The organism is Paenibacillus glycanilyticus, from assembly GCF_023715145.1.
In the GTDB taxonomy this organism is placed as follows: domain Bacteria; phylum Bacillota; class Bacilli; order Paenibacillales; family Paenibacillaceae; genus Pristimantibacillus; species Pristimantibacillus glycanilyticus_A.
Genome location: NZ_JAMBNP010000007.1, coordinates 173,015 through 229,530, shown reverse-complemented (window position 1 = coordinate 229,530; position 56,516 = coordinate 173,015). Strand labels below are relative to the sequence as shown.

Below are 56,516 nucleotides of genomic sequence, written 5' to 3'. Positions count from 1 at the left end.
CGAGATGGCGGAGCTGAACAAAGCGCAGCATATTGACGCCTACGCGAAGCAGCAGGATTACATTAAGAAGCAAGAAGAGTTTATTCAGAAAAATAAGGCTCGCGCATCAACATCCGGGCGCGCGAAAAGCCGCGAGAAGCAGCTGGGCCGCATCGATCGCATCGATAAGCCGGAGGAAGCGGCGAAGCCAACCTTTAACTTCAAGGAGTCCAGAACGAGCGGCAAGACCGTATTTGAAGCACAAGGAATGGTTATCGGCTACAATAAACCCCTTCTTCCCAAGATGGACATGGTCATTGAACGGGGCGACAAGATTGCGATCGTAGGCTGTAACGGCGTGGGCAAATCCACGCTCCTGAAATCGATTCTTGGCGTTATTCCGCCGCTTGACGGTAAGACCTATCTTGGCGATTATTTATCGCCCGCATACTTCGAGCAGGAGGCGAAGGCTCCAACGATGACTCCGCTGGAGGATGTCTGGGATGAGTTTTCCTTCATGAACCAGCATGAGGTTCGTGCCGCTCTTGCGCGCTGCGGGCTTAAGAACGAGCATATTACTCGCCCTCTTAACCAGCTTAGCGGGGGAGAGCAGGCGAAGGTGCGCCTGTGCAAGCTGATGATGCGGGAGAGCAACTGGATCCTGTTCGATGAGCCGACGAACCACTTGGACATCGTGGCCAAGGCCGAATTGAAGCGTGCGCTGAAAGCCTACAAGGGCACGATCGTTCTGGTCTCTCACGAGCCTGATTTCTATGAGGATTGGGCAACCAAAACCTGGGATGTAGAGGCTTGGTCCATGCAGCCCCAGAGATAAGGCATCGCAAGATAAATACGAATAGGAGGGCTGTAACAGGGAGCAAATGACCTGTTACGGCCCTCTTTGCGTATTAAGAAAAGGCTCGTGTTGGTTATAAGAAAAGGGGACAGGGAATAATGTGGTAATACACCTAAAATTTCAGTATGACTGAGAAGAGTGATAGAAATGAAGGAGATTACCTTTAAAGCCTTTGCCATCACCAATGAAATCGATCTGAACCAGATCGCTATCCATTGCGGCATTCCCAAGAAGTACACCTGGGAGCAGCCACTCGTCTTGAGAGGCGAGATCCTGGAGTCTATTCTTCAGCATCAGGCAGAGCCTTCGCAGCAGGTGCTTGTGTTTTCCTTTGGCAGTATCGTCTTCATTAATCACTCGCGTCCTCAAGACATCATAGCCTTTCTAAGATACGTGCAGACGTTTGAGCCGGATATCGACATTGGAACGGCAGACCGGTATTCCGATGATTACAGTTTTCGTTACGGAGAGAAAGAGACGCTTGAGCTCACGGATGAATATGTGGAAGTGCCGGAATATGAGACGTTCCATCCTGAACTCATATCCACCGTGCTAGCAAAATCGGTTGCGCTTGAGAAAGTCGAGGAACAGCTCGGGAAAATTCATGACAAGCTCGAGAACATGATCGAACGATTGGAAAAGGGAAAGCTGAGAATCGGCAACAAGGAGCTGGCCAGGACAACGGCCATCATCTTGCGGTACGAGTATAACACCCTTGGTTATATCATGATTCTGGATAAGCCCGATATTACATGGAGCAGCAGCCATGCCGGAGAATTTTACGACAGCATGCTGGAGTTTTTCGAGCTGAACGACCGCTATAAAATATTAAAAAGCAAAACGGAATTTCTCCATCACATCATGGAGGGCTTCTCGACGATCAGCCATTCGATACGCGGGCTGTTCGTGGAATGGATCATCGTTATTCTGATTGTCATAGAGGTTGTTCTGACCGTCTTGCAAATCGCTGGCGTTCTGCCGTAATTCAGGTAGAAAAGGGCATCCCGAGCGTCATCTCAACATGACGCTCGGGATGCCCTTTTTGTTAAGACGGGTGCGACTTCATGAGCATGGCTTACTGGCTATGCTCTTTTTTGACTTTGCGAGGCCATAGCGTGTAGCTGAAGCTGATCAGGAAATCGATGGCGAGAACGATCGACCACTTCTGAATGACCGACAGAAGACTTGCCGTCCGCGTCTCGTCGCCAATCCATATGATGATGCCAAGGAGCAAAGCGCAGCCGATGCCCCAGGAAAGAAGGTGGAGGAGCCATCCCGTCCGCTCCTTACGCGCATGTTCTGCGCCGTGCCTAACCTTTGGTTCCGGAGGAGGACCTCCGGCAAACCGGTGCGCGAAGCGTATATCCGCCCAGCGGATCATTCGGCTTCCGAATGCAACGGAGACACCGATATAAATGGCTGCCAAGCCATGAATGAAGCTGGCCTTGCCTCCCTGATGCAGATCCATCGCGGTTGCCGCAAGCAATACCAGATCTACGACCGGCGTGCAGGCAAGAAGAACGGCCCCTAATTTCTTGCGGCGCAGAAGATACCGGCATACAAGACCCGCGAGCACAAACGCCCAGAACGCAATTTCACAGCCAATAATGACAGAGACGACCATAAAGGTATGAATCAGCTCCTTTTTTAGCACAATTGTATTATTATGATTATAACACAGTTGTGCTAAAAAAGGGCGGAGGATTATAATAGAGCCATGCCTAAAATTGTGGATCATCAAATACGCAAGGAACAATTGGCGGAGGCAGCCTGGAAGGTCATCCGCCGGGAAGGCTTGGACAAGCTTTCCGTACGCCGCGTAGCCGACGAAGCGGGCATCTCGCTTGGTTCGCTGCGGCATTATTTCGAGACGCAGGCCGAGCTGCTGTCTTTCTCCATGCGGCTTCTGTCGAAGCGGGTGAATGAACGCATCCAGAAGCTGGCGTATACCGATGACATGCGGCGCAATATGGAGATGGTTATCGCCGAGCTGCTGCCTCTGGACGAGGAGCGTACGGCGGAGGCGGAGCTCTGGCTCTCGTACGTTGGGAAGGCGGTTTCCGACCCCGCTATTCGCGAGCTTAGCCTTGAGGTGCATGACGAGCTGTATGCCGGCTTTCGGCAAATGCTCGATACCTTGATTAAGCTTAATCTGGCAAAGGAAGGAATTGACCCCGGAGAGGAGACGAAGCTATTGCATGCCCTGGTGGACGGTTTGGTCGTGCATCGGGTCATGATTCCGGAGCGGCTTGATGCGGGCGAAATGGAGCGTATGGTCACCCGTTACTTGGACCGGATCTTTAGAAGCCAGGAAGTCTAGTTAATCGGAAAAGGGGATGTGTACGGGCATGGAGAAAAAAACGGTTGGATTAACGCAAGATGCGGGCTATCAGATTGGCGTTAGGAAAACGTTAGCCGCAGGGCAGGAGCAGCTATGGTCCTATTTGACGTCACCCGCTGGACTCGGTATTTGGCTCGGTAAAGTGAAGGAATGGGAGCTCGCGCCAAAGAAGGCTTATCGGACTGAAGAGGGAATAGCAGGAGAGCTGCGGGTTGTGAAGCCAAACGAGCAGATCCGCCTGACCTGGCAGCCGGAGGGCTGGGATAAGCCATCCACCATTCAGATCCGTCTGATTGCAGCGGCAGAAGGGCGGACGACCGTCTCCTTTCACCAGGAGCATCTTAGCAGCCAGCAGACAAGAGCGCAGATGAAGCTTCGCTTTGAGGAAGCACTGAGCCAATTGGCTGAATTTGTCGAAGACTGATTCTCTATATCCTGCAACAATTATAGAAGCGGAAATCAGCTCTCCTAAGGGCTGGTTTCCGCTTTTTTCCTTTGTTGATTTATGATTTGAAATAGATCACAAGTCTGAAATAAATGAGAGCGTTTAACCCGGCGAAAGCTCAAAATTTAGTCAAAAATTCTCATATTTTAGCAACATTTATCGGTTATGCTTGAATAAAGTGCTTTTTTTGCGGACATTCGCGGGCTTCCTATAATTGCTACTCGTCTTAGTAACGAAGCAAAAGGTATGATATCTAAAATGGAATCAAAATGGCAAAATAACGGATTTCATATATGGGGTTGAAGACGGTGACAAAACGATGGAGTCTTCTGGCTGCCTTGACAGCCGTGCTGCTGGCGACAGCCTGGTTTTTGCTCAGCAATAGAGACAGCGGGGAAGAGAGCGGCAAGGCAGATAGGATTGTGTCCTCCAATTACGGAGATACGCTTGGTCTCAAGCCGCATCGACTGGAGCTGCAGCAGTTTATCGAGAACAAGCTTACGGGGGAGTCTGGCGTCTACACGAATTACAGGGAAACGGACGAAGCGGCGGAGATGGCCACGGGTCATGAGACGCTGAGCGAATCCGCCGGCTTGCTGATGCGGTATTACGCGCTTACCGGTCAGAAGGAAGCTTTCGATGCGGCGTGGTCGCGGGCCAAGCAGACCCTGTCAACGGAATCCGGATTCAGCTATCGGTATAGTCCCCTGCAAGACAAGAGATACCCGGTAAATGCCGTCGTGGATGATCTACGGATTATCCGCGCGCTTTACGAGGCGGAGAAGGCCTTTGGCGGAGAGTACGGCCGGGAGGCCGCTCATTATGGCGGCCTGGTGTACGAACACAATGTCCGGGGGAACAGGCTGTACGATTTCTACGATGAAACCTACAAGACGACGAACGATTTTTTAACGTTATGCTACGCCGATTTTCAATCCATTCGATTGCTGGAAGCCCCTTCACGAGATAAAAAGAAATTGGAGGACAAGCTTCTTGCTATCGTCTCCTCGGGGTATTTATCCGATAAGTTCCCTTTCTACGAGACCCGTTATGAGTACAAGACTGATTCATACGTCGATCATGATGGTGAAATAAGTACGATCGAGTCGCTGCTCACGGTATTGTCTCTTGCCGAGATCGGTCAGGAGCGTACCGCCAGCATAACGTATCTTAAGCAGTCTGTTGAAGCCGGCACACTGTATGGCCGTTACCATCGGGACGGCAGGCCGGCTACGGATATCCAGTCTACCGCAGCTTACGCTATAGCAGCCATGATTGGTTCAACGATTGGCGACAAGGCGCTATACGAGGGCAGCCTTCGCCGCATGGAGCAATATCGCGTCGAGGATGAGGCAAGCCCGCTTGCCGGAAGCTTCGGGAATGCCGCGACGGAGGAAGTATATTCGTTTGATAACTTGTCGGCTTTGTTGGCGTATGCCTATTAAGACTTCATAGGAACGGTACGGAAGGGGGCATCGCATGAATGGGCGGCTTCGGCTTCGAATGAGAATCATGCAGACGATCAGCTTATTGAAAAAGTACATATCACCGGCAACCCTTGCGGCGCTTGGCGTTGCCCTTATTTTGCTGATTGAGCTCTTCGTTCCGCCCTATATCGGCATGGCCGACAACGGGGACTACTACCGGATCTTATACAGCAACGGCCTCTACTTTAACATGCCGGATTATACGAGCCAAACTCTCGGATATTTTGTCAAAACTTTCGGAATTTTCCAATACTATAACGAAAACAGCGCCCTGCTGTGGTCCTCGCAGACGATGTTTGTCCGCCTGTCGCTTGGGATCAGCCAATTGTTTGGTTCGGATCAGCAGTTCGATATCCGCATTCAGGGGGCCCTGTACAGCGTGCTGTATGTCGGAGCGGTATACCTGCTGGTCAAGGCCTCAACCTGGAAGGCCTCGCGTCGCGCGGGCTACGGGCTGGCCGCTGCGGCAATCTTCGTATTCGGAGACATCGGGTATCTTGCGTATTTCAACTCCTTCTACGGCGAGAGCGTAGTTCTGATCATGCTGCTGTACCTGTTTAGCGCAGCCATGCTGCTGTACCAGCGGCAGAATAATGATTATTTCCTGCTCTTCCTCTTTGGAGCTAGCGCAATGATTCTCACGACAAGCAAGCAGCAGAATGCGCCGATTGGTCTTATCGTTGGCTTGGTTGCCGTGCTGTTTGTCTTTATGCGGAAGGAGAAGATCTTCCGCACGCTCGCCGGACTGCAGGCGGTCGTCCTGCTCCTTACCGCAGTGGGCACCTATGCTCTTATCCCGGAGCAGTTCGTGAACATTAACAAATACCACGCGATGACGCGGGGAGTGCTGATGACGGCGAATAATCCGGAGGAGGCGCTGAAGTTCTTCGGTATCGACAAGCAGTTTGCCGTGCTTAAGGGGGAGATTTATTATAATCAGTTCGCGCCTATTCCCGTTGAGTCAGTAGAGATGCAGGAGCAGTTCTTGGACAAGTACGGTTTCCCTTCCATCGCAAGATATTATTTGACCCATCCCGGAGCGGCGAGCAGGATTTTCGAGACGGCCGCTCATAATGCCTTTTCCAACCGGACGAAGCTTGGCAACTACGAGGAATCGGCGGGCAAGCCGTTTGGGGCGCGTACGGCAGCCTTTTCCGGGTACAGTTATTTGAAGGAGCTGGCGGCTCCGAAGACCTCCGGGTTCGTCGTCCTGTGGATGGTTGTCATTGCCGGATTATATGCGCCGTCGTTCTACCGGGCCGTTAAGGAGCGTTCGCTGCGGAGGGCGCTTCGGCTTCCGGTTATCCTCATGATGATGCTGTCAGGCTTATGCGCGATGGCGGTATCCGTCATTGGCGCCGGAGATGCGGATCTTGCCAAGCATGAGTTTTTATTCGCTGTGGCGTTTGATCTCGTAACCTTCTGGACGATTGCCGATTGCGCGTGCCGACGGCTGTGGGGACCAAATGCGAAGAAAAATTCGGGTGAGGAAGATGAAGGATCATTGCTCGCGCAGCAGCAGGGAGGACAGCCATGAGCAGATTTGCGGCATTAAAGATGTGGTTGTTGATGCTCCTATGCCTCTCCTTGCCGGCAGCGGTGCTGGCCCCGGTCCCGGCGGCTGCACAAGAGGGTGCCAAACCAGCAAGCGTCCTGCTTGTCTATGACAGCCTCGGAGTCGATACTCCGGCTGCAGGCAGCATTGAGGCCTTGCAGCGGCTGCTTCTCTCCTTGGGAGCGACCGTGAGGACAATCCCGTCCGATCATTATGAACCCGCGATGGCAGGGGATTACTGCAAGCTGATTACGGTATGCAATACCGAGGATTTATGCGGCTTGCTAGCCAATGATGTTGCGGGCTACACCGGAGACTGGCTGCATATCGGGCCTAATCCACCGGATGCTCTTCGCGGGAAGCTGGCGTTGCGAACGGAGACGGCAAGCAGACAGTCCATTAAGCTGTCGGCGGGCGGATTCGCGCAGGATCATGTCTTCGTAAGCCGATTGCCTTTTATTGCGGAAGGAAAGGGCGAGACCTACGGCCAAATGGCGTCCTCGGAAGGCACGGTCCATGCTCCGTTTGGCATTTCGTCAGGCGGTTATGCGTACGTGCCGTATTTCGAGCCTGGCAATTTGAGCGAAATAGCCATCGCCTACGTTTTGCGTGCGTGGCTGGGAGCAGAAGCCCCAACGCAGTCGTATCTGCTCATTCGAGGGGTTACGCCGTTCATTGATTTGGATAGACTGGAGGCGCTGTCCGAGCAGCTGTACGATGCGGGTATTCCGTTCCTGGTCAGCGTCAGCCCGCTGTTCAACAATACGGACTATCCGGCCATGCAGCGCTATATGACCGCTCTGCAGACCGTGCAGTCCTATAACGGCACCGTGCTGGTCAATGTACCGCCGCCATCTTCAATGGGGCAGGATGCTTCTATCTTAAAGGGGCAGATGGACGGATTTCTGAATCATTTGGCCGAAGCGGGCATCGCTCCCCTGGGGATGTCGGGAGAGCTGAAGCGGGCGCAGGAGCAGGTGGCAAGAGATGCGGGCTTTGCATTCTCGGATACCGCCTTGCTGCTTCCGAATGAAGCGGGAGGCTCGGCAGCGCAATCGGAGGCCGTGCAGCCATTTGCTTCTTCGCCATACAGCCTGCCCGCGGAGATGCTGCTCCAGATCAGCCGCGGGAACAAGATATGGCCGGCGTTCCCGGTTAACCTGGCTGTTACCTTGGATTGGTTCGAAAGCGAAGCCGCGCAGGATGATGCCGTTCAATCCATGGCGGGAAGCTGGCTGCCATTCGCAGACTTTAAATCCGGTGTCCACCGTCTTGGCAGCAACGCGCACAAGTCGGAATCCTTGGACGGGGCGTTGCTTCTGGATGGCAAGCCAGCCGACCTTCAGGACCTGGCCAATCCGGCAGAGGACGAGTTAACGGTGAAGCAGCCCGTGCAAGAGGAGAGCTTTCACTTGTTATTTTCGGTGCAGAGCCGAATCTTGATTGTGCTTATTATTACGACATTAATGCTGTTCGTCGTTTTCCTAACGATCGGATACCGGTTATATAAGAAAAAATACTATAAGTCTGGGGGAAGTTTATGACAATACCAGATATATTAATGGTCGTATGCGTACTATGTATCTGGTCCTTACTGCTCGTCAATATTGCACTGATCATTGCCGGTTACTTCTATTACATGGAGCTGGAGAAGCAGAAGCCGCCCGAGCTTGTGGGGGAAGCGCCTTTCGTATCGATCATGGTGCCGGCCCATAACGAAGGCAAGGTGATTACCAAAACGGTAGAGTCGTTGCTAGCACTCGATTATCCGCATGACCGTTATGAAATTATCGTTATTAATGATAATTCTTCAGATAACAGCAGCGTGCTGCTGGGTCAGCTGCAGGACAAATACAAGGGCCGCAATCTGATCATCATTAATACCGATAACGTAACCGGGGGCAAAGGGAAGTCCAATGCGCTCAACATCGGCTTTACCCGCAGCAAGGGGGAGCTTGTCGCCATTTATGACGCCGACAATACGCCCGAGCGGACGGCGCTCCGCTATCTTGTTGCCGAGATTGTTAATGATCCTAAGCTTGGCGCGGTCATCGGCAAATTCCGGACGCGGAACCGGGATCAGAACCTGCTTACCCGGTTCATTAATATTGAGACGTTATCCTTTCAGTGGATGGCGCAAGCGGGCCGGTGGAAGCTGTTCAAGCTATGCACGATTCCGGGCACCAACTTCATTATGCGGCGAAGCATCATTGAGGAGATTGGGGGCTGGGACACGAAGGCGATTGCCGAGGATACCGAGATCAGCTTCCGTATCTACATGATGGGCTACCGGATCAAGTTCCAGCCCAAGTCGGTGACCTGGGAGCAGGAGCCGCAGACGGTCAAGGTATGGTTCAAGCAGCGAACGCGTTGGGCGAAGGGGAATATTTACGTCATCGTGAAAAACATCCCGCTGCTCTTCCGTCCGGAAGCGCGTCGAATCCGCTTCGACATTCTGTATTTTCTCGCTATTTATTTCTTGCTTGTTACTTCGCTCTTAACATCGGACTTCTTGCTTATCTTGCATGCCCTCGGTTACGTCCATACCACCATTGAGGGCTTAAGCTTCTACTTATGGATGCTTGCTGTTACGCTGTTCGTGGTAGGGACCTTTGTAACGCTTATAACAGAAAAAGGCGAAATGCGCGCTTCGAATCTCGTCATTATCCTGCTGATGTACGTCAGTTACTGTCAGCTGTGGATGCTTGTTGCCGCGAACGGCCTGTATCAATATACCAAGGATCAAATCTTTAAACGCGAAGCCAAATGGTACAAAACGGAACGGTTCTGAGAAGGAAGTGATTATATGAACAGAAGAACTGGATTAGCGGCATGGATCATCACCCTTATTGTCGCGTTGCTTATTCCCGGCACAGGCACGCTGTCGGCCGCCGCGCAGGTGCAGAAGATGTACGAAACGCCGATGTCGGAAACCTCGCTGATGGGCACCAATGCTTATGCGCAGCAGTTTTTTCAGGTGCCGGATTACTGGAATGTCCAAAACGCCGTGTTCAGGCTGGACTATAAGGTATCACAGCTTACGATCGATAGTTTATCGGTCGTGACGCTGAAGCTGAACGGCAAGCCTTTCTACACGTTAAGGCCAGGAACGGATACCGGCAAGAAGGTGACCAGACAAATCGGGCTCCCGCTTGAGTATTTGAAGAGCGGCGTGAACGAGCTGACGATTGAAGGGGTTATCCAGACGAAGAATAACGCCGACCAGATGTGCGTCCCGACGCAGGATCAGGGCAGCTGGCTGCAAATTTTCGACAGCTCCGGCGTTGACGTGAAATACGGTCTGAAGCCGGTAGGCGCGAGCATCAGCGATTTCACCCGCCATTTCTTAGGCATGGATACGATTCAGAGCGGACAAGCTGCGGTGTTTGAACCGGGCGAAGCCGATCTGAACGAAACGGAAGCCGCGGTATATGCCTTGTCCGGATTAACCGGCGCAAGCAGCGATGCCTCGCATCTGATTCCGCTTCTGCCTTACCAAGCGGATAACGCGAAGAATAAGCCGCTGGGCATTCTGGTGGGGCTTGCGCAGCATCTTCCGCCCGACATACGCGCGAAGCTGAAGGAGACGGCGCTGCAGGATAAAGCGTTGATTCAGCTTATTCAAACCGAGACGACGTCTCTGCTTGTCGTGACGTCAGATCAAGCGGACCTGCTGAAAAAGGCAGGGCGGTTTATCGGCAATCCGGCCTTGATGGAGCAATTGCAAGGAACGTCCAAGCTTGTGGACGAGACGACGGAGGTCAATACGCCAGCTCAAAGCATCAGCCGGTATTTTCCGCTGACGGAAGCTGGAGACAAGCTGACGGGACCTTCGCACCGGGAGAAAAACTATTTCATCACGCTGCCAAGCAACCGCTCTATTGCGGAAGCAAGCAAGCTGAGTCTGGATTTCCGCTACGCGACCAACCTGGACTTTGACCGTTCAATGGTTACCGTCCTTGTTAATAACGTGCCGATCGGCAGCAAGAAGCTGTCCGCCGAGCGGGCAGGAGGCGATAACCTCGAGCTGACGATTCCGAAGAATCTTGGCATCTCCGGCAACTTTACGATCACGACGGCCTTTGATCTGGAGATCAAGAACGCGGTATGTACCGGCAACCAGGATCAGATGCCTTGGGCGTTTGTCTCCAAAGACTCCGTGCTTCAGCTCAACACGAAGGACCGTACGGATATGCTCTTCAACAACTATCCTTATCCGTTCCTCCGGGACGGAAGCTTTAACCGCGTTGCCGTTGTGCTGCCGCAAAGCCGCGACAACTATACGTATTCGGCGCTTTCCAATCTGTTTAATCTGATGGGGCAGTACGCTACTTCCAATACCGGCGAGATCCGCTTCTATACGGACGAGGTTGCGGAGAGCGAGCTGAAGGACCGCCAGATCATCGCGATCGGCTCCTACGCCGATAATCGTTATATTCGGGATAATAACGATAAGCTGTATTTCAAGTATGACGGGAGCGGTCAAGGCTTTCTGTCGAATGAGAAAATAAGCATTGAAAAGGGCTACGGGGAGAGAATCGGGACGCTGCAGCTTATTGATTCTCCTTATGGCAAAGGTCACGGCTTCCTTGCGATCACGGGAAGCAGCTCCGAATACGTCTACCTGGCATCGAAGCTGGTCGGAAACGCGGGCAGCTTATATAAAATTTTCGGCGACGGAGCCATGGTTGACAAGGACGGACAGGTTCACGCCTTCCGCTTCAAGAAAGAAGCGGAGGCTGAAGCGCCGGCCGTGATTACCCAGGTGCTTGACCGCGGCGACGTTGTCAGCTTTATCATCGCGATTATGCTTGTGCTTGTCCTGGTGCTCGTATCGCTTGTGCTTCTTGTCCGCAAGCATCGGAAGAAGAGAAGGAGGTAGGAATCATGAGACGTAACACAAGCCTGTTATCGGACGGGGGCTTTCTGCTGCTGTTCATCGCGTGCTTTGTCAGCATCTTGTTTACGGCGCGTGATCCGAATCTGTATCTGCAAAACATTATATTCTTGAATGTGGCGTTTCTGATTGCGATCATCACGTATTTTACGACCATCACGACCGGGCTGATCCTAAATATCCTGTTTGTGTTCGGGTATGGCACGTTCACCATCTACCAGACGGTGGTGCAAGGGGATGTTGTGACGGGGCAAAGCTACTTCTGGCTGTTCATGACGCCGGTGTTCACCGGCATCACTTGGATGTTCACCCTGGCAAGCAAGCAGCTTCAAGAGGAGAATGACTCGCTGACGAAGAAGAATGCCTCTCTGGCAACGATGGATGAGGACACGAACCTGAAAAACATGCTGTCCTTCCAGAAGGACACGACGGTGTTTATGGCTTTGTCCGACCGTTACAAGATTCCGCTTACTTTGCTTGTTCTGAACGTCAAATACTGGAACGAGCTGAGACGGATGATTGGCGAGGAGCAGCTGAATGCGGCGGTGTATAACATTACAACGATCAGCCAGACCAGTATCCGGGCTAACGATTCGCTGTACATGCTGACCCAGGAGAACCCGACTTGGGGACTTCTGCTGTTCACGGACCGGGACGGGGCCGATATCGTGATGAATCGGCTTCGGAGCAGGCTTATCGAGATGAACGAGTCGGAGCGGTCCAGCCGCAACCGGTTTGAGCTTAATCTTAGAATGGGCGCTTACGAGTACAATTCGGAAGAAACGCCCACTCCTCTGGAGTGGATCGCCCGCGCTCGCAAGGAACTGGAGTACGATGTATAGCGGAACCTACAGGTTCTGAATGGATAGGAAGAGGCAGCTGCGAAAATTCGCATGCTGCCTTTTTTGAATTATTGCGCAACCGTTTTGAAATAATGATAAATCCGGTTCAGCTTCTGATCCTGCTTGCCTTGCTTCTTCTCCATGCCTCCGAACTCGAAGAACTTCACCTTCTTGATGCCTACATAACGGAAGAGCGCCTTCCGCATCAGCACTTTATGGGCATTGTTCAGCCAGAACAGAGGATAGAGCGATGGCCCTTTCATCGTGGAGACGCATACGACCGACTTGCCCTTGAGGAGTCCTTCCGGGAGGATGCTCCCGTTGTCGCGGTAAGCAAAGTTCGAAGCGAACATCCGGTCAATATAACCAAGCAGCATGGCCGGGGGCCGGCCCCACCAGATCGGATAGACGAACACGATTTTTTCCGCCCAGAGCAGCTGGCTGCGGTGCTTCTCAAGCTCCGGATCGATGTGCATATCGCGCCTTCGTTTATTTTCGTTAAACACGAGAAGCGGATCAAAGGCTTCGGCATATAGGTCGAGCACCTGGATTTCCTCTACATGAGCGTTTTCCTGCAGTCCTTGGATCGTTTTTTGCAGAAAAGAGTAGCTTAGGCTGTTGTGGTTCGGATGCGTATAAACAATAAGGGTTTTCATTGGACACCTTCTTTGTTATCATTTGATAAGAAGTTACCACGCTTCGGAAATAGTTGTCAATAGATAATTGTTATTTGATAATAAAATTATCGCATAAGCCCGTTATAAGGAGATGATTCGATTTGGATTCAAAGGATAAGCTATTCCTGCAGATGGTGTCTCACATTGCAGCCATCCATCAATTGCACTACGATATGACAAAGGGGCTGCCAATGGAGGATATAACGCCTCAGCAATATGAGATATTGGAGTTTCTGTCGGTGAAACAACCGATTACTTTAAGCGAAATCAGCGAATGCATGGGGATCTCGATGCCCAATACGAGCCGAGAGATCCGGAAGCTCGCGGAGAAAGACTTGTGCGAGAAGATCGAGGATCCGGAGGACCGGAGGAAGCAGTACATCCGGCTTGCCCCGGCGGGTGAGGAGAGGATGGCTAACGCCTTCGGACATATGAGACAATTGTTTCTGCAGCAGCTTGAGCATGCGCCAGAGGAAGAGCTGGCCCGGATCTCGGAGGCGCTGGACGTGCTTGGAGCTACTATTTTTCGTACCGAAAGTAAGAGGTGATTATCATCATGACGATATTGATATGGATTGCCGTGCTTGCCGTCATTGTCCTGCTTGTTGCCCTGTTCTTGAAGATTTCTCCGGTGTTTGGCGGCAAGCCGGGGGAGCAGACGCTGGCGCGCATGAAGAAATCTCCCCATTATGAGAAGGGGAAGTTCGTAAATACATTGCCGTCGTCCATGTCGATGTCGCTGCGCGAGAACCTTGAGCTCCTGATGGAATTTGCCCGGGGCAACAAAGGAGCAAAGCCGGCGAAGGCGTTAGCGGTTGAACCGATCAGCCCGCAGTCGCTTCGGGAAAACGCAAGACAAGCTGGCGGCAAAGCGAAAATCACTTGGTTTGGCCACTCGGCACTGCTTCTGGAGCTCGATGGCAAGAAGCTGCTGCTCGATCCGATGCTTGGGCGCGCGCCGTCTCCCGTTCCGTGGATAGGGGGCAAGCGCTTCAGCAGCGCCTTGCCGATTGAGATCGAGGAGCTGCCCGCAATTGACGCTGTCTTATTGTCTCATGATCATTACGACCATTTGGATTACGGTTCGATTAAACGGTTAAAGGACAAGGTGGGACGCTTTTTCGTACCGCTGGGCGTTGCCGCTCATCTCGAGCGCTGGGGTGTCGCTCCCGATCGGATCGAGGAGTTCAACTGGTGGGAAGAAGTCGTCTGGGAAGGGATTAGAATGGCTTGCACGCCTGCCCGCCACTTTTCCGGCCGGGGAATGACGGGACGCAACGGGACGTTATGGTGCTCCTGGGTACTGCACGGCAAGGCCGCGCGTATTTTCTTCAGCGGAGACAGTGGCTATGGACCGCATTTCCGTCAGATTGGGGAGCAATACGGACCGTTTGATCTTACGTTAATGGAATGCGGGCAATACGATCCAAGATGGGCGGCCATTCATATGATGCCCGAGGAGTCGGTACAGGCGCATCTTGACGTGAAAGGCGAGCTGATGATCCCGATTCATTGGGGAGCCTTCCGATTGGCCATGCATGACTGGAGCGATCCGGTGGAGCGGGCCGTCAAGAAGGCACGGGAACTGCGCGCGAAGATTGCCACTCCGCGTATTGGAGAGCCCGTTCGGATTGGAACGGAGACATATCCCACTGCAGAATGGTGGCGTTTGTCATAACAATAATAAGACCGTATTCCTGTCATAAGGAACACGGTCTTATTTGTTGCATGGTTAATCTTTTATCTGCTTAATCCTTAGTTGGGTTATTTCGATTGAGACGTGCTAGCCTGCTTGCGGTCCCATCGGAATACGCGGTTCATCACGTTAAATATGAGTTTGTTCTCCTTCGTGAGGAGGGGGCCAAGAATGGCCAGAATCAGAACATACAAGGCGGCAAACGGCTGGATTACCGCCATAAGCGCGCCCGCTTTGGCGAGATTCGCCATAATGATGGAGAACTCTCCCCGCGATACGATGGTCAATCCGATATTTACCGAGGCTTTGGGGGACAGTCCCGCACTGCGTCCGGCGAGCATGCCGGCCGTCAGATTGCCGATCAGCGTGACGGCAACGGCACCCAGCGATAGCCAGACGGCTCCGCCTAAAGCGGTTGGATCGATGGTTAATCCAAAGCTGAAGAAGAACACGGCACCGAAGAAGTCCCGGAAGGGGAGGATCAGCTTCTCGATCCGCTTCATATGCTCGGTCTCGGCAAGCACGAGGCCAAACAGCAAAGCGCCAATGGCTTCCGCGACATGAATCGTCTCGGAGAGACCGGCTACCAGGAACAGTCCCGCGAAGATCACTAACCCAAACAGTTCGTTTGACCGGATGTTCAGCAGCTTATTAAGCGTCGGTGCCGCTTTGCGGCCAAGGGTGAGCAGAGCAAGCATAAAGACAAGGGCAATAACGGTGGAGAGAATAATGCCGCCAATCGAGGTCGAACCGCTTAAGACAAGACCGGACAGGATGGAGATATAGACGGCCAGGAACACATCCTCGAACATGATGATCCCAAGAATCATCTCCGTCTCCGGATTGGCGGTACGCTTCAGATCAACCAGTACCTTGGCGACAATCGCACTGGAGGAAATGGTTGTAATTCCGGCGATCACGAGAGTCTCCTGAAAAGGAAAGCCGCTCAGCCAGCCGAACAGGAGGCCTAGAGTAAAGTTAATGGCGATATAGATCGTGCCGCCGACCGCAATGGAGCGGCCGGATTTGATCAGGCGTCCGACGGAGAATTCCAGCCCGAGATAGAAGAGCAGGAACAAGACGCCAAGCCTTCCCATGAACTCGATAAGAGGGGCGCTTTCGATAAAACGGAAGTCGAAATGCCAGAGCTCTACCGAATGCGGACCTACGGCCATCCCGATCAGAATGTAGAACGGAATGACGGAAAAGCGGATTTTTGCCGACAGCAAACCAGCCACGGCGATAAGCGCAATAGCGAGGCCAACCTCAAGTATGATGTGATCCATAGGCATTAATCACATCCATTCATGAGGATTTTTTTCAGTTCTTTGTGCTGCGCGCGTTCTCCGGCAACCACGATTGTGTTATCGGCGGCCAGAATCACCTCTGGACCCGGATTAATCTGCTTGGCATGGCTCGCGGACAACAAGGCAATGACGGTTGTTCCCGTATTTTTGCGGATGTTCAGCTCTCCGATGGATTTGCCGACGCAGGCATAATGAGCCTCTAGTTTGTACCATTCGATAATCAGCTCGTCGAGAGCAACCTCAATTGTCTCCAGCATCTTTGGTTTATAAGTCATGCCGCCAATCATAGCGGCAGCCATTCTGGCCTCGTCGTCATCCAGGGTAATCATGGAGATGCTGGATTCCGGGTTGTCGTGGTGGAAATGGTAGCATTCCCGGCGGCCGTCGTTGTGGACGATAATGACGAGCTGATCGCCGCTGCGGGTATTCATCTGAAATTTTTTCCCGATGCCGGGCAAGTCGATTTCACGGATATTCATAAGAGAGTACCTCCTCGAGTATGATCGAACTTCTATTCGTTTGTTCAATGGGCAGCACAAATCAGACCTCCGCTATTCAGTCTTGAAAACGGAAGAGGATACGGATTGTCCTTAAACGATCGAATAGGATGTCGTCAGCTTGAGGGGCATGAGCAGGCGTTTGAGCCGCTGCAGGAAGAAGAAGGGGATTAGAAAGACAGCTCTCACCTGCGGGAGCAAGCGAGGGTAATTGACCCAGCTGTAGATGACAGCTAGCAGCGCAACCATGGCAAGAAGCTTGCTGGCAGGAGACACGGTTACCCGCTTAACGGCTTTCATGCTGTTTGGCAGGCTGTGCTCGATATGGGCACGGCTTGATTTCGACACGTCGAAATTGCTGCCAAGCATCATGGTTGGCATGCTGAACAGAATGAAGGCGCCAAGCAGAAAGAGAAGGATAGTCAGACGACCTGAAGCACGGTATGTTTTCATGAATGACGCCTCCCTTCTGATTGTATCTTCTGTGCCGTTCCAGAGCTTATGCGTGAATCGAGCCTTACCACTTCTACGTAAAAGCAGCTATTCAGGTTTCAATCCTTTATTTGGAATTCAACTTTACTTGTGCCTGCTTGGCTTGCGAGGATTGCTGAAGAACGCGGTATACAGCGCTCAAAGCCACCAGAAGCAAGGCTCCTGCCAAGACGGGAGTCAGCAGGAAAGACCAGCCTGCTCCGGACAGGATAACCACAAGCGGATCAGCGCCTGCCGGCGGATGAATGGTCTTCGTTATCTGCATGAAGGCGATCGACAACGCCACCGCGGCAGCCAAGGTCCAGGCATGATGGCCAAAAACATGGAAGAAGGATAGCCCCGTCAACGTGCTGATAAGATGGCCGCCAATGACATTGCGCGGCTTCGCAAGAGGACTGTCCGGAAGGGCGAATACGATGACGCAGGAAGCGCCAAATGGTGCCATCAACATGGCCAGCCCGGTCGCATCCTCAAACAGAAATAAAAGAAAGATGGCGGCGAAAGCACCTGCGGCAGGCCACAGGAAGCGAATAATACGGTTAAACATACAGTCCGAATCTCCTTTACGATCGATTGCTTCGATGGTATCATGAGCGTAGTGATTTGAAAAATGAATAGTTATGATTGCATCCATTTGTGAATGAAATACCTAGGGGGCTGAATATCTTGCTGGATCAATGGGACGGGAGATCGCTCCGCACTTTTCTGACGGTGATGGAGGAGAAGAACTTCAGCAGGGCCGCAGATAAGCTGGGCTATGTGCAGTCTACCGTAACGACTCATATTGCCCAGCTCGAGAAGGCAAGCGGCAAGAAGCTGTTTGATCGTCTGCCTAGAGGCGTTGAGCCTACGGAAGCGGGAGCTGCGCTTGCCCGGTTTGCGAGTCAATTCGCGGCGTTAAGCCAAGCGCTGGAGGAGGATCTTCTTCGAACCGAGCAGCCGCGGGGGGTGCTGAAGGTGAGGGCATTGGAAGCTTACTGCGTGACAAGCCTGCCTGATCTGCTGGCCTCTTACTCCGAGAGCTACCCGGATGTTGAGCTGCAGCTATCAACGGGGTTTATGGAGGATATTTGCGGCTTGGTGCTTGACCAGAAGGAGGATCTGGGGATTGTGCCCCGTGATCCAGAACATGACGGTCTCGTATTTGTACCGCTGCTTGTAGAAGAATTGGTGTGGGTAGGAGCTCCGGAGCGAAGGGGCAGCGGGAAGCAGGTTTATATCAGCTACGGGAACGCCTGCTTGTATCACGAGCTGGGGGAATCGTCCCTCCGGGAAGCCGGATACCAAGTACATGACCGCAGAAGCTTTCCGAGTATAGAACTGATCAAGCGCATGGTTCAGTCGGGGTTTGGGATATCCTTGCTGCCAAAGGCAAATGTAGAGGAAGAGCTGCAGGCAGGGAAGCTGATGAAGCTGGATTTCCCAGTACCGCAGCCTGTTCATCAGGGCTTTGTCCATCTGAAGGGCAAGCAGCTCCGGCCGGCGGCTGCCGCCTTTATGGAGTGGGTGCGCTCGGGTCTTACGACATGAAAAAAGCGGTGTTCCTGATTGTGGGAACATCGCTTTTTTGTATATTAGCTCGTTCGTACGAAAAATGCTTGCAGGATTAGCACGATCGTACTAATATGGGGGTAACAGCATATTCAAAGGAATAGAGAGGTTGTCGATGGTGAAGGGAACACGGGAAAAGATACGGCAAGCCTCGCTGGAGGTTATCGCTAAACGCGGCTATACGGGGTTTTCTCTAGGCGTGGTTGCCGAGCATTTAAGCATTAGCAAGGGCGTCGTAACGTACCATTTTCCGCGGAAGGATCTGATCTTTGTCGAGCTTGTGGAAGGTTACTTCCGCGATGCGGCAGAGTATATGGGCAAACATATGGTTATTGATAGATCAGCGATTGATGCGCTGGAGTCCTATGTGGACAGCAATCTGCGTTATGTGGCCGAGAACCGGCACGCGACACTTGCCATCATTCACATAATTGCCAATCATCGCGGCAAGGACGGAGAGCTGGCTTTCGCGGATAAGGATAATGGGATCTACCAGCCGCTTATCGAAATTTTCGAATATGGCCAACAGGAAGAAAAGTGCTTCAGAGCGTTTAAGCCTGGGCTGATGGCGATGCTCGTAAGAAGTGCCATCGATACGCTAAGCGGGAGAATCGCAACGGGGGGAATCAAGGATCTCGATGAGGCCATCAAGGAGACGATCAGGACGTTTACGCTTGCGACAAGGAGAGATGGGAATGAACAAGATTTAGAATGACGGGCTGCAAATTCTCGGGATTATCCTAAGCTTGGTTGGTCTTGCTACGGTCGTCCAGCCGCTGATTAAAGCCATTTTCACGCATGAGCTGAAGTATCAGTTCCTAGGCTTGTTACCGGTGGGATGGCCATCCTTTGCCGCATGGGCGGTTATTCTGGCGGTTGGTCTTGTCCTTGTGACGATTACGAAGGGATTGAAAAAGGAGTAAAGGAAGAGGTTGACCGGAAATGAACTAAAAAAGGCCGTTCCCGAAGAGGGGAGACCCTCCAGCAGGAACGGCTTTGTATTTATTGATCTTTTATTGGCGGTAGATTGGAGCGCCAAACGGTGCGCCGTCTGCGCCGCCGTCCACTTGAAGCTGGGCTGCCTGCACGAAGGAGGAATCATCCGAAGCCAGGAAAAGCACGGCATTCGCGATTTCGTCCGGTTCGCCAAGACGGCCAAGCGGAATGGTTTTGGATAGACCGGCCTCCAGCTTCGCCATGTGGTCAGCATCCGTTGCTTTCCAGATAGGCGTTTTTGTTGCACCCGGCACAACGGTATTCACCCGGATGCCGCGCGGGGACAATTCGGAGGCGAATACTCTTGCCATACTAGTGACAGCGCCTTTGCTGGCTGCATAAGCGGCTCTTGTCAATCCGCCCGTTGTGGCAAGGACCGAGCCCACAAGGATAATCGAAGCGCCTGCTTGCAAATGCGGTACTGCCGCCTGCACGGTGAAGAAGACCCCGGTTACGTTTACCTTCAGAATTTGTTCGAAATCATCCAGTTTCGTATCGCCTAGAGGCGTACCGCCTGAAATACCGGCATTGGCAAAAACAATGTCCAGTCTGCCAAACCGTTCAATAGCTGCCGCAACGGCCTTTTCTGAACCTGCCGGATCTGCTGCTTCGGCCTGAACAGCGAGAGCATGCTCTTCGCCAAGCTCCTTAACGGCTGCTGTTAAAGAATCCTGATTGCGGCCCGTAATAACGACCTTTGCGCCCTCCGCAACGAATTTTTTTGCCGTAGCCAGCCCGATCCCGCTGTTTCCTCCCGTAATCAATGCAACTTTTCCGTTTAATTTAGCCATTGTAATCACTACTCCTTCAGGTTTTATTATTACCGCAATAGTACTTAAAATTTAAGAATGATCGTTCTAGAAAATTTAAAAAAATTAATCCAGCATAGACATTGTCGTTTCAATAATCTGATGTAATTTCTCTCTTTTGTATTGGGTCTTAACTATCACCCGAAGTCCCGTCAGCGCATTGTTGAAGTAGGAAGCTAACAAATCCGCATCAAGCTCTGCGGCGAGTTCACCGGTCTGCTGGCCTTTTATAATGAGATCGCGTATAAGCTCTTCGGTAATGTCCCAGCTCTGGCTGACGCAAGCTTCAAACTCGGGATCATGCACCGCAAGCTCCACGGCGGTATTAACCATCAGGCATCCTTGCGGGCGTTCCTCATTCTCCGCAACAGCGGCTTCGAGCAGGGTACGGATGGCAGCCTTGGACGTGAACGAACCGTTCGCCCTCTGTTCAATGGACTTCCAGACCGTATCGCCATAACGCTTCAAAGCGAGCAAATATAAGGCATGTTTATCACCGAATGTATCGTATATGCTCCGTCTGTGAATGCCCATATGCTCGACAAGATCCTGCATGGAGGTCTTCTCGTAGCCTTGGGTCCAGAACAGCTTCATCGCCTTCAGCAGCACAGCGTCTTCATCAAATTCTTTGCTTCTGCCCAAGTGTTCACGGCCTCCTTTCGAAAACAAGAATATCATATTGAGAACGACCGGTAAAGAATTATTTTTTACTGATCGTTCTTAAAAAACTGGAAAAGGGGAAGTAGATCATATTCGCAATTGTACTTATTATGAATAATCTCCCGGAAAATATCCCGAGTACGTCTCTTCGCCCTAATTAGTTGCAATAGCATTCTATTTCGCATATGATGAAATTAGTTGCAATAGCATTCTATTTGGGAGGAGGAGATCACTTGAGCGAAAGTTGGAAAGGACAAGAGAATGCTTCGGAATCGCATGGTCCTTACATTTCGGCGATCTACCGCCACATGCAGGTTCACATCTCGGCTGAGCTTGCGCCGTATCAGATTGGGAGCGGTCAGTATATTTTTCTGATGGCGATTGCCTCCGGGCAGCCCGTTACGCAGAAGGCTTTAAGCGAGAAGCTGTTTATTGACAAGACGACTACGGCGAAGGCTATCGCCAAGCTGGAAGCGGAGGGCTACGTGCGCAGAGAGCCCGATCCGGCAGATAACCGCTACCATCTGCTTTATTTGACAGAGGCGGGCCACGAAGTGGTGCCCAAGGTGCAGGAAGCCTTAAGCCGGATCAAAAACAAGACCAGAAGCGGTATCAGCGATGAGGAATATGACCTGCTGTTAAGGCTGTTAAAGAAAGTGCTTCACAATTTAATGGATTAAGGGAGGATGGTTAGAATGATTGCTCAGCCATTTATCGCAGTGGAGAATTGCAAAGAGGAAATCAAGTATTATCAAAGCGTCTTTGGCGGCGAGATCGTGATTCTGCGCCGGCAGGGGGATATCGTTCTAAATGCGGATCTCCACGTGGAAGGAGCATCCTTAAAGTTCGCGGATACGCAGGCAGCCAAGCCGGCCGTGAAAGGCGATTATGTGAGAGTGTTTCTGAAGCTCGACACGGAAGAAACATTCAAAAGAATCTATGCCGAGTTTGCGGGGAGCGGAACGGTCCAAACCGAGATGTATGAAGCTCCGTTCAATGGATATCTTGCGATTGTGACGGACCGAAACGGCGTATGCTGGGTGCTTTCTTACTATAGGGATTAATATCGAGATAAGAATAAGGTGCGGGAGAAGCTCCCGCACATTTGTTGATTTAAACCAATGGCATACATAGTGGGAAAAGCTGAGATGGATCTGGACATGTTGGAATAGGTGGCGATGGAATCCCCGGAGAGTAAGTTGGCTCCCCTGGGGAGTAAGTCGGTTCCTCCGGAGAGTAAGTTGGCTCTTCCGGAGAGTAAGTTGGCTCTTCCGGAGAGTAAGTCGGTTCCTCCGGGGAGTAAGTCGGCTCTTCCGGAGAGTAAGTCGGTTCCTCCGGGGAGTTAGTTGGCTCCTCAGGAGTTGTAGATGGCGATTCCCCAGGTGAAGCGGATGGCTGTTCTGGAGACGCGCTCGGCTGAGGAGTACTCGCTGGAGGCGATGTGTACACCGGTGTTGGCGTTGGAGTAGGGCTTGGGGTTGGCGGTACATACTGCTGTTTGGCTTCGTACGAACCTGTCAGCAGCAAGTCGCGTGTTGCATTGGCTTGTCCGCCAAATTTTCCGTCAGTGCCATTATTCAGAATCTTTAACTCAAGAGCCAGCGCCACATAACCTTGCGCCCAATCCGATACGGTTGTATCCGAACCGTCCTTGGTTTTTGCGTCCGTATCTTTGCCTAGAACCCGGACCAGGAAGGTTGCGAGCTGTTCTTTGGTTACTTTGCCTGCCGGATCGTAAATGCCTGCTCCGTAGCCCTCCGTAATGCCTGCATTCTTAAGTGCTTCAATGTACGGAAGAGCATAGCCGTTTGCCGCGTCATCGGCTTTCACATCCTTGAAGCTGGATGTCTTCAGAGCGTCATCCACCTTGAGGCCCGTGATGAGGGCCGCGATCTTCGCGAACTGGGCGCGGTTCATCTCGTCCTTCAGGCCAAACGTTGTGTCGGACACGCCGTCGAAGATTCCCGCGCTGATCATGGCGTCGAATTTGGCTTTTGTAGCCGCGTCCAAGTCCTTAAGATCAGTGAAATCCGCGGATGTCTTTGTGCTGGCAAAGCTAAGCGATGCGTAAGAGCAGAGAAGTATAGCTAAGGCGATGCCTGCGATTTTCTTTTTCATCAAAATCATTCCTCCCCTTTAGAATGCAACGAATGTCGTCAAGACAAGTAATTGCAAAGCCCTGTAGTTTTTGAGCTCATACTGTTTATATCGGAAACGGTTTATATTTCTTGGATATGAAGAAATAGTAAATTTAAAATTTTAGTGCCGCTTCTCCGTGATAACGAAAGGAACGATATCTTTTGTAGTCATGAGTAATTAGCTCCTCTCCGGTTGGATGGATTTCGTCTTGATCTTCCCGAATGGCTTGAAATAAGTAATGAAAACAATTAGGAGGAGACATAATAAATTAAATCTTGCCATGATAATCATGGACAGCCAGGTAGCCTGGTAGGTCTAATTCCATGAGGCTGCAAAACCCATCTCCGAGATCATATCCGCCAGTGACGCCGTCCAATTATCCAGAAACAAGATACCCATCTACAGGCCAAGCACCAGCATCCCCAGTGGCCGCCAATCCACGACGCGGCCACGATCACATGTATCGTATCTGCCCTCCGTCTACTCATTAAGCCTAACGCAGCCACTTATTAAGCCATGCGGCGAGCTGCTGCCGTCATCTCCGTATTCGACGGTCGATATGGAGCAGGCGCTTCGCTCCGTAGAGAAATTCAAGGGCTTTGAGATAGAAGCCGTCATCTGCTATCACGGAGGGCTGCTCCGAGGAGAGATCAATAAGCTTATTGAAGCTATGGCCGGAAGGCCGATGTAAGGAAGGGTAAAGGCCGGGAGTCTCCTGCGTGGAGGCTCCCGGCCTTTAGTTTATCCCGATAAATTTTAAGGCAACGGGAAGTTGCCGCTGACCAGAAGTCCAAAGCAGGCCGCGTTGACGAGAAACGTAATGCCGGCGCCGATCAGCAGGCCTTGGACGATGCCGGTTCTTTTATTGAAAATCAGAATCGCAGGCAGCAGGTAGACAATTTGAGCAATGCTTATGAAGAAGAAGCCGATCGGGAAGAGAAACAGCAAACAGTGCAAGACGGCCAATATCCCGATTCCCAGAAATACATGCTTTACATGATGAGGAGATTTTTGATACGGCGATTTGTTTGGGCTGCCCGGCTGATTGGCGTGGTTATCCCCGTCATTGGCTCCAGTCATAAACCTTACCTCCCGGACGCATGTCAAATTCTTCTCTCAGCTCAGCGAGCTTCTGCTCCTGCTCAGCTGTTCGGTAGAACATATTGTAGGTGTCAAAAGGAATGATTCTGCCATCCGGATGCGCAATATGCACGCAGGATTTCTTGACGGAGCGTACATCGAAGTTGTACGGATCCAGAAACTGCATGATGATGACCCGAAATACATTGTCGTAGCTGATATGCTCCGGCACGGATACAAGCGGCAGGCAGCACAGAAGACTTTTGAGCGACAAGGCGGAAGACGTTGGGGAATGCGCGGTTGAGAACAGCTCGAAAATCCGCTCCTTCAGCGTCTCATCCTGCTCGAACACGATCGTATTGCGGCCGCCGTCGAGCAGAATTTGCGGATCGATTAACCCCGTTAACGGGATAGCCTGTCCGCCAAGCTTTAATGCATAGCCCATTGCCAAGGCATCGGGGTGGCATGGCACCGGAATCATGTCTTCCGGGCGGAAAACACCCGATTGATCAATAATGCCCTGCCGCACTTCGCTTAGAGTCAAACGGTCCGTGGCAGGATCGAACTCCTCGAGCCGCCCGGCCGCCTGAATCGGCTGGAACGTTACGCCGCGTACAGCGCGCTGCTTCAGGCCGTATTGAATAATATCGCCAATCTCATGGTCGTTAAGACCTTTCTTGAGGGTGACGACAAGAGTGGTCGAAATATTGAATTCGTTCAAATGCTCCAGCGCCCGGCGGCGCACATCGCGCAGATCAACCCCGCGCAGCTCCTTCAGCGTCTCTTCCTCGAAGCTGTCGAATTGCAGATAGATTTCGAACCCCGGCATATATTGCGCCAGCCGCTCGGCGAATTTCCTGTCCTGCGCTATGCGAAGGCCGTTGGTGTTCACCATGACATGCTTGATCGGCTTGCTTTTGACCAAATCGAGAATCTCGAAGAACTGCGGGTGGATCGTGGGCTCGCCCCCGCTGATCTGTACGATATCCGGCTCGCCTTCGTTGCGGACGATAGCATCAAGCATGAATTCGATCTGCTCCAGCGATCGATAGGAGCCCGCATGCGGGGAAGACTCCGCGTAGCAAATCGGGCACTGCAGGTTGCAGCGTTCCGTAATCTCCAGCAGCGTCAGGCAGCTATGCTGCTCGTGATCGGGACATAGCCCGCAATCATAAGGACAGCCGTAGCGGATCGGGGTGTTCCACACCTCCGGCATCTCCGCAGGCTTCAGAAACTCCCGGCATTTCTTGTAATAGTCCGCATCGCTTGCGATCAGCACCTTTTCCCGGCCATGCTGCCCGCAATATTTCAGAAGGAATACCTGATTATCCTCAATAATGACCTTCGCTTCCACCTTGCGCAAACATTTGGAGCATACGCTATTCGTCAGCTCGTAGAAAATGTAGGGTCTGTTTTTGGTTGTCATCGTTATCGTTCCTTTCTATGTGAGCGTTGCGGCTGCACCAGCCACTTGGATAGGAGAACAAAGTAATAGATTAGCCCGGCGATACAGGCAAGCTGAATATGGTTCAGTCCGAGATAGAAGTGAGGCGTAGGCTTCGTGAAATCGATCGCGAAACGGAATGACAGATACCCGGTCATAAACAGCTGGAAGATCGCTCCGTCAGGCAAGGTGCCTCTCCTTTTCCAGTGGAAGAGGAAGGCTCCAAGCAGCAGCAGGAAGGCAATCTCATAGAGCTGCGTCGGATGCCTGAAGACGCCGTCGCCGAAATCGATTCCTGTAATCCAGGTAGTGGCCACGCCGTAGGTATGATCATCAAGGCCGGTCAGGAAGCAGCCAATCCGTCCGATCACCATGCCGACGATAAGCGGCAAGGCCATGTCATCACCCGTGGAGCGGGAATAGCCAATTCGCTTCTTCGTCCATTCGACGCCAATTAGTCCGCCAAGCAGCCCGCCAACAATCGTTTTGCCCTCCATGAGGTAGGTGTAGCTGTTCCAGTTGGCAAGCGTCAGCTGCGGATCCTCGAACCAATACAGCAGCTTAGATCCGATAGCGGCACCAAGTATGGCGCCAACAATCACCCACATGCCCTGCACGATCGGAATCTTGTCCTTGGTGCGGGTGTAGAGATACACTCGGAAGCCTATAAAATAAGCCAGTGTTTCAAAGACCGCATGCGGATGCAGCTTAACAAAACCAAGATTAATCCAGACGGGGAATGACATTGCGTGCTCCAATCTCTAGTTTTGGTTGATTTTGTATAGATTCGCTGATCGGGGCGGAAACTCCTTTCTTTTCCCAATTGAGTGTGCGATGAACCAGAGATTGAGAATGAGACAGCAACATTACGAAACGGCTCCCATGTTACAACTAATGGTGTAAAAAACAGGAGGAGTTGAGCAAAACATGAGTCATTTAAATGGAAAAATTGCCTTGGTTACAGGAGCAAGCAGAGGGATTGGCCGTGCTATCGCGCTGAGACTGGCCAAGGAGGGAGCCATGGTGGCGGTTCACTATAACGCTAATCATGATGCGGCGGCGGAAGTTGTCCGTCAGATCGAGCAAAACGGGGGGAAGGCCTTTGCGCTAGGGCAGGAGCTTGGGACCGCTGCTAGTGCCGTTAAGCTGTATGAAGCATTGGATGCGGCCCTGGAGCAGCGTACGGGAGAAAGGTACTTTGATATTCTCGTCAACAATGCGGGGGCAGGGCTTGTTGCCGCAATCGAGGAGACAACGGAGGACGCTTTCGACCAAGTTATGAATACCAACGCAAAAGCTCCCTTCTTCGTCATCCAACAAGCGTTGCCCCGCTTAAGAGACGAGGGCAGGATTATTAATCTGTCCTCCGCGACAACGAGAATTTCCCTGCCCGGGGTTGCGGCGTACAGCATGACCAAAGGGGCGATCAATACGCTTACGCTATCTTTAGCAACCCAGCTTGCTCCGCGCGGGATTACCGTTAATGCTCTGCTGCCCGGTTTTATCGCCACGGATATGAATAGGGCATTGCTGCAGGATGAGTCGGGGTATCAGTTTGGCGCACAATATTCGAGCTTTGGCAGATGGGGGGAACCTTCCGATATTGCGGATGCCGCAGCGTTCCTGGCTTCTTCGGACAGCCGCTGGATAACGGGGCAATGCATGGATGCAAGCGGCGGTTCGCATCTGTAGCAGAGTACGCCTTTGACCGCTAAACATAGAAAGGGCCGGGAATCTCTTCTAAGTGACTCCCGGCCTTTGTATTACCCTTCCAGCACGGGAAGCAGGATATGGCTTGGATAATCCTCGGAATGATGGATCGTCTGCACAGCCGGGATCGGCTCCGGATCATCATACGGGTTAAGGCCCGTATTTGAGTTCAGGAACGCCACAAACTTGCTGGACGATGTAACCGAGAAGCGGATGCGGTGTCCGGCAGGGAACCGATCGCGATATTCGGCAGGAAAATATCGAACCGCTCCACTTGGCCGGGAGTCAGCAGCTCCGGCTTATCATATCCCTTGCGGTATTTGGCGCGGACGATGTAGCTGGACAGCAGAATCGAATTGTCTGCTTCATCCACGTCGCTGAGCGCGACCACCCAGTCGGTATCCACCGCGGAGCTTGCCGCGTACAGCACGGCGGACAGCTCGCCGGCGACGGTTACCGGTTGTTCCAGCTTGTCGCCCGTATAACAGAGCACGTCCTGGCGAAGCTCGATCGTCCGGCGGTTCTCCGGGATCCGTTTGCCGGAATCAACGACCGGATCGGCCGGGCTGTAGACGTAGTGATCCGGCTCGTTCAGCTCCTCATGCCGCGGAAGGTTAAGGGACAGCTTGCCATCGCCAAAGGCGGAATTCGCTCTTCCGCCGCCGCCGAGATAGAACGGCGTGACCGCCGCTTCGGCCGGCGTCCAATCCTCGGACGTACGCCACTGGTTCTCGCCAACGACGTAGTAGCTGGCGCGGGGCTCTTCGTTGATGCCGTTGGCTGCGCCCTTCAGGAAATGGTCAAACCAGCGAAGGACGTTAACGTCATAGTCGTAAACGACGGCATTCTCGCCAAAGGCCGTGCCTTCCAGGTCGCGGGCGCGGTTAGGGCCGTGCCCCTAAGGGCCAAGCCAGATTTTCCGGTTAGGGACGTCATGCTCGGTGAGCAGGCGACCTGCTTGCTGCCGAATGGAATACAAGATTTATTTTACCTCAAAAGCAAAATGGAATGTTAGGAGATAGAAAAGAGCCTGCCCGTTTCCGGGCAAGCTCTTTTTGGTATACGCCAGCTCTAGCTGATTTGGCTTCGGTATATGCGGTTTCGCCCGTTTCGTTTGGCCGTGTATAAAGCCTGGTCGCATCTTGTATAGATGGACTCCATATGCGTAAGCTGATCGGGAACGAGGGTGAGCACGCCAATGCTGATGGTATAAGGAACGGGCAGGCTGCTTGAAGCGGTTTCCAGCGTGGTTTTGATCCGCTCTGCCAGTTCGGTGGATTCAAGCTCGTTTTTCCCGGATAACAGAATGCCGAATTCGTCTCCTCCATAACGCACAAACAGGTCGTCCTCGCCTAATTGCCGCTTGAATCGTTTCGTAATGTCCTTCAGTACAAGATCCCCCGTATGATGGCCGTAGGTATCGTTAATACCCTTAAAGCTGTCGATATCAAACAGCAGATACGATACGGCTTCTTTTTTCCTGGCGCAGCTTGCAAGCAGCGGCTTGGCTTTTGCCGTAAACGTCCTTCGGTTCAACGTGCCGGTCAGATCGTCGTAGCTGGCGTAATGAAGCAGCTCCTGACTCGATTTCTCCTTCCACAGCAGCAGAAATCCCATGATGCTCAAGATCGTAAGAATATAAATCGTCACCAGGTAGACCAATTGGTAGATGCCCGGCGTGTAAAAGCTTGCCGATACGTCCGTTAAGAGAGCGGTCGCTCCCCGGATCAGATTCGCCGCGATTACAAACAGGTAAATATAGCCGATTACCTTCATTAATAGGGATGGCCCTTTGGTCAATCGGTACAGGGGTGCCAGAATAACGGGAAGAGCGAGAGAGCAATAGGCGATTCGCAAATTCTCCTGGTTGTGGATGAGCATGACCAGATGAAATCCCGCAATGCTCAGCGGGATTAAGAGCCTGTACATCCATTTAAAACCCCTGCTCCACTCGTTCCTTAATCGCAAATAGGCGATGCTTTCGAGAGATGCTCCGATAAACATAAGCGAATTCGCTGCGGAGATAGTCAGAAAGTCCGGGATCTCGCCGCGCAATACGACAAGAAACCAGGAGCAGGATTGGATGCATTTGGCCAGAAAAAAGGTTCTGACGGGCAGCGCCTTGATGACGTCATGCCAGTAAGCGCTTATAAGAATAAATGTGAATAAGTATCCGATGCCTAGAAAAATAAGGATTGTAGTAGAATCTAGCAGTATGTTTATAATTGTCACCTGCCTGACGAGAGGAATATCCGATACTGCAAATTATATCAGCATGTAGGAAAGGGTTGGAAGGTCCCAATTTTAAAAAAGCAGGCCAAATTTCATAGTTTCTAATTCAGATTGATTTAAGGAACGGGAGCTACACTGACAACAATAGGAAAAATGAAGCAGTCAAGGAGGCTGCATACATGGAGGGTTGCGGCCGTTAAGCTTCAGAAGAGGGAGGCCCAACGGAAATTGCCGCGTGCCATCTAACTGAAAATAGGAACATACACCGCCAACCATCGAGAAGTACAGGAATGCCGTTCGGTTAATTTTAAGTCGCTTGAGGAGCAATCCTCTAGCGATTTTTTATTTATCCGACATATACAGGCTATTGAAGGAGACAACTTGCGAGCTTCCCGCATAAAATGTAAGCGTATCACATTCCTCTAATTCGGAGGTGATGAAAAGTGCTAGGATCATTAACGCTTTGGATGGAAGTCGCACTGTGGGTCGTAATGGGCTCGATGGCTGCAAACTTGCTGGTTGATTTGTTCAAATCGGTAACAGGAGGAAAATTCTCGACAGACTTCGTATTGGGCTATCTGAAAGACATGGTGTATTATGTGCTTCCGCTGCTCCTTCTTGCAGGGCTTGCCGCAATGGATGTAACCGGCTGGGTCGTTCTCGTCGGCTATTACTTGGGCGCACTCGCCGTACTCCTGAAGTATCTCATGGACTTGAAAGGTAAACTATAATTCATCTTAGATGCAGCTTGTCCGCCAGCTGGAATATAGGACGGAGCATCTTTGGATAGGATAGGCCGGGCCTCCTTAGGGAGTGCTGCGGCCTTTGTGCTGTCTGGGAACCTTTACGGCAATAGGGAAAGGAATGACTTTGTTGCAGAGGACAAGGGAACCCCGCGCAGCGTTGCGATTCCAATATGACGGCCGGGCAAAGGCTGAGTAAGAGGGATTTCAACCAAGTCGCCTCTACCGAGCTCCTCCTGAACGTAATTGCGAATAACAAAGGCAAGGCCAAATCCGCTTCTGGCAAATTGGACGAGAAGGTCTACGCTGCCAAGCTCGAACTCAGGGGTGAAGGTAATTCCCTGCGACGAAGCATAGTCATCCAGATAACGTCTCGTACGGCTTCCCTTTTCGAGCAGAAGGAGTGGGTATCGGTTTATTTGCTCCAAGGAAAGCGGAGGGCCGTCAGCAAGTGATTGATAGCCTCTGCCTCCAACAAAACAGTCTTGCAGGGAGGTGCTCTCCCGAATGTTTATTTGTTTATCGGTTACGGGCAGGCTGACGATTCCGAAGTCAATGTGGCCTTCTTTCAGAAGGTTAATGGTTTCGGGTGTCGTTCGATTCGTCACGCGGACGCGGACTCCGGGATGCAGCTCGTGGAATTGCTCCAGATAAGGCAGCAGAAAATGCTTGCACAACGTGTCGCTCGCGCCTATAGCGATCTCCCCGGTGTTCAGATTGTTCATTTCGGCTATCGCTTTTTCTCCAATCTGAACGGAGAGGAAGGCCTGCTCGATATACTGCAGCAGCACGGTTCCTTCCGCGGTTAAGGTAACTCCTCTAGGCGTTCGGAAAAACAACGGTCCTCCAAGCGCGCTCTCCAGTTGCTTGACCGTATGACTTACCGCAGGCTGCGTAATATGCAGCTGTTCAGCGGCTTTGGATAAGCTGCCGGTCTTCGCAATCCAATAAAAGACGCGATACCATTCCAAATTCACTTCCATCGATATTCCTCACATTTATATCGGATATTAGTTATATGAATTATTCTAATATACTTCCTTGGCTTTATCATTAGCTTTGTAAGCCAAACGATAGAGCGGAGGTTGCGATGATGACAGTAACGGCCATTGTAGGGGCGAATTGGGGCGATGAAGGAAAAGGGAAGGTGACCGATTTATTAGCCGGACAGACTTCCTATGTCGTTCGATTTCAAGGCGGAAGTAATGCGGGGCATACGATAATCAACGACTTTGGGAAGTTTGCTCTGCATATGCTGCCTTCAGGCGTTTTTAACCCCAACGTTACGAATATAATTGGTCCGGGGACTGCCCTGGACATCGGTGTGCTGCTGGATGAATTAAAGGATTTGTCCGCGCGGGGAGTTCCGACTCCGAGACTGATGATTTCCGATCGAGCGCAGCTTGTGCTGCCGGTACACCGGCTGCTCGATGAGCTTGAGGAAGAGCGGCTGGGGAACAACGGCTTTGGCTCGACGAAGCGGGGGATTGCTCCTTTTTACGCGGACAAGTACATGAAGCTGGGCATTCAGGCCGCCGACTTGCTAGAGCCTGCCCGGTTACGCAACCGGATGGAGCGTTTGCTTGAAACCAAAAACGTGCTCCTGCAGCAATTTTACGGTCGGCCGTCAATTCAGGCGGAGGAATGGCTGCCGGAGCTGCTCGAGCAGGCAAAGCTTTTGGCCCCTTATATTGGGGATACGACCTCCTTGCTTCATAAGGCTTATCGACATGGAGATCCCATTTTGCTTGAGGGACAATTAGGGGCGCTTCGAGATCCGGATCATGGTATTTATCCATTCACGACCTCTTCCTCAACGCTTGCGGGTTATGCGCCGGTAGGTGCCGGCTTGCCTCCATATGCTGTTCAGAACGTGATTGCGGTGACCAAAGCCTATTCCAGCTGTGTGGGAGCAGGACCATTTGTTACCGAGCTGCATGGAGAGAAGGCCGAGGAGCTGAGGAAGCGTGGAGGTGACGCAGGGGAATACGGCGTGACGACCGGACGGCCAAGACGCGTCGGTTGGTTCGACGCCGTTGCTACGCGTTATGGCTGCCGTCTTCAGGGAGCAACATCGGTTGTCTTAACGAATCTCGACGTTCTAGGCTATTTAGAAGAGATCCCGGTCTGCGTGGGCTACGAGACAACAGGCGGAATCATAGATAATTTCCCTATTACATCGAAGCTGGAAGGTGCCAAGCCCGTATATCAGCGGATGCCTGGCTGGAAGTGTGAGATTTCCGATGCGAAACGTTACGATGAACTGCCTGACGCGGCCAAACAATATATCGAATGGATGGAATCGGAGATCGGAGTACCCATCGAGACCATATCCGTCGGACCAAGACGTGATCAGGTGATAAAGCGATAAGGCAGAAGGTTAATACTCCGGGATAGCCGAAGGCAGAGCTCTCAGAAACAACTGGATGCATATTCCATTCCTCCTTCGCTCATACTGTAATGAGTTTGAAGCAGAGGAGGTTTGCACGATGGATACGAATCGGGCGATAGAGATTGCCAATTCTCCGATTATGGCAGATGTGAAGTATAACGGGGTGCCAGTCTATATTCAGCATGTGGATGAAGCACAGGAAACAGCCCGGATTTATTCTCTTGCCGAGCCGGATCAAGAGATTGAAGTTCCGCTGCGCAGCTTGGCTGAGCCAACGATGGCGATGGAAGTGGAGCAGATGGCATGCCGTGCAACGGATACGGATAGTGAAGGATAAGGTTGTGTAAAAAAAGCACGGCGGGTTATCGCCGTGCTTTATTTTTTGTATAATGAATCTTTCAGCAGTTAGTTAGATTGTAGGAGAGACATCATTTATGGGACAACAAACGCAATTGAAATCCAGTTTATTATTAATACTCGCCGCTTTGATATGGGGCTTCGCTTTCGTGGCCCAGCGGCAGGGGATGGAGCATACGGGGCCTTTTACCTTTAATGCCGTGAGATTTGTGCTGGGGGCGATTTCCTTGATTCCGCTCATCTGGGTGATGGATCGAAAATCCGGCCAGACGAAGGAGCGGATTCGCGCTTCTTTTAAAAGTGCCTCCGTTTACGGGTTCTGCACGGGGCTTGTACTGTTTGCCGGCGCGTCCTTGCAGCAGGTCGGATTAATGTATACGACAGCGGGCAAAGCAGCCTTTGTTACGGGGTTATACATCGTCATTGTTCCTTTCTTTGGCTTGTTCCTGAAGCAGAAGCTTGGCTTGAACAGCGGCATCGGTGCCGTGCTTGCCATTATTGGTCTTTATTTGTTGTGCATGACGGATAACTTGACGCTGGGAAAAGGAGATCTGTACGAGCTGGTGGGGGCCTTGTTCTGGTCCGTCCATATTCTGATGATCGACCGCTTCTCCCGCAGGACGGATGGGTTAAAGCTGTCGCTCGTGCAGATTGTAACCTGCTCGGTGTTAAGCTTCATCGTGGCCTTCTCTACGGAAAAGGTTGAGCTGTCCGGGCTGTCCGATGCCATTATTCCGTTGTTATACGGCGGGATCTGTTCGGTTGGCATTGCGTATACGCTTCAGATCGTTGGCCAGAGAAACGCGCATCCTGCGCAGGCGGCTATTATACTGAGCCTGGAGACGGTATTTGCGGCCATCGGAGGTTACCTGCTGCTGGATGAAATACTTGGCGTCCGCGCGGGAATCGGCTGCTTGTTTATGCTGGTTGGGATGATCGTGCCTCAGCTTCCGCCGCTGTGGCGGAGGCGCGAGAATAGCGTAAGAGTCTAGCTGAAGAAGGCTTTGACCTCGCGCGCAAATTCGGCAAACAGGGGATACTGGGAGCTGTCATCGGCCTTGTCGAAAGCTTCGGCAAGGCTTTTGTAATACCAGGACTGTTCTTTCTCGCCTCGTTTAAACCGTGCCCAGAAATCCGGACCAAATGCTTCATAATCCCTTTTCATGCTGCGCAGGTTATGGAGCTTGTCGGCGCAAGCGACCAGCCGGATCTCGATCGGAGAAGCGGGGATGCTCTCGATCGTATGCGTTTTGCGTTCTTCCCAGCTTAATGTCTTGTCCGGCTCGGAGCAGCTCTTCACGATAGCCGTAACCTGGGGGCCAAACTTAGCTGCGAGCTGCTGCTCGGTAGTGTCCGTATCCTCCAGCACATCATGGAGAAGAGCAGCTACGATTACTTCTTCGCTGCAGTTATGCGAGGACAAGAGCATCGCCACCCCAAAAGGATGGGATATATAAGGCGTGCCGCTTCCTTTACGGTATTGGGATTGATGGGCAGTTGCCGCAAACTCGATAGCTACGTCTACAACGTTCATTTCATCAGCTCCTATACAATGTTTAAAAATAGTTTACGGATCATGAATTCGATTGTCGAGAAGGCGAGAGAAGCATTTATTAGGCACCGGCTGCAGCTGGCATGCCCAGCGGCTTAACGATGCGCGGCATCGTTAAGCAAGTAAAATAACAGTGTCAGCAAATGCTTAGCGATGCGCGGTATCGTTAACCCTTGCTCAAATGCCAATAGGAAGCCGAAAAGGCGGAAAATGAACGTCCTTAACGATATGCGATATCGTTAAGGACATTAAAAGACGGTTATAGTGAAAGCTTAACGATGCGCGGCACCGTTAAGCTTATTCCGGTGCGTGCGCGATCGGCAATACGCAGACACAAAAAAGGCCCTCCCCTCGTCATCATGGATGACAAGGGAAGGGCCTTCGCTATTGATTACCAGTTATTCCCCGACACTCGCGTGACGGTGAAGTTCGGGCTTTGCGCTTCGCCGTAAATGGCGGAGACGCCCGGGTTGTTGACCTTCACGTTGGTGAAGCTTGCTCCTCCGTATGCAGGGCCTTGGCCTTGCTCGGCACGGACGACAAGCTTGATGCCGTAGCGGGTCGGGTTGTTAATGTTGACGTTCTCGACGCGAATATTTTGCATCGCGAGATTGTTAGGAGCCATGGACTGGAACATGAGGCCGAAGTAAACGGGATTATTGATGTCAATATTTTTGATCAGAATGTTCTTGATCGTCCGGTCTCCGCCGTAAATCCAGATCGCGCCAAAGTTCTGGTAATCATTAATCTTGTCATCGGCGCCAACGCTGGTCCAGAAATCTCCGCCCGTGCGGTCCAGCGTTGCTCCGTCAATAACCGTGTCCTTATCGCCAAAGCCTAGCGTGTTGTAGCCAAAGCTGTAGCTGCTGATCGTAATGCCGGGATAGGTTAACGTATCCGCGCCGTACAGGTTCTGGAACAGGTTATCCGAGCCGCCGTATACGGCAAAAGCAGCCGCGCGTCTGACAGCCGTAGCGGTCAGGTTCGTGTATTTGTTGCCGACATTGTAGGAACCGCCGGAATCAACCGCGCTGAACAAGGCGAAGGAGTCGTCTCCCGTACCGCGCGCATAGTTGTTGTCGATAACATTGTAGGAGGAGCCGTTGGTCATGTTAATGCCGTCCGCGAACGTATTCTTGATCCGGTTATCCCGGAACGTGTTGTAGGAGGAATTAACGCCCCAGTACAGGCAGACAAAATGCTCCACCCAAACGTTCTGAACCGTTACGTTCTGCATGCCGTTGCCGTCGATGAATTTGCCCGGTCCGTCAACGCGGTTAATATAGTTGCCCCAAGCCGACAGATCGCGGATAGTTGATCCGTTGGCCGCAGAGCCGATATTGAATCCTACATCCAGATTGGACTGATTCTGAGGGGCAATCAGCTTGGTGTGCCAAGGACCGGCGCCTACGATCTCCGTTGCGCGGCCGTAGAGGAAGATTTTGCTGCTAATCGTCCACTCGCCGGCAGGGATGTAGATGCCTTTTTTCGTTGTATCCTGTCTGAATTCGTTTAATGCCTGTTCAATCGATTTGGAGGAAGAGACGGTTACATATTTGGTTGGATCCGGATTTGCCTGAGGCGGCGCAACATTCTCGGTCTCGAGCATATCGACATAGATCCAGGATACGTCGCCCGCATCCTTCTGAATTTTGATTTTTGTTCCGGCAGGATACACCTGATCGAGCATCAGTTGAGCATCCTCATAGAGCCAGTAAGCGGTTAAGCCGGCGCCAGGCGCATTGTCGTAGCCAAGACGGCCAAGCGTGCTAGGAGTAGCGTACAGGTAAGAGTACTTGGAAGAAACGTTGAATTTCCCTTTGCTTACGCCGTCTGCATAAATGCTGACCGTTCCGGTCGTGTTCTCGGCAACAGCGTTGCGGAGAACAAAGGCGTTCGCCGGAGAAGTCAACGTGAACTCGACATATTCGCCCGTAGCGTCCAGATGAACAGCCGAGCGTCCGGAAGCTTCGCCCGCATAGTCGCCAGGCTTGAAGTTTGGAGCAAGCTTGCTGCCATTGGTTGCATTGGATGACGATTCTGCCTCAATAATGGTGAACGGCATGTTTGCCCCGCGGCCCGAGTACAGGCTTACCGCGCTGCTGTTGTTCGTTTGTTTGGTGCTTACTTCATTGCCGTCGGCAGCAACCGTAGAGGTTACCGAGTAGCTGCCGTTCACGGCAGTCCAAGTGCCCATTGTAACGTTAACGGACTGGCCTGCGGCAAGGGAGCCGTTATACGTGCCGTTCCAGGTTTGAACGGTTGCGCCCGCTGCATTTTTCAGCGTAACGGTAATCGGATGAGCGCCGCCGCTTGAAGCCATATTGCCTTGGTTTTTCAGATTGGTCGTAAAAGCAACCGAGTTGCCCGCGCTTGGATTGCTTGGGTTCCAGGTCGTCGATACGATGAGGTCGGAGCTTTGCACAGCGGCTACCGTAATGCCTGCCGAGTTGCTGTAGCTGTTGTTGTTATTGTTTTGCTCGATAACGGTATTGCTCTCGTCTACCTTGGCGCTCACCGGATAGCTGCCGGCGTTTTTCGCTCCGGCATTAACGGAGACGGTTGCGGTAGCATTAGCGGCCAACGCGGCTACAGAAGCTGAGCCAACAAGCTCGCTGCCCAGGTAGAAGTTCACAGAGGTGGCAGGGGAGCCGGCATTGCCGATATTTTTCACGGTCGCGTTAAGGGTAATGGCGTCTGTTTCCACCGGAGCGGAAGGCGTCCAGGTCATGCCTGTAATCGTCAGGTCCGGGTTCGGAGCCGGCGTGCCGTAGATCTCGAACTCGGCTACCTGTCCCCCCGGTGCTCCGGAGTTAGTCGAAATGTTCAATTGAACCTTGCTGGCCGTTGCGGTGACCGGAATGGTGACCGAGTTGCCGGATGATGGATTAAACGTATACGACTGCGCGGATACCAGATTGCTGAAGGTTGAGGTCGTCTGGTTAGCGCCAAGGACTTGGATCGTTTGTGTGCGAGTGCTCCATTCGGCTGCCGGGTTAAGCTTCACCACGACGGAGGTAATAGTATGATTGGCACCCAGATCAACGGTCAGCTGGCTTGGGTTGCCGCCGCCTTCCCAGTAGGTAGACGTGCTGCCGTCATTGCCGTTCGCCGCTACATACGTAAAGGTGGAAGAAGAAGCGGAAATCGTCTTGCCTATTGCTACGTTCGAGCCGGCAGGAGGAGTTGGAGTAGGCGTTGGAGTAGGCGTCGTTGTAGGCGTAGGCGTTGGAGTCGGTGTTGGTGTAGGTGTTGGTGTTGGTGTTGGTGTTGGTGTTGGTGTAGGAGTCGGTGTTGGCGTTGGCGTTGGCGTTGGTGTCGAGGAAGCTGCCACGGAAATCTGGTCCAGATTAATGTTGCCGGAGTCGGTAGCGTCATATTTGTAAGCGATCGTATTATTGCCGGCATTTAGTGTTAGCGTCTCTGTCTTGGTTCCCCAAGTATCCCAGTTCGCCAAATTGTTCAGCGAGGTCTGCCGGATCTTGGTGCCATTGACATAAATGCTTAAGGTGCGTGCCGCGCCTTGGGCATTTGCGTATTTGAGCGTAGCGTCATAGCTGCCTGCCGAAGCAACATTCACCGTAAAGGTTGTTGCCGCGCCTTGTGTCCAGTATCCGTCAACAAAGCCGGAACCGGAATAGCCCGTATGGTCGGTGTTCACTTTAGCCCCGCCGGACAGCGCCGCGCTTTCGGCTTGGTAAGTACCGGACGGAGGTGGTGTAACCGTTGCGCCATAGATTTCGAATTCGGAGATTTGGCCGGCCTGCCAGCCCGTATTAGCTGTAATGTTCAGGCGCACATACCGTGTGCTCGATGCAGGGAAGTTGATGGTTACCGCGTTGTTGTTCACGGTTGGGTTAAAGACATAGCTTGCAGAGCCAACTAGATTAGTGAAGGTTGAGCCGTTTGTACTGCCTTGTACGGAGAGCGTCTGTGTACGCGTGGCCCAGCCGGCAGGAATCTTCAGAACAACCTGATCAATGCTGGTGCTTGCGCCAAGGTCGACTTGGATCCATTGCGGGAAGGCGTTGTTGGTGCTTTCCCAGTATGTAGCCTGATTGCCGTCAGCTACATTGCCTGCGACGTAGACGTCGGCATAGCCGCTGGCAGTAACGGTTTTGCCTATGGCAAGGTTGGAGCCGCCCGCCGCAGAAGAGGCAGAAGGGTAGAGCGTGAGCTGGGACAACAGAACGGCGAGCGCAAGAGAGAGCATCATAAACGGATTGCGGTGCAGCCTTTTGCTTAATGCGAACATAAAAAACCTCCTAATTAGAATGATCAAAAATTAATGCGCTTACATTTTGTTGCGCGAAGCTACATTTGATCACCTCCTAAAAGAATTATCACCTAAGGGTCGTGTGTACCGGCCACTGTGATAATTCTTGCTTCGAAAGCATGGGCTAAAAGAATTGTCACCCAAGGGCTGTGCTTACCGGCCACTGTGACAATTCTTGCTTCGAAAGCATGGGCTAAAAAGAATTGTCACCCAAGGGCTGTGTGTACCGGCCACTGTGACAATTCTTGCTTCGAAAGCATGAGCTAAAAGAATTGTCACCCAAGGGTCGTGTGTACCGGCCGCTGTGATAATTCTTGCTTCGAAAGCATGAATCCACCGGAATAAAAAACCAATACCTGACGGTTGCGCGGTATTGGCGGGTTCGAGTTTCTCATGAGGTTTTTGTCCGAACTATGAGCATAGCATAATCCAGTTCACGCTTTTGCTGAAGATGTATTCCTACGATGAACATGTGCGATTCTATGAATCGGTTTAAAGCCGCCCCAAACAAAAAAACCGGCACCGCTTTAGTAGCGGCACCGGCCTATAATTACATATCCTGTTCCTTCAAATAAGCAAGCGCAGAGCGCATCTTCCCGACATAAGCAGCCTCTCTGCCGGTACACATGAACTGTACATGGCCTTTGCCCCGTCCAGCCTCGATGCCGTAACGGCTAAGCATGGCGGATAGTCGCCGTATCGTCCCCATATTGCCATTTACAATCTGTATATGCGCAGGCAGGATTTCCTCCAGAATTCTCGTGTAGAACGGGAAATGCGTACAGCCCAGCACCAGTATCCCGTATTCCTTCAGATCGTAAGGAGCCAGCTTGGCGAGAAAATAATCCTTCAGCACGTTTGGATCGAATTGAAGCGATTCGCAATATTGCACCAGCTCGGGCATCGGGAGGGAGTCAACGATTCCTTCTCCATCCACGCGGGAGACGAGCGCATAATATTTCGGCATCCGGAGCGTCAGCGGAGTCGCCCAGACGAGAACCTTTTTCCCCGTTGCGCGGTTCATCTCTACAGCAGGCTTAACGGCGGGTTCCATCCCGATAATGGGAAAAGAATACCGCTCCCGCAGCTCGTTAATCGCAATGCTCGTCGCCGTATTGCAGGCGACAACAAGCGCGTCAATGCCCTGCGCCACCATCTGCTCAACGGTCTGAAGCACGAAGGAGCGAACCTCCTCCTCGGACTTGGTCCCGTACGGAACATGCTTCGTGTCGGCCATATAAAGATAATTCTCGGCAGGAAGACGCTTCAGCGCTTCTGCCAGTACTGTTAGTCCTCCGAGTCCGGAGTCGAAAATACCGATCGTCATAGATTATAAAGTTCCTATCCCCATATGATTACACCCAGCATAACGCGATCAAGGGATTAGGGCAAGACTACGATCGGATTATTTTGACGCCGTCTACCCCGTCATCACTCTTTCGACCGGATAACGGTACTTCGAGTTAGTCTGCTGCCCGCCAATAATATAGAGGAAAGACGTCAGCCCGATTCTTCCGATAAACATAAGCAGCATGAGGATGCATTTGGCAAAGATGCTTAAGTCCGGCGTAATGCCGGTGGACAAGCCCACCGTACCAAAGGCGGAACACACCTCCAGAATAATCGCCACAAGCTGATGCTGCTTGTCCGAGAAGCTGATGGCAATAACGGAGAAGGAGCACATCACGATAGCCAGCATGGAGATGGCCAGAGATTTCATGATATCGTCCTGATGAAGCTCGCGCCTAAACACCTTGAAATCCCGGCGTCCTCTGGCGAAGTGGTAAACAAACAGCATATTAAGGGCGAAGGTGGTGGTCCTGATCCCGCCTCCAACCGAGTTGGGCGAACCCCCGATAAACATATAGACGCACATGAGCAGGAGAGTTGGCATTGTCAGATGGGTAATGTCCATTGTCGTGAGACCTGCGCTTCGGGTCGTTGCCGCCTGGAAAAAGGCGTAGAAGAAGCTTTCATGCCAGGTCAAACCTTTGAAATAATGCTGAGACTCGAACAGCAGGATCATAATCGTGCCGATGGCGAGCAGAGCGAAGTAGGTAAAGGTCGTAAGCTTCGTAAATAACGAGAACCGGAAAGGCTGGTTCAGTTTCAGCTTGTGCCGGGACAGGAAGGCTTTCAATTCAATTAAGACGGGAAACCCGATCGCGCCAAAAACAATAAGCAGAATCGTGACCAGCTGCACGAAATAATCGTCTTTGAACGGGATTAGGGACTGGCCTGTAATGTCCATGCCGGCGTTGGTCGTTGCGCTGACGGATGCAAACAAGCCTTGCAGGAAGGCCTCCTGCCAGGTAGGGAAGTAGCTCAGGAAGCGCAGCCCGAAGATCACCGCTCCAATCAGCTCGGTGAGAAGGGTAATCTGCAATATCTCTTTGACCAGCTGGACCAGACCGGATAAGGCGAATTGATTGTTGTCGACCATGATGAGACGGCGCTCGCGCAGGCCGATTTTGCGCCCGATCATGAGCCAGAAGAACGTGCTCATTGCCATTATGCCGATCCCCCCGAATTGAAGGACGATCATAATAACGAAGTATCCAAACACGCTGTAGGTTTCCGCCACGTTAAATACGCTGAGACCGGTGTCGCTCACGACGCTGACGGCCGTGAAGACGGTGTCGAAGAAGGAGACGCGCACTCCCGGCTTATGGACCGCGGGAAGACTGAATAGAAGAATGGATAATAACACGGCCAGAATATAGTAGCCGGTGATGACTTGGGCTGGAGAACGCCTTCCCACCCAGTCTTTTGATTTTATAAACATAAGATCCTCTCCATCGATCAGGATAGCCATAATATGGTTGGATTGATGCCGAAATATGCGGGTTACGGTGGAGCTCCAATGCGGATCTTGGCGCCGCAAAAAACCGCTGGAGCACATCGCCGGACAATATTGCGAAAAACGGCAAGCAGCTGAAACGCATTAACGCGAGCTATAACGGCTACGTATCGGCTGATCCGAAGCCGGGCTCCCGCGTATATTTCTACATAAAGACAAGCAGCGGGGCAACGGTTACCGTCGCTGAACGCAAGGTCAACCTGGAGGGCGCTTTTAACTTCCGCGACCTTGGCGGTTACAAAACGACAGACGGCAAAACCGTAAAATGGGGCAAGCTGCTCCGCGGCGAAGAGCTTGGACATTTAACGGCAGCCGATCTGAAGACGATTCAGGAGATGGGCATCAAGACAATGTGGACTACCGCACCGACGCGGAGGTAAAAGCGCTGCCCGATCCTGTTATCCCGGGCATTCAGAACATTCGCACCGACGCGGGCAACGCCGGCTCTACGGCAGATTTGACCTCCATGATCTCCTCCAGTCAGATGAAGGACGAGGCATCGGCGGTTCAAATGATGGCCGGCTTCAACAAGCAAATGGTTGACAGCCCGAAATTCTATGTGCAGCTGATGGAATTGCTTAATGATCCAAGCCATATCGGCTTGCTTTTGCACTGTACGGCGGGTAAAGACCGCACCGGTCTTGGCTCCGCAATTATTCTCCTGGCGCTTGGCGTAGACGAGAAGACGGTTATGGAGGATTACCTCCTGAGCAATGTGTACCGCGCGGAAGCGAACAAGAAAACGATTGAAGCCTTAAAAGCGCAAGTGCAGGACGAGAATGTCATTGCGGCGGTTACCGCTCTGATGGGCGTGCAGAAGGAATTCCTGGGGGCTGCCATTGATGAGATGAAGGCGAAATACGGCTCGATCGACGCTTTCCTTGAGAAAGGCCTGGGCATTACCAAAGCGGAACGCGCCAAACTGAAAGCAATGTATACAGAATAATGGAGAAAGCCCGCTCGCCGATGATGGCTGGCGGACTTTTTTTAACTATGGGAGAGAGTAGGGTATAATAAGAAAAAAAGAAAATGGAGAATGAGATGACGGACAATAAACCGATCGTTGGATGGAAGCTCGAGACCAGCTATGCTGATCTGCCGGACTTATTATATACGAAGCAACAACCAGTTCCTGTGCGTGCCCCGAAGTTAATCAAGTTAAATGAATCGCTTGCTGCAGAGCTAGGGCTCAATGCGGAGGCTCTGCGCGGAAGTGACGGCGTAGACGTATTTGCAGGCAACCAGGTTCCGGACGGGGCAGAGCCTCTTGCACAAGCTTACGCCGGTCATCAATTCGCTTATTTCAACAGGCTGGGAGATGGCCGTGCCGTGCTGCTTGGCGAGCAGATTACTCCGCGGGCAGAGAGATTCGATATCCAGCTGAAAGGCTCCGGAAGGACGCCTTATTCCCGCGGGGGAGACGGCCGTGCTGCGCTTGGCCCCATGCTTCGGGAATATATCATCAGCGAAGCGATGCATGCGCTGGGCATACCGACGACCCGCAGCCTTGCGGTCGTGACGACCGGTGAAGAGATTGTGCGCGAAAGCCTGCTGCCCGGCGCGATCCTGACCCGGATTGCCGCAAGTCATATTCGTGTCGGCACCTTCCAATTTGCCGCGCAGTGGGGGACGCTGGAGGAGCTTCAAGCTTTGGCGGATTATACGATCAAGCGTCATTATCCTGATCTGCAGGACGGAGAGAACCGTTACGTCAGCTTCCTGAGGGAAGTAATCAAGCGCCAGGCAGCGCTGATTGCCAAGTGGCAGCTGGTTGGTTTTATCCACGGGGTAATGAATACGGACAATATGGCGATAAGCGGCGAGTCGATTGATTACGGACCATGCGCCTTTATGGATGCGTACGATCCGGCTACGGTCTTCAGCTCTATCGACCGGGAGGGCCGGTATGCGTATGGCAATCAGCCATATATCGGTTCATGGAATCTGGCGCGCTTGGCAGAAGCGTTGCTGCCATTAATGGACGAGGATGAAGAAGGAGCTATTGAGCTGGCTCAGGACGCCTTGTCCGACTTCGGTGAACTGTACCATCAGCATTGGCTTCAAGGCATGCGGAAGAAGCTCGGCATCTTTAACGAGGAGCCGGAGGACGAGGCGCTGATTGAAGCTTTTATGCTGCTGATGCAGCGGAACAAGGCGGATTATACAAACACCTTCCGGGCTTTAACAATGGATAAACCGGAGGATACCGTGCTCTTCGGGACGCCGGAATTTGCGGAATGGCAGGAGCGGTGGATGGCGAGACTCGGCAGGCAGGAAGAGTCCAAAGAGGACACTCTGAAGCTGATGAAAAGCAGCAATCCCGCCGTCATTCCCCGCAATCACCGGGTAGAGGAAGCGCTGGAGGCGGCAGAGCAAGGGAATCTATGCGTGTTGGACAATTTGCTCGCAGCGCTCTCGAATCCTTACGCTTACACGGAAGAACAGGCCGATTACGCCTTGCTGCCGGAAGATTCGCCGCGTCCGTACCGGACATTCTGCGGAACCTGATTCAGGGAGATTAGCGATATGAAATTTGATTTGGGACGTTGTCTGCTGCAAGAGAGGCTGGAGGAGCGCGGCATGAGCCGGGAAGCCTTAGCCAAAGCATTGTTATATAAGCCGGAGAGGCTTGCCGATTATATCGACAATAAGCGATTAATGCCGTTAAAGACGGCGATCTCGATTGCGGCTACCGTAGGCTGTTCGGTAAATGAGCTGTATGAGCTTCTTCCGGCTATAGAAGGAGACGGTAGAGATGTCGAATAAGAATGTAGCGATTGCTTTATACAGGCCGCATCCGGGCAAGGAGCAGGAGCTATATGCCATTGTTAGAGAACATGGCCCTGCGCTTAAGCGGGAAGGGCTTATCACAGAGCATCCTATGCTTCAACTAGAGGCAGAAGACGGTACCGTCATTGAGATATTCGAATGGAAGTCCGAAGAGGCAAAGAAACAAGCGCACATCTCTCCTGATATTTGGCCAATCTGGGAGCGGATGATGGCAGTCGCGGAGATGACCGGTCTGGCAACGCTGAAAGAAGCGGGACAGCCTTTTCCTGACTTTAAACGGCTGGAGCTATAGATAGGCAAAAGGACGGGGATCCATGGATTCCCGTCCTTTTGTATGAATCAGTAAGGCAGCGGCCTGCCTTCCAGGTAAGCCTTCAAATTAGCAAGAGACATAGAATAGCCCTGCTTAACGGGTTCAGCCTGCTCCGCATCCTCGTAGCCGGATTCGGACATCGTCACCGTTGTTCCAGCGTCGCGCTCGCGAAGCCGGAAGGTGGTGATAACAGGGACATCGTTAGCTCCCGCGTAATCCCATCTTAAGGCAAACCGGCTAGGCCGCTCATATGCGGTAATATGTGCTTCTAATGTATTCACTTCTGTCCCGTTGTGGTATTTGCTTGGGGAATGATGGAAGAGAGCCTTAGCACCTTCCTCCGATTCAGTAATCTCCCAAGGAGAACCGGGAGAATACCATTGCGACAAGGCTTCCGCCTCGGTAACCGCACGCCATACCGCAGCAATGGGTTGTTTAATATCTATTGATGTCTCAACAATATGCGATTGAAGCTGCTGCAATTCATCGGCATATTTCGGGTACCAGTGCTCCCACTCCTCCCGGCGGTTAGCCAGAGGTCGTTCATGGTCCAGCAAAGACTGAATGACTTCCAGGCAGACATGCCAGCCTGCGAGGTCTTTGGGCGTATGCTCGGACGGTTTATGGATGCTCTCGATTAACAAGAGCCGGCAGCCGCCGTCTTTATCGTGGAATTCAAACCGTACGGCCATATCTTCTCCCCAAGTAAAGGCAAGGACAGCTTGGGGCTCGTAAGCTGTAATGGTCATCGTCTCGTAAGTGCCGTCGCCCATATTAAAGCTGAGCTGCCCGCCTTCCCGAAGGTCCTCGGCACGCAGCTCGGAGAACCATTTGGGAAGCTTTTCGTTATCGGTAAAATAAGACCATACTTCTTCCTTGGAATGATTAAGCCTGCGTTCGAATGTGACGGTGTAGCCCGTGCCATCTTGCGTAATGGTGGCCAGCATAATAATGAAATCCCTCGCCTTCACGTCGGTATTTAACCAAGATACGAATCAGTTAGCCCTCTCAGATTAACAGATCGCCTCGAAGGATTCAAAGAGACTTACAGGAAGACGATTCCGGCCACGCCCGCCGCGGCAATCACGGTTAACGGATGCCATTTATATTTGACCAGCAGCCATAGACATCCCGCGCAGATCAGCAGCGTAAACCCGGTCATCCAGGTATAAGCCCCCGGCTTGTCGAAGCCCCCGAAGTGAATGGCGGCGTAGGCGATCAGCCCCGTGATAACGGGCCGCAAGCCGTAAAAAACGGATTTGATCGTCGGATTATGCTGAAAAGGGAAGAAGAAGGCGGACAGCACAATAACGACAATCAGCGAGGGAAGAACAATTCCGGCACAAGCTGCAATAGCGCCGGTTATTCCTGCCGTGTCGTAGCCAATTAAGGTAACGGCGTTGGTTGCGATTGGCCCCGGTGCCATGCCTGCCAGGGAGACGGCTTGCTGAAACTCCGCGTTTGTCATCCACCCATGCGAGACAACCTTATGCTGAATCATCGGAATAACGGTATAACCGCCGCCAAATGAGATAAATCCAATTCTGAAGAAAGTAAGGAACAAGTCCCAGATCATGTGCAGCACTCCTCGTACAGGTTAAATGTAATACTCCGGATATATGAGCTCTTGCCCCGGATGACGGGAGGAAGGCTTCTCCGTATGGGCTTTCATGCCGGCTTTCCTCTTGGCCAGGATCAGGCAGATGCCAATCACGATACCGGCAGCAACAACAATCAGCGGCGTAACCGGGAGCGGCAGCAGAGTAAGGAGCGCGAGGGCTGCCAATCCGGCAGTTGCTTTATCAAATATGGCGGCTTTGGCCATCCGGTATGCTGCCATGGCGATGAGCGCAACAACCGCGCCATGAACGCCCTTCAGGGCAGCCTCCAGCTTGGGATTGTCTTGAAATTTCAGATAGAACAGACTAAGCGCGATGACAATAACAAAGGTTGGCAGCGTAACGCCAATAACCGCCATGGCAGCGCCAGGCATTCCGGCTTTCCGGTAACCGATGAAGGCCGCGGCATTGACGCCGACGCCGCCTGGCGCGGAACCGGCTAAGGATACGACATCGGCGAGATCCTTCTCGGCTATCCATTTGCGCTTCTCCACGACTTCGCGTTCAATGACCGGCATCATGGCATAACCGCCGCCAAAGGTGGAAGGACCAATCCGTACAAACACCCAGAACAGCTGTGCCAGAATATAGAGTCGTTCTTTCCAGTTTGTCTGCATATAACTCTCTCCTTTTGACTATAACAAGACCATTATAACAACTTTATTTCATTTTGAATTAAAGTGAGGGTTATTTTTTTATAAGGAATGCTTATACCTACAAAATCGAGTGGAATTCCAATTAAACTTTGAATCGTTTATTTCGATTTCGAATAAAGTCGGGCGGATTAGTTAGTCATAGCCCCTATTTGGGATCTGGGTTATAATTGCAGATAGAAAAAACGAACGTTAATTTATTGGAAAGGATGAAACGATGAGTTATTCTCCGCGTTCCGTCCCCTCACATAAACAGCTGATTTACGACTACATCGCGAATCTAGGACCCGTTGCGAAAGCGGAGCTGCTGGAAGCTCATGATCTAACCAGCAGCACGATGACTCGTTTATTGGATGAAATGGCTAAAGAGGGCCTAATACTCGTAACCGGACTAGGTCCGTCGAATGGCGGAAGAAAGCCGCTGCTCTATCAGGTGAATCCTGATCACGGGTATATATTTGGACTGGAAATTTCCAGATTCACATCCACGCTTGGTCTGTTTGATTTGAATATGAACCAGAAATCGGTCATCCGCTGGCGGATGGACGAGACGATGTCGCCCGAACGTCTGGTTGCTCATGCGGCCGGCATGATGCAGGCTTTCAGGAAGGATCACGCCATCGGGCAAGACCGTATTCTTGGACTGGGAATTGGTGCAGTGGGGCCGCTCGACCGCAGCAGCGGCATGATTATCAATCCGCAATATTTTCCGGCTAAAGGCTGGGAGCAGGTCCCGATATGTTCGATGTTCGAAGAAGCCACGGGGATGCCCACAATGCTTGAGAATGGGGCAACCACGGCGCTTGTTGGCGAGCATTGGTCCATACGCCACGAGAACGTGGAGCATGCGCTCTACGTCTCGGCGGGTGTCAGCTTGCGCTCGGCGATGATGTCCTACGGGCGGATCGTATACGGAAAAGTCGATACGGAAGGTTCGATCGGGCAAATGATCATCGATGTGGACGGCCCAAGGCTGGGGGACTCCGGCAATTACGGATCTCTTGAAACCTTCGCTTCAGTACAGGCCTTGGAGAGACAGGTACGGACCAGGCTAAAGCTTGGCGGGAGCTTATTGCTCCAACATATCGCCGCCACGCCTGAGCAGGTTAATCTGGATACGATCACTTCCGGTCTGAACGCAGGGGACCCTTTTATCCAAGAAATGTTCCAGCAATCCGCCTCGTATTTCGGAATAGGGCTGGCAAATTTGATTAATATGTTCCATCCGGAGCTTATCATTCTTGGCGGGGCATTAATTAACGCTAATCCGATGTACTATCAGGTAGCGACCGAAGTAGCCATGAAGAAGACGTATTACGGCGAAGCGTATGCTCCGCAATTTTCGATGGGCTTATTGAAAGAAGATGCGGTCGTAACGGGGGCCGCTTTAATGGTGAGAAGCCGGATGAAGTTGTAACCCTATGCCCAAGCCATTCCGTGCGTGCCGACTTATAATAAATAAGTTGTTACGTATGCCATGGGGAGGAGATAGGTGTGAAATTGTATAGCCGGGGCAAAAAAGAATCTATGCCGCTGCTGCTGTATATGCCGCAGAAGCAGTCTGGATTTCTATGCCCCCCTGGCCGCAGCGAGCAGACGGGGAAAAGCGGGAAGAAGCAGCAAAAGCCCGCAAAATCCAATGCGACAAAGTCAAGTATGGCCCCGCGGCAATCGAATAAAAGACAGCCTTTGCGAAGGCTGAGAGGGCGGGAAGTACCGGGATGGCAGGATAGGCTGGATGAAGAGCCCGAGTATGAAGCTGCGCCATCGCCTAAACCAAAAGCGAAGGCTGCCATCGAACCCGAGCGAAAAGTGGAACCCGAACAAAAACCGGAGCCTAAGCTTGAGCCTAAGCTTGAACGTATAGCTCCTGCTGTTCCCGCGTTCGTTCATGCTCCGGCTGCAGTCCACGTTCCGACGAAGGGTCCGGCTCCGATGCCGGTATCCGCTCCGATGAGAAGGAATCTGATGTATGTCTCCTTGCATGACGAGGATCAGATACTGGTCATGGACGGAGAGACGGAGACGATCATAGATACAATCCCGTTACTTTCTGGCGGATCTCCCAAGGGAATTGCCATAAATCCGGTGACGAACCGAATTTATGCGCTTAATAGCAGCAAGCATCAGCTTTTGGTTCTGGACGGAAGCTCGAAGGAAGTGATAGCCGTTGTTCCGGTTAGTCCGTTTCCTTCCAAGGCAGTCGTGAATGGGAAGACGAACCGCGTCTATATTACTAGCTCGCTTTTGAATACCGTCGATGTTCTGGATGGGGAAGCAAACGACCTTATTGCATCCATTGGGGTGGGCAATATTCCCGCCGGGATCGTCATTAATGAGGATGCAAACCGGATTTATGTCGCTAACGGCAGCCCGGATCACGATATTTCCGTCATTGATGGCTGGACGAATACAAGACTATTCCCGGATATTCCGGCTGGACGCGAGCCGGGGCTCCCAGCCATTCATGACGAAGCGAACTTGATTTACGTGCCAAACTTCAAGAGTAACAGCGTGACCGTTATTTATGGAGCGACAAATACGGTAATCGCAACGATTACGGAACATATCGGAGATAAGCCTTATGCGGCGGCCGTGGATTCCTTCGCTAATCTGGTCTACGTATCCAACTTCGGAAGCGACAGCGTCTCGGTTATTGATGCGGCAAGCCACAAAGTGATAGAGACCATCCCGGTTGGCGTCTGTCCGAAAGCCATTGCCATGAATACAAGCGCAAACCGAATTTACGTGGCGGTAAGCGATGGAATTGATGTTATAGACGGAGAGACTTGCAAGGTTATGAACAAAATAATAACAGCCGCCAGTCCAAGCGATCTGGCCCTTTACGAATAAATAAAGCCGGGGCGTGCTTCTTGCGAAGTACGCCCCGGCTTTTGCCTTGGCGGCTATACCGTTGCCGTCGTTTTGTACACTTCCCGAATGGCGTCCTCCACATTGGGCTCCATGACGCTAATATCCTGAATCGGGAGCTTCTGCGAGAGAGCAGCAATGAGCTCCGAGGCGGTGATGCTCTCCTTCTCGAACTGGTACCAGATTTTAAGCCCTTCTTGCTTGATGACCGTGGCATGTGGAGTAGTGAGATCGTTACATGGCTCGTGAAGCTCTACAACCAGCATGCGATGAGGAGTAAGCTTGTGAATGATGGAGCCAATCGGACCATCCTCTACGATCTTGCCGTTATTTACGACAATAATCCGGCTGCAGAGCTGCTCCACGTCATCCAGATCATGAGTCGTCAGAATAACGGTAACTCCTCGCGAGCGGTTAATCTCCTTAATGAAATTGCGGATCGCATGCTTCGCATCGGCATCAAGCCCGATGGTAGGCTCGTCGAGGAATAAGACGGATGGCGAATGCAGCATCGCGGCCGCGATATCGCCCCGCATGCGTTGTCCAAGCGACAGCTGTCGCACGGGCGTATCGATGAAATCTTGCAGCTTCAGCACATCGGTCAGAACGGCAAGATTCTCATCATAGGCGGTTTTGTCAATCTGGTAGATCCGGCGAAGCAGCTCGAAGGACTCCCCAAGCCGCAAATCCCAGTACAGCTGCGTGCGCTGTCCGAATACGACGCCAAGCTTGCGGACAACCGCCTTCCTGTCGGTTTGCGGGGAGATGCCGCATACTTTGATGGAGCCCGCGGTCGGATGGAGAATGCCGGTCAGCATTTTGATGGTGGTGCTTTTGCCGGCGCCGTTAGGACCGATGTAGCCGACAATTTCTCCCGGAGCGATAGAGAAGCTGATGCCGTTTACGCCGTTAAATTTCGTTTTCTTAGGAAACAGAAGGCTCTTGATCGAGCCGCGCAATCCGCTTTCTTTCTTGACAATTATATATTCCTTCACGAGATCTTTAACCTCAATAACGGTTTCCATTGTTGCCTGATCCCCCTATGGCTTAAGAGCCTGCGCTCTCGTAATTTTTCATGCCGAATTTGAAGATGCCGCCCGCGATCAGGAAGCAGATGATGCCAACCAGCGGCGTCCATAACGCAAAGCTGAGCGGAAGGTCCAATCCGCCGCTGTCCGCATTCAGGAACTCGGCAGCCGGATAGAAGCTGATGAAGCCGATCGGGATGATAAAGGTGAACAGGGCTTGCAGGAAATAAGGGTACATGCTGAGCGGATACATCGTTGCTCTCTCCAGCATCGTAAGGGCGAAGCCAACCATGGAGCCGTTGCGCTTGGTCCAGAAGGCAATGGTCCCAAGGCTGGTGAACAACGCCGCACGAATCAGGATTCCGCCGATCAGCACGAGAATCAGCTTGCCGATATTGGCGAGCGACCAATCGAAGCCTGCAATTTCCGCTCCGTATAGAAAGATGATTACTCCCGGTATACAGTCGATCAGACCGATAAAATTCACATAGCTTGCGACCAGCTGGAAGAACACGTTCATCGGACGGAGCAGGAGACGGTCGAAGCCGCCGTTAATGACCATATGGTCGATACTCCAGGTGTTGATGAAGAAGACAACAAAGATGCCGTGGCTGATCAGTCCTAATCCGTAGAGGAAGGTCAACTGCGGGAAATCCCAGCCGTTAAGCGCCTGGAAGCGGTCGACAATAATCTTGAGCATCCAGATGCCGGAGAAGTATTGAATCGGAATCATCAAGAGCCAGCTGAACAAGAACAGCGGATACTCCAGCTGACGTTGAATGGCAAGACGCGCCCAGCAGGAAGCGACGGATACATAATGCTTGATCGTAGATACCATAAGGGCGTCTTCAGCCTCCCTGAATTAGAGTTTTTTTCTTCGTGCGTGCCCATCCTGCTGCCAGGATAAGATACAGAATGGCAATCCATACGGCTTGTACCCCCATGGAGGTGAAGGCTTCGGATGTGCTTGTATTGCCGATATAAATGCCAAGCGGAGTCTGGTAGGTATATTGAAAAGGAAGAAACTTCGATACGTTCTGCACGGATTCCGGGAAAAACCACAGCGGCACGATACTGCCGGACAATACGCGGACGATGCTGTCTTTCACATTCCCCATGTTGCCAAGCTCCATCACCCAGAACGCAATGAGTCCAACGAGCGCGCTGAGCAACCATAGAATGGCGTAGCTTAACAGGCAGCTTGGAAGAAAGAGAAGAAAGCTCTGGAAGGAAGCCGGCCACGGGACGCCAAAAAAGAGGGAAGCGAATACGACAAGCGGGAGTGCTCTGTTAAGCAAGGCGCTGAACATCTCCCCGATATCTTCCGCCAAGTAACAAGCAAGAAGGGGAATCGGGCGGTAGAAGTCCGTAACGATTTGTCCTTCCCGTATTTTGTAATAGATCGTGTTCTGTACATCGCATACGAAGATGGTGGAGATCGTGATCGAGAGAATGGTGTAGGTCGTTATCTCCTGCAGGCTCAGGGCCTGGGCGGCTCCTGCGTCGCCTTTGTAAGCGGTCTGCCACAGGAATACGGATGCCAGCATCAGAATAAGATTTGTTGCTACGGAAGTGAACACTTCAAACCGGTAAGTCAGATTGGTAAGCAGCTTCATCTTTGTTATATACCAGTAAGCCTGAAGCATATTAACCCCCTTAAAAGTGACTTCATATGTAAAATATGACAATTGCAATAACGATAATATATTAATCGATTTCATTAGCGTAAGCTATGTAAATTTTTAATATAGTTGTTTAGGAGAGAAGGCTTGGGGGGCGATAGCAAGAATTGATGCGTGACCGAAATATACGGAAGGAAGCCGCGAAGCAGCTGGTGGAAGAGGGCATGTTTTAGGGCTTTTTTCCATTAAATGCATTATTGGATTTGCCTATGAAGATTATTGATTTTATATATTATTCAAATAGTCTCTTCGGTTATATGATGGATTAAATAAAAAAACAGGGGAGAGGAATAAAGATGAATAAGTCCGTCTATGACTTTCAAATTAATGAGATTAATGGGGAGCCTGTTCATCTGTCTGCTTACAGTGGCAGGGTTCTTCTAATTGTCAACACGGCAAGCCAATGCGGTTACTCGAAGCAGTTCGATGGCCTTCAGCATTTATATGAAAAATATTGGATGCACGGGTTTGAAATACTGGGCTTCCCGTGCAATCAGTTTAATGGCAAAGAGCCCGGCAGCCACACGGAAGTAGAAGAGCATTGCAGGCGCAAGGGGGTAACCTTCTCGTTATTTGAAAAGGTGGAGCTCCGTGGAGCCAATGTTCATCCGCTCTTTCAGTATCTCACGGAGCAGGCGCCTTTCCAGGGCTATGATGAGGATAATTCCGACGAGAGGTGGATGAAGGAATTCCTCCGGCAGGAACATCCGGACTTGTATGAAGGCGACGTCGTAAAATGGAACTTCTCCAAGTTTCTTATTAACCGGGACGGACAGGTAATCGCCCGATTCGAGCCAACGACGCAGCCGACCGACCTGGAGCTGGCTATTGAGGAAGCCTTGTCCGTTGATTAATGAATCGAAAAGTAGTCAAGAAGGCCGTTGCTGTAGGAGCTTCGGTCTTTTCCTATTGTCTGCTCTTGAATCTCGCGTTAAAGGCGGCTTCGTCTCCCTTGAAGACGTTAATATCCACATAAGCATCAATCCCGGCAATATGTCCGCGGTTATTGTACTGCCAGAAGATCCATGGGCGGTCGTTCCTCAGGCCGGGATGCCGAACCACGTCTCTGATCCAAATCTCGTGATCGTTGAAGCTTCCCGCAATGTAAGCGTGAAACGTATCGTAGGTCACATACAGGATAGGCCGCTGCTTGTAATGCTGCTCCAGCTGAGCGGAGAGGGCAGTCAGTTCACGCTGTATAAGCGGAACATTCTTGTCGAGAGCAATCTCAATATCAATGACGGGAGGAAGAGCAGCTGCCTCATTAGGAACCTTCTCTATAAAATGCGCCGCTTGCTCAGCCCCGGTGCTTTGCGTGGTAAAGAAGTGATAGGCGCCAGTCAGCATCCCGTTGCTTCTGGCCTGCTCCCAGTTCGACTTGAAGTAATCATCCGTCATGTCTTTCCCTTCGGTTGCTTTGATATAGACGAATCGCCACTTCCCGCTGCCGGCAACCTTGTCCCAATTAATCTCGCCCTGATAATGGGAGACATCGATTCCCCTGATCTTGTATTTGGCCGCGAACAAGCTGTTATGCCAGATGATGCCCTTGTATTCGAGCACACCCGCAATGAGGACCAACAGCAGCATGGCCGCGGATAGGGTCTGCCACCTCTTTAGCTTCATAGGTATCCATCCTTATCGAAATAGAATTCCAAACGATCAATAGACGATGCCTTGCCTAAATTTGTTTCCGAATATTTCTCTTGCCTCGCAAGATTACCCGGATTAAGATAAAAAGTAAATATATGGTATGTGCAACTGGCGTAAACGTGGAGTACCACGAGGGAGCACATATGTCTTAAGCCGTACGCCTGGGCAGAGTATTTGTCTCCTTTATGATACAAGGGGCAAATACTCTTCTATTTTTGGCGCATGCTTACGAGGCAAGAATTGCAATGAATGTCGGTTCTCGATAATTTTATTCTTTTTAGGAGGATGGTCGTATGGAGAAGGCGCAGCGGAAAAGGAATGTGGCGATTCTGATCTATGACAACGTAGAAGTGCTGGATTTTACGGGTCCGTTTGAAGTGTTTATTTCGGGCAGCAACCGCGGCCAGGACTTTCATGTCTTCACGGTAGCCGAGCATAACCGTCCTGTTCTTGCCTTAGGTGGTCTTAGCATTAATCCGGCTTATACGATTCATGACTGCCCGACACCAGATATCGGCCTCGTCCCGGGCGGCTGGGGCTCCCGTCAAGAAATGCATAACAAGGCGCTGACCGACTGGATTCGCAAGTGCGCGGATGAAGCCGAGCTCTTGCTGTCCGTATGTACGGGAGCGCTTCTCCTCGCCAAAGCTCGGGTATTGGAGGGTCTAAAGCTAACGACCTATCATCTTGCTATTGAGGAGTTAAGGCAAGTGATGCCGGAATCGGCTGAAATTGTGGAGAACGTCAGGTACGTCGACAACGGGAAAATTATTCTGTCTGCCGGAATTTCGGCCGGGATAGATATGTCCCTTTATGTTCTTGGCAGGCTCTATGGCGAAGAGAGGGCTAGACACGCGGCATGGCTGATGGAATATGACTGGCGGGCGCATAGCTGAACGTCAATCAGCACTTGTCAATCCGATTATCTCTCCCTATACTTGAAAATGATATTCACTTTCATTCATTATACAAGTACTGGAGAGAAGCATAATGGCGTTGGTGCTTAACCAGAATGACATTGATACATTAACAAATGATTACCGCATGGCCGTAGAACCTTCCGGGGATCTTGAATTGTCTCTGCCGGTCAATGATTTATTGGACCCGGAGAAAAGCCGAATCTATATGGAACGCGTAGCTCCCATTTTCCGTTCTTCCTTAAGTACGGCCTCCGTGTCGATGTTCATGAAGAGATACGGATTCCTTGCGGCCGCTCCGGCTCTATATGCGATGAGTCTCCTCGATAAAGGACTGGACTGCTCCGCGGCTAACAGTCATTTGGAATCCTTATACAAGGGAGATACATGGCTCCCCAAGCTGAGGTTATCGGATATGACGGTTTCTCTGCCTGAAGAAGGCAAGCGGGAGGAATGGCGCGATTTGATTATGAAGCGGCTTTTTGCAGATAACATTTCCCTGGTCCTGCAATCCTTAAAGAAGCTGGTTCCGGTCTCGTCAGCCGTATTATGGGAGAATGCCGCGATCTACATCTTCTGGCTCTATGAGAAACGAATGGGCGAAGGGGCGGCCCCCGAGCAGCGGGCGCGTATGGAAGAAGACTTCCGTTATTTGGTCCAGGAGGCGCCAGGTCATTTGTTTGGCGAATCGCGGAACCCTTTGACCCGGTTCTATACGGAGAAAAGACGCACGAAGGCATACGAAGATCCTGTTCGCATACGCAAAACTTGCTGCTACTATTATCAGACGACACCGGGAGAAGAAGACTTCTGCGGCGGCTGTCCGAAAGTAAAGCATGAATTCGTTTAGCCTAATATTCGTGCAGCCTAATATAGTAGGGCTTGTTAGAGGGACATGTTGGATATTTCAACATGTCCCTTTTTGCATGCCTATTTTCAAGAAAGTTCCATAACTATATTGACAGTCGATATATCGATTGTTAATATATAAATATAAGATATATCGACACACGATATAGGTGGGGGATACGAAAGGATTGATGATGTGAAAGAGATGCTGCCGCTTACGGAGGCATTTTATTATATTTTAATCGTTCTATACGAGGAGCCATCGCATG

At 51.8% G+C, this 56,516-nt stretch carries 57 protein-coding genes, 2 pseudogenes and 1 riboswitch (2 of these 60 running past the window's edge); of the genes and pseudogenes, 32 read left to right on the top strand and 27 right to left on the bottom strand.

The window, feature by feature from the left end:
• Positions 1-814, top strand: the 3' portion of a protein-coding gene (locus M3194_RS20305) for an ABC-F family ATP-binding cassette domain-containing protein (RefSeq protein ID WP_251655906.1). 743 nt of this gene lie to the left of the window's left edge; 814 of the gene's 1,557 nt are visible here — the last part of the coding sequence; its start codon lies beyond the left edge, outside the window; the stop codon is at positions 812-814.
• A 168-nt stretch (positions 815-982) separates the two neighbouring features.
• Positions 983-1,819, top strand: coding sequence for an RMD1 family protein (locus M3194_RS20300; RefSeq protein WP_251655905.1), 837 nt, complete (start codon positions 983-985; stop codon positions 1,817-1,819).
• Positions 1,820-1,910: 91 nt separating this feature from the next.
• Here the strand turns inward: M3194_RS20300 and M3194_RS20295 are convergent, their stop codons facing one another.
• Positions 1,911-2,459, bottom strand: coding sequence for a hypothetical protein (locus tag M3194_RS20295; RefSeq protein ID WP_251655904.1), 549 nt, complete (start codon positions 2,457-2,459; stop codon positions 1,911-1,913).
• A gap of 93 nt (positions 2,460-2,552) precedes the next feature.
• Between M3194_RS20295 and M3194_RS20290 the strand changes: the two genes are divergently transcribed.
• The 8 genes from M3194_RS20290 (at position 2,553) to M3194_RS20255 (ending at position 12,402) form a co-directional block, all read left to right on the top strand.
• Positions 2,553-3,155: a TetR/AcrR family transcriptional regulator gene (locus M3194_RS20290; protein WP_251655903.1), complete on the top strand. Its 603-nt coding sequence runs from the start codon at positions 2,553-2,555 to the stop codon at positions 3,153-3,155.
• A gap of 28 nt (positions 3,156-3,183) precedes the next feature.
• A complete protein-coding gene (locus M3194_RS20285; RefSeq protein ID WP_251655902.1) occupies positions 3,184-3,600 on the top strand; it encodes an SRPBCC family protein in 417 nt (138 codons plus the stop codon).
• A 329-nt stretch (positions 3,601-3,929) separates the two neighbouring features.
• Positions 3,930-5,066 carry a hypothetical protein gene (locus M3194_RS20280; RefSeq protein WP_251655901.1) on the top strand — a complete coding sequence of 379 codons (1,137 nt, stop codon included), beginning with the start codon at positions 3,930-3,932 and terminating at the stop codon, positions 5,064-5,066.
• 34 nt (positions 5,067-5,100) lie between these two features.
• Positions 5,101-6,645 (top strand): glycan biosynthesis hexose transferase WsfD, encoded by a 1,545-nt coding sequence (gene wsfD, locus M3194_RS20275; protein ID WP_251655900.1) that lies wholly within the window; start codon positions 5,101-5,103, stop codon positions 6,643-6,645.
• Entirely contained in the window at positions 6,642-8,207 is a 1,566-nt protein-coding gene (locus tag M3194_RS20270) for a hypothetical protein (protein ID WP_251655899.1), read from the top strand. Before wsfD ends, M3194_RS20270 begins: the two co-directional genes overlap by 4 nt.
• On the top strand, positions 8,204-9,454 hold the full coding sequence (locus tag M3194_RS20265; RefSeq protein WP_251655898.1) for a glycosyltransferase family 2 protein: 1,251 nt from the start codon (positions 8,204-8,206) through the stop codon (positions 9,452-9,454). Before M3194_RS20270 ends, M3194_RS20265 begins: the two co-directional genes overlap by 4 nt.
• A gap of 15 nt (positions 9,455-9,469) precedes the next feature.
• The gene (locus M3194_RS20260) at positions 9,470-11,545 is read left to right on the top strand and encodes a cellulose biosynthesis cyclic di-GMP-binding regulatory protein BcsB (RefSeq protein WP_251655897.1); all 2,076 of its coding nucleotides are present in this window, start codon (positions 9,470-9,472) and stop codon (positions 11,543-11,545) included.
• Positions 11,546-11,550: 5 nt separating this feature from the next.
• On the top strand, positions 11,551-12,402 hold the full coding sequence (locus M3194_RS20255; protein WP_251655896.1) for a diguanylate cyclase domain-containing protein: 852 nt from the start codon (positions 11,551-11,553) through the stop codon (positions 12,400-12,402).
• 68 nt (positions 12,403-12,470) lie between these two features.
• Here the strand turns inward: M3194_RS20255 and M3194_RS20250 are convergent, their stop codons facing one another.
• Entirely contained in the window at positions 12,471-13,058 is a 588-nt protein-coding gene (locus tag M3194_RS20250; RefSeq protein WP_251655895.1) for an NAD(P)H-dependent oxidoreductase, read from the bottom strand.
• A gap of 122 nt (positions 13,059-13,180) precedes the next feature.
• On the opposite strand from M3194_RS20250, the gene M3194_RS20245 reads away from it, so the two are divergent.
• Positions 13,181-13,627: a MarR family winged helix-turn-helix transcriptional regulator gene (locus tag M3194_RS20245; protein ID WP_251655894.1), complete on the top strand. Its 447-nt coding sequence runs from the start codon at positions 13,181-13,183 to the stop codon at positions 13,625-13,627.
• A gap of 8 nt (positions 13,628-13,635) precedes the next feature.
• On the top strand, positions 13,636-14,757 hold the full coding sequence (locus tag M3194_RS20240; RefSeq protein WP_251655893.1) for an MBL fold metallo-hydrolase: 1,122 nt from the start codon (positions 13,636-13,638) through the stop codon (positions 14,755-14,757).
• Between the two features lie 86 nt (positions 14,758-14,843).
• Here the strand turns inward: M3194_RS20240 and M3194_RS20235 are convergent, their stop codons facing one another.
• From M3194_RS20235 to M3194_RS20220, 4 genes are all read right to left on the bottom strand, one after another.
• Positions 14,844-16,061: a cation:proton antiporter gene (locus M3194_RS20235; protein WP_251655892.1), complete on the bottom strand. Its 1,218-nt coding sequence runs from the start codon at positions 16,059-16,061 to the stop codon at positions 14,844-14,846.
• Between the two features lie 5 nt (positions 16,062-16,066).
• The gene (locus M3194_RS20230) at positions 16,067-16,561 is read right to left on the bottom strand and encodes a cation:proton antiporter regulatory subunit (RefSeq protein WP_251655891.1); all 495 of its coding nucleotides are present in this window, start codon (positions 16,559-16,561) and stop codon (positions 16,067-16,069) included.
• 111 nt (positions 16,562-16,672) lie between these two features.
• Complete coding sequence (locus tag M3194_RS20225) at positions 16,673-17,032, bottom strand: hypothetical protein (protein ID WP_251655890.1); 360 nt, start codon at positions 17,030-17,032, stop codon at positions 16,673-16,675.
• 106 nt (positions 17,033-17,138) lie between these two features.
• Positions 17,139-17,618, bottom strand: a complete 480-nt coding sequence (locus M3194_RS20220) for an HPP family protein (RefSeq protein ID WP_251655889.1) — start codon at positions 17,616-17,618, stop codon at positions 17,139-17,141.
• 119 nt (positions 17,619-17,737) lie between these two features.
• Here M3194_RS20220 and M3194_RS20215 point away from each other — a divergent pair, with 119 nt between their 5' ends.
• From M3194_RS20215 to M3194_RS20205, 3 genes are all read left to right on the top strand, one after another.
• On the top strand, positions 17,738-18,601 hold the full coding sequence (locus M3194_RS20215; RefSeq protein WP_251655888.1) for a LysR family transcriptional regulator: 864 nt from the start codon (positions 17,738-17,740) through the stop codon (positions 18,599-18,601).
• Between the two features lie 136 nt (positions 18,602-18,737).
• Positions 18,738-19,337 carry a TetR/AcrR family transcriptional regulator gene (locus M3194_RS20210; protein ID WP_251655887.1) on the top strand — a complete coding sequence of 200 codons (600 nt, stop codon included), beginning with the start codon at positions 18,738-18,740 and terminating at the stop codon, positions 19,335-19,337.
• A gap of 31 nt (positions 19,338-19,368) precedes the next feature.
• Positions 19,369-19,545 (top strand): hypothetical protein, encoded by a 177-nt coding sequence (locus M3194_RS20205; RefSeq protein ID WP_251655886.1) that lies wholly within the window; start codon positions 19,369-19,371, stop codon positions 19,543-19,545.
• A gap of 90 nt (positions 19,546-19,635) precedes the next feature.
• Here M3194_RS20205 and M3194_RS20200 read toward each other — a convergent pair whose 3' ends face one another.
• On the bottom strand, positions 19,636-20,409 hold the full coding sequence (locus M3194_RS20200; protein ID WP_251655885.1) for an SDR family NAD(P)-dependent oxidoreductase: 774 nt from the start codon (positions 20,407-20,409) through the stop codon (positions 19,636-19,638).
• 84 nt (positions 20,410-20,493) lie between these two features.
• Positions 20,494-21,069, bottom strand: coding sequence for a TetR/AcrR family transcriptional regulator (locus M3194_RS20195; protein ID WP_251655884.1), 576 nt, complete (start codon positions 21,067-21,069; stop codon positions 20,494-20,496).
• 251 nt (positions 21,070-21,320) lie between these two features.
• Between M3194_RS20195 and M3194_RS20190 the strand changes: the two genes are divergently transcribed.
• Positions 21,321-21,767, top strand: coding sequence for a MarR family winged helix-turn-helix transcriptional regulator (locus M3194_RS20190; protein WP_251655883.1), 447 nt, complete (start codon positions 21,321-21,323; stop codon positions 21,765-21,767).
• A 15-nt stretch (positions 21,768-21,782) separates the two neighbouring features.
• Complete coding sequence (locus M3194_RS20185; protein WP_251655882.1) at positions 21,783-22,151, top strand: VOC family protein; 369 nt, start codon at positions 21,783-21,785, stop codon at positions 22,149-22,151.
• A 49-nt stretch (positions 22,152-22,200) separates the two neighbouring features.
• Here the strand turns inward: M3194_RS20185 and M3194_RS20180 are convergent, their stop codons facing one another.
• The 4 genes from M3194_RS20180 to M3194_RS20165 form a co-directional block, all read right to left on the bottom strand.
• Positions 22,201-23,205 carry an S-layer homology domain-containing protein gene (locus M3194_RS20180; RefSeq protein WP_251655881.1) on the bottom strand — a complete coding sequence of 335 codons (1,005 nt, stop codon included), beginning with the start codon at positions 23,203-23,205 and terminating at the stop codon, positions 22,201-22,203.
• Between the two features lie 777 nt (positions 23,206-23,982).
• Entirely contained in the window at positions 23,983-24,306 is a 324-nt protein-coding gene (locus M3194_RS20175) for a hypothetical protein (RefSeq protein WP_251655880.1), read from the bottom strand.
• Positions 24,290-25,732, bottom strand: coding sequence for a radical SAM protein (locus M3194_RS20170; protein ID WP_251655879.1), 1,443 nt, complete (start codon positions 25,730-25,732; stop codon positions 24,290-24,292). Before M3194_RS20170 ends, M3194_RS20175 begins: the two co-directional genes overlap by 17 nt.
• Positions 25,733-25,734: 2 nt before the next feature.
• Positions 25,735-26,496 carry a prolipoprotein diacylglyceryl transferase gene (locus M3194_RS20165; RefSeq protein WP_251655878.1) on the bottom strand — a complete coding sequence of 254 codons (762 nt, stop codon included), beginning with the start codon at positions 26,494-26,496 and terminating at the stop codon, positions 25,735-25,737.
• Positions 26,497-26,677: 181 nt separating this feature from the next.
• Here M3194_RS20165 and M3194_RS20160 point away from each other — a divergent pair, with 181 nt between their 5' ends.
• Positions 26,678-27,442 carry an SDR family oxidoreductase gene (locus M3194_RS20160; protein WP_251655877.1) on the top strand — a complete coding sequence of 255 codons (765 nt, stop codon included), beginning with the start codon at positions 26,678-26,680 and terminating at the stop codon, positions 27,440-27,442.
• A gap of 71 nt (positions 27,443-27,513) precedes the next feature.
• Here the strand turns inward: M3194_RS20160 and M3194_RS20155 are convergent, their stop codons facing one another.
• The 3 genes from M3194_RS20155 to M3194_RS20145 form a co-directional block, all read right to left on the bottom strand.
• Complete coding sequence (locus tag M3194_RS20155) at positions 27,514-27,642, bottom strand: hypothetical protein (protein WP_251655876.1); 129 nt, start codon at positions 27,640-27,642, stop codon at positions 27,514-27,516.
• A complete protein-coding gene (locus M3194_RS20150) occupies positions 27,630-28,331 on the bottom strand; it encodes a CocE/NonD family hydrolase (RefSeq protein WP_251655989.1) in 702 nt (233 codons plus the stop codon). The genes M3194_RS20155 and M3194_RS20150 overlap by 13 nt, the downstream gene beginning before the upstream one ends.
• A 200-nt stretch (positions 28,332-28,531) precedes the next feature.
• Positions 28,532-29,389, bottom strand: a complete 858-nt coding sequence (locus tag M3194_RS20145) for a GGDEF domain-containing protein (protein WP_251655875.1) — start codon at positions 29,387-29,389, stop codon at positions 28,532-28,534.
• A 746-nt stretch (positions 29,390-30,135) separates the two neighbouring features.
• Here M3194_RS20145 and M3194_RS20140 point away from each other — a divergent pair.
• Positions 30,136-30,423 (top strand): hypothetical protein, encoded by a 288-nt coding sequence (locus tag M3194_RS20140; RefSeq protein WP_251655874.1) that lies wholly within the window; start codon positions 30,136-30,138, stop codon positions 30,421-30,423.
• 113 nt (positions 30,424-30,536) lie between these two features.
• Here the strand turns inward: M3194_RS20140 and M3194_RS20135 are convergent, their stop codons facing one another.
• On the bottom strand, positions 30,537-31,418 hold the full coding sequence (locus tag M3194_RS20135; protein ID WP_251655873.1) for a LysR family transcriptional regulator: 882 nt from the start codon (positions 31,416-31,418) through the stop codon (positions 30,537-30,539).
• 110 nt (positions 31,419-31,528) lie between these two features.
• Between M3194_RS20135 and M3194_RS20130 the strand changes: the two genes are divergently transcribed.
• The 3 genes and pseudogenes from M3194_RS20130 to M3194_RS20120 all read left to right on the top strand — a co-directional run bounded on the left by M3194_RS20130 (position 31,529) and on the right by M3194_RS20120 (position 34,176).
• Positions 31,529-32,806 (top strand): adenylosuccinate synthase, encoded by a 1,278-nt coding sequence (locus tag M3194_RS20130; protein ID WP_251655988.1) that lies wholly within the window; start codon positions 31,529-31,531, stop codon positions 32,804-32,806.
• 118 nt (positions 32,807-32,924) lie between these two features.
• A pseudogene (locus M3194_RS20125) lies at positions 32,925-33,098 on the top strand (H-type small acid-soluble spore protein); the annotation flags it as partial.
• Between the two features lie 163 nt (positions 33,099-33,261).
• Positions 33,262-34,176: a DMT family transporter gene (locus M3194_RS20120; RefSeq protein WP_251655871.1), complete on the top strand. Its 915-nt coding sequence runs from the start codon at positions 33,262-33,264 to the stop codon at positions 34,174-34,176.
• Here the strand turns inward: M3194_RS20120 and M3194_RS20115 are convergent.
• The 4 genes from M3194_RS20115 to M3194_RS20100 all read right to left on the bottom strand — a co-directional run bounded on the left by M3194_RS20115 (position 34,173) and on the right by M3194_RS20100 (position 41,797).
• Positions 34,173-34,718, bottom strand: coding sequence for an HD domain-containing protein (locus M3194_RS20115; RefSeq protein WP_251655870.1), 546 nt, complete (start codon positions 34,716-34,718; stop codon positions 34,173-34,175). The genes M3194_RS20120 and M3194_RS20115 overlap by 4 nt on opposite strands.
• 409 nt (positions 34,719-35,127) lie before the next feature.
• Positions 35,128-38,991: a discoidin domain-containing protein gene (locus M3194_RS20110; RefSeq protein WP_251655869.1), complete on the bottom strand. Its 3,864-nt coding sequence runs from the start codon at positions 38,989-38,991 to the stop codon at positions 35,128-35,130.
• 571 nt (positions 38,992-39,562) lie between these two features.
• Positions 39,563-40,339, bottom strand: a complete 777-nt coding sequence (gene murI, locus M3194_RS20105; protein ID WP_251655868.1) for a glutamate racemase — start codon at positions 40,337-40,339, stop codon at positions 39,563-39,565.
• Between the two features lie 93 nt (positions 40,340-40,432).
• Positions 40,433-41,797, bottom strand: a complete 1,365-nt coding sequence (locus M3194_RS20100; RefSeq protein ID WP_251655867.1) for a TrkH family potassium uptake protein — start codon at positions 41,795-41,797, stop codon at positions 40,433-40,435.
• A gap of 41 nt (positions 41,798-41,838) precedes the next feature.
• Between M3194_RS20100 and M3194_RS20095 the strand changes: the two are divergent.
• From M3194_RS20095 to M3194_RS20080, 4 genes and pseudogenes are all read left to right on the top strand, one after another.
• Positions 41,839-42,818: pseudogene (locus tag M3194_RS20095) on the top strand (tyrosine-protein phosphatase).
• A gap of 95 nt (positions 42,819-42,913) precedes the next feature.
• Complete coding sequence (locus M3194_RS20090) at positions 42,914-44,380, top strand: protein adenylyltransferase SelO (RefSeq protein ID WP_251655865.1); 1,467 nt, start codon at positions 42,914-42,916, stop codon at positions 44,378-44,380.
• Between the two features lie 18 nt (positions 44,381-44,398).
• On the top strand, positions 44,399-44,638 hold the full coding sequence (locus tag M3194_RS20085) for a helix-turn-helix domain-containing protein (RefSeq protein ID WP_251655864.1): 240 nt from the start codon (positions 44,399-44,401) through the stop codon (positions 44,636-44,638).
• Positions 44,628-44,954, top strand: coding sequence for an antibiotic biosynthesis monooxygenase (locus tag M3194_RS20080; RefSeq protein WP_251655863.1), 327 nt, complete (start codon positions 44,628-44,630; stop codon positions 44,952-44,954). Before M3194_RS20085 ends, M3194_RS20080 begins: the two co-directional genes overlap by 11 nt.
• A 47-nt stretch (positions 44,955-45,001) precedes the next feature.
• On the opposite strand, the gene M3194_RS31495 is transcribed toward M3194_RS20080, so the two are convergent.
• The 3 genes from M3194_RS31495 to M3194_RS20060 all read right to left on the bottom strand — a co-directional run bounded on the left by M3194_RS31495 (position 45,002) and on the right by M3194_RS20060 (position 47,211).
• The gene (locus M3194_RS31495; protein WP_311291488.1) at positions 45,002-45,922 is read right to left on the bottom strand and encodes an SRPBCC family protein; all 921 of its coding nucleotides are present in this window, start codon (positions 45,920-45,922) and stop codon (positions 45,002-45,004) included.
• A 98-nt stretch (positions 45,923-46,020) separates the two neighbouring features.
• A complete protein-coding gene (locus tag M3194_RS20065; protein WP_251655862.1) occupies positions 46,021-46,551 on the bottom strand; it encodes a chromate transporter in 531 nt (176 codons plus the stop codon).
• 21 nt (positions 46,552-46,572) lie between these two features.
• Entirely contained in the window at positions 46,573-47,211 is a 639-nt protein-coding gene (locus M3194_RS20060; protein WP_251655861.1) for a chromate transporter, read from the bottom strand.
• Positions 47,212-47,464: 253 nt separating this feature from the next.
• Between M3194_RS20060 and M3194_RS20055 the strand changes: the two genes are divergently transcribed.
• Both M3194_RS20055 and M3194_RS20050 read left to right on the top strand, forming a co-directional pair.
• Positions 47,465-48,664 (top strand): ROK family transcriptional regulator, encoded by a 1,200-nt coding sequence (locus M3194_RS20055; RefSeq protein ID WP_251655860.1) that lies wholly within the window; start codon positions 47,465-47,467, stop codon positions 48,662-48,664.
• 77 nt (positions 48,665-48,741) lie between these two features.
• Positions 48,742-50,100 (top strand): hypothetical protein, encoded by a 1,359-nt coding sequence (locus M3194_RS20050; protein WP_251655859.1) that lies wholly within the window; start codon positions 48,742-48,744, stop codon positions 50,098-50,100.
• Positions 50,101-50,153: 53 nt separating this feature from the next.
• On the opposite strand, the gene M3194_RS20045 is transcribed toward M3194_RS20050, so the two are convergent.
• From M3194_RS20045 to M3194_RS20035, 3 genes are read right to left on the bottom strand one after another with little or no spacing between them, the layout of a single operon-like run.
• Entirely contained in the window at positions 50,154-51,143 is a 990-nt protein-coding gene (locus M3194_RS20045) for an ABC transporter ATP-binding protein (protein WP_251655858.1), read from the bottom strand.
• A 22-nt stretch (positions 51,144-51,165) separates the two neighbouring features.
• Entirely contained in the window at positions 51,166-51,984 is an 819-nt protein-coding gene (locus tag M3194_RS20040; RefSeq protein ID WP_251655857.1) for an ABC transporter permease, read from the bottom strand.
• A 10-nt stretch (positions 51,985-51,994) separates the two neighbouring features.
• Complete coding sequence (locus M3194_RS20035) at positions 51,995-52,792, bottom strand: ABC transporter permease (protein ID WP_251655856.1); 798 nt, start codon at positions 52,790-52,792, stop codon at positions 51,995-51,997.
• 332 nt (positions 52,793-53,124) lie between these two features.
• Between M3194_RS20035 and M3194_RS20030 the strand changes: the two genes are divergently transcribed.
• Entirely contained in the window at positions 53,125-53,682 is a 558-nt protein-coding gene (locus M3194_RS20030) for a glutathione peroxidase (protein ID WP_251655855.1), read from the top strand.
• Between the two features lie 52 nt (positions 53,683-53,734).
• Here M3194_RS20030 and M3194_RS20025 read toward each other — a convergent pair whose 3' ends face one another.
• On the bottom strand, positions 53,735-54,454 hold the full coding sequence (locus M3194_RS20025) for a glycoside hydrolase family 25 protein (RefSeq protein ID WP_251655854.1): 720 nt from the start codon (positions 54,452-54,454) through the stop codon (positions 53,735-53,737).
• Positions 54,455-54,575: 121 nt separating this feature from the next.
• Positions 54,576-54,655, top strand: a riboswitch (ZMP/ZTP riboswitch).
• Positions 54,656-54,774: 119 nt separating this feature from the next.
• On the opposite strand from M3194_RS20025, the gene M3194_RS20020 reads away from it, so the two are divergent.
• The 3 genes from M3194_RS20020 to M3194_RS20010 form a co-directional block, all read left to right on the top strand.
• Entirely contained in the window at positions 54,775-55,377 is a 603-nt protein-coding gene (locus tag M3194_RS20020) for a DJ-1/PfpI family protein (RefSeq protein WP_251655853.1), read from the top strand.
• Positions 55,378-55,471: 94 nt separating this feature from the next.
• Positions 55,472-56,248 (top strand): IucA/IucC family C-terminal-domain containing protein, encoded by a 777-nt coding sequence (locus M3194_RS20015; RefSeq protein WP_251655852.1) that lies wholly within the window; start codon positions 55,472-55,474, stop codon positions 56,246-56,248.
• Between the two features lie 204 nt (positions 56,249-56,452).
• Positions 56,453-56,516 carry the beginning of a PadR family transcriptional regulator gene (locus M3194_RS20010; RefSeq protein WP_251655986.1) on the top strand. The gene runs 269 nt beyond the window's last position, so 64 of the gene's 333 nt are visible here — the first part of the coding sequence; it begins with the start codon at positions 56,453-56,455; its stop codon lies off the right edge, out of view.

What these genes read in the sequence shown, in the direction of transcription:
- M3194_RS20240 (WP_251655893.1), top strand. Translation starts at nt 13,636, where the DNA reads ATGACGATATTGATATGGATTGCCGTGCTTGCCGTCATTGTCCTGCTT.
- M3194_RS20160 (WP_251655877.1), top strand. Translation starts at nt 26,678, where the DNA reads ATGAGTCATTTAAATGGAAAAATTGCCTTGGTTACAGGAGCAAGCAGA.
- M3194_RS20060 (WP_251655861.1), bottom strand. Translation starts at nt 47,211, where the DNA reads ATGCAGACAAACTGGAAAGAACGACTCTATATTCTGGCACAGCTGTTC.
- M3194_RS20235 (WP_251655892.1), bottom strand. Translation starts at nt 16,061, where the DNA reads ATGGATCACATCATACTTGAGGTTGGCCTCGCTATTGCGCTTATCGCC.
- M3194_RS20135 (WP_251655873.1), bottom strand. Translation starts at nt 31,418, where the DNA reads ATGGAAGTGAATTTGGAATGGTATCGCGTCTTTTATTGGATTGCGAAG.
- M3194_RS20020 (WP_251655853.1), top strand. Translation starts at nt 54,775, where the DNA reads ATGGAGAAGGCGCAGCGGAAAAGGAATGTGGCGATTCTGATCTATGAC.
- M3194_RS20185 (WP_251655882.1), top strand. Translation starts at nt 21,783, where the DNA reads ATGATTGCTCAGCCATTTATCGCAGTGGAGAATTGCAAAGAGGAAATC.
- M3194_RS20110 (WP_251655869.1), bottom strand. Translation starts at nt 38,991, where the DNA reads ATGTTCGCATTAAGCAAAAGGCTGCACCGCAATCCGTTTATGATGCTC.
- M3194_RS20170 (WP_251655879.1), bottom strand. Translation starts at nt 25,732, where the DNA reads ATGACAACCAAAAACAGACCCTACATTTTCTACGAGCTGACGAATAGC.
- M3194_RS20225 (WP_251655890.1), bottom strand. Translation starts at nt 17,032, where the DNA reads ATGAAAACATACCGTGCTTCAGGTCGTCTGACTATCCTTCTCTTTCTG.
- M3194_RS20025 (WP_251655854.1), bottom strand. Translation starts at nt 54,454, where the DNA reads ATGAAGCTAAAGAGGTGGCAGACCCTATCCGCGGCCATGCTGCTGTTG.
- M3194_RS31495 (WP_311291488.1), bottom strand. Translation starts at nt 45,922, where the DNA reads ATGCTGGCCACCATTACGCAAGATGGCACGGGCTACACCGTCACATTC.
- M3194_RS20265 (WP_251655898.1), top strand. Translation starts at nt 8,204, where the DNA reads ATGACAATACCAGATATATTAATGGTCGTATGCGTACTATGTATCTGG.
- M3194_RS20210 (WP_251655887.1), top strand. Translation starts at nt 18,738, where the DNA reads ATGGTGAAGGGAACACGGGAAAAGATACGGCAAGCCTCGCTGGAGGTT.
- M3194_RS20120 (WP_251655871.1), top strand. Translation starts at nt 33,262, where the DNA reads ATGGGACAACAAACGCAATTGAAATCCAGTTTATTATTAATACTCGCC.
- M3194_RS20255 (WP_251655896.1), top strand. Translation starts at nt 11,551, where the DNA reads ATGAGACGTAACACAAGCCTGTTATCGGACGGGGGCTTTCTGCTGCTG.
- M3194_RS20260 (WP_251655897.1), top strand. Translation starts at nt 9,470, where the DNA reads ATGAACAGAAGAACTGGATTAGCGGCATGGATCATCACCCTTATTGTC.
- M3194_RS20040 (WP_251655857.1), bottom strand. Translation starts at nt 51,984, where the DNA reads ATGGTATCTACGATCAAGCATTATGTATCCGTCGCTTCCTGCTGGGCG.
- M3194_RS20220 (WP_251655889.1), bottom strand. Translation starts at nt 17,618, where the DNA reads ATGTTTAACCGTATTATTCGCTTCCTGTGGCCTGCCGCAGGTGCTTTC.
- M3194_RS20130 (WP_251655988.1), top strand. Translation starts at nt 31,529, where the DNA reads ATGACAGTAACGGCCATTGTAGGGGCGAATTGGGGCGATGAAGGAAAA.
- M3194_RS20090 (WP_251655865.1), top strand. Translation starts at nt 42,914, where the DNA reads ATGACGGACAATAAACCGATCGTTGGATGGAAGCTCGAGACCAGCTAT.
- M3194_RS20180 (WP_251655881.1), bottom strand. Translation starts at nt 23,205, where the DNA reads ATGAAAAAGAAAATCGCAGGCATCGCCTTAGCTATACTTCTCTGCTCT.
- M3194_RS20080 (WP_251655863.1), top strand. Translation starts at nt 44,628, where the DNA reads ATGTCGAATAAGAATGTAGCGATTGCTTTATACAGGCCGCATCCGGGC.
- M3194_RS20230 (WP_251655891.1), bottom strand. Translation starts at nt 16,561, where the DNA reads ATGAATATCCGTGAAATCGACTTGCCCGGCATCGGGAAAAAATTTCAG.
- M3194_RS20145 (WP_251655875.1), bottom strand. Translation starts at nt 29,389, where the DNA reads ATGTACAGGCTCTTAATCCCGCTGAGCATTGCGGGATTTCATCTGGTC.
- M3194_RS20295 (WP_251655904.1), bottom strand. Translation starts at nt 2,459, where the DNA reads ATGGTCGTCTCTGTCATTATTGGCTGTGAAATTGCGTTCTGGGCGTTT.
- M3194_RS20115 (WP_251655870.1), bottom strand. Translation starts at nt 34,718, where the DNA reads ATGAACGTTGTAGACGTAGCTATCGAGTTTGCGGCAACTGCCCATCAA.
- M3194_RS20030 (WP_251655855.1), top strand. Translation starts at nt 53,125, where the DNA reads ATGAATAAGTCCGTCTATGACTTTCAAATTAATGAGATTAATGGGGAG.
- M3194_RS20200 (WP_251655885.1), bottom strand. Translation starts at nt 20,409, where the DNA reads ATGGCTAAATTAAACGGAAAAGTTGCATTGATTACGGGAGGAAACAGC.
- wsfD (WP_251655900.1), top strand. Translation starts at nt 5,101, where the DNA reads ATGAATGGGCGGCTTCGGCTTCGAATGAGAATCATGCAGACGATCAGC.
- M3194_RS20085 (WP_251655864.1), top strand. Translation starts at nt 44,399, where the DNA reads ATGAAATTTGATTTGGGACGTTGTCTGCTGCAAGAGAGGCTGGAGGAG.
- M3194_RS20290 (WP_251655903.1), top strand. Translation starts at nt 2,553, where the DNA reads ATGCCTAAAATTGTGGATCATCAAATACGCAAGGAACAATTGGCGGAG.
- M3194_RS20300 (WP_251655905.1), top strand. Translation starts at nt 983, where the DNA reads ATGAAGGAGATTACCTTTAAAGCCTTTGCCATCACCAATGAAATCGAT.
- M3194_RS20065 (WP_251655862.1), bottom strand. Translation starts at nt 46,551, where the DNA reads ATGATCTGGGACTTGTTCCTTACTTTCTTCAGAATTGGATTTATCTCA.
- M3194_RS20035 (WP_251655856.1), bottom strand. Translation starts at nt 52,792, where the DNA reads ATGCTTCAGGCTTACTGGTATATAACAAAGATGAAGCTGCTTACCAAT.
- M3194_RS20285 (WP_251655902.1), top strand. Translation starts at nt 3,184, where the DNA reads ATGGAGAAAAAAACGGTTGGATTAACGCAAGATGCGGGCTATCAGATT.
- M3194_RS20250 (WP_251655895.1), bottom strand. Translation starts at nt 13,058, where the DNA reads ATGAAAACCCTTATTGTTTATACGCATCCGAACCACAACAGCCTAAGC.
- M3194_RS20055 (WP_251655860.1), top strand. Translation starts at nt 47,465, where the DNA reads ATGAGTTATTCTCCGCGTTCCGTCCCCTCACATAAACAGCTGATTTAC.
- M3194_RS20045 (WP_251655858.1), bottom strand. Translation starts at nt 51,143, where the DNA reads ATGGAAACCGTTATTGAGGTTAAAGATCTCGTGAAGGAATATATAATT.
- M3194_RS20165 (WP_251655878.1), bottom strand. Translation starts at nt 26,496, where the DNA reads ATGTCATTCCCCGTCTGGATTAATCTTGGTTTTGTTAAGCTGCATCCG.
- M3194_RS20100 (WP_251655867.1), bottom strand. Translation starts at nt 41,797, where the DNA reads ATGTTTATAAAATCAAAAGACTGGGTGGGAAGGCGTTCTCCAGCCCAA.
- murI (WP_251655868.1), bottom strand. Translation starts at nt 40,339, where the DNA reads ATGACGATCGGTATTTTCGACTCCGGACTCGGAGGACTAACAGTACTG.
- M3194_RS20175 (WP_251655880.1), bottom strand. Translation starts at nt 24,306, where the DNA reads ATGACTGGAGCCAATGACGGGGATAACCACGCCAATCAGCCGGGCAGC.
- M3194_RS20270 (WP_251655899.1), top strand. Translation starts at nt 6,642, where the DNA reads ATGAGCAGATTTGCGGCATTAAAGATGTGGTTGTTGATGCTCCTATGC.
- M3194_RS20015 (WP_251655852.1), top strand. Translation starts at nt 55,472, where the DNA reads ATGGCGTTGGTGCTTAACCAGAATGACATTGATACATTAACAAATGAT.